Source organism: Desulfovibrio gilichinskyi (assembly GCF_900177375.1).
Classification (GTDB): Bacteria; Desulfobacterota; Desulfovibrionia; order Desulfovibrionales; family Desulfovibrionaceae; genus Maridesulfovibrio; species Maridesulfovibrio gilichinskyi.
Map to the genome: position 1 here is coordinate 1 of NZ_FWZU01000002.1, position 57,302 is coordinate 57,302.

Annotated in this window: 57 protein-coding genes (1 of these 57 running past the window's edge); 16 read left to right on the top strand and 41 right to left on the bottom strand. The window is 44.5% G+C overall.

From position 1 onward, the window contains the following. The first annotated feature begins 309 nt into the window (after positions 1 to 309). Complete coding sequence (locus tag B9N78_RS04965) at positions 310 to 1,494, top strand: BaiN/RdsA family NAD(P)/FAD-dependent oxidoreductase (RefSeq protein ID WP_085099311.1); 1,185 nt, start codon at positions 310 to 312, stop codon at positions 1,492 to 1,494. Positions 1,495 to 1,547: 53 nt separating this feature from the next. Here B9N78_RS04965 and B9N78_RS04970 read toward each other — a convergent pair whose 3' ends face one another. The 8 genes from B9N78_RS04970 to B9N78_RS05005 are packed head-to-tail and all read right to left on the bottom strand — an operon-like array spanning position 1,548 to position 8,787. Beyond that, a complete protein-coding gene (locus B9N78_RS04970) occupies positions 1,548 to 1,940 on the bottom strand; it encodes a response regulator (RefSeq protein WP_085099314.1) in 393 nt (130 codons plus the stop codon). Positions 1,941 to 2,000: 60 nt separating this feature from the next. Beyond that, the gene (locus tag B9N78_RS04975; protein ID WP_085099317.1) at positions 2,001 to 2,831 is read right to left on the bottom strand and encodes an FAD/NAD(P)-binding protein; all 831 of its coding nucleotides are present in this window, start codon (positions 2,829 to 2,831) and stop codon (positions 2,001 to 2,003) included. 2 nt (positions 2,832 to 2,833) lie between these two features. Next, on the bottom strand, positions 2,834 to 3,898 hold the full coding sequence (locus tag B9N78_RS04980; protein WP_085099320.1) for a 4Fe-4S dicluster domain-containing protein: 1,065 nt from the start codon (positions 3,896 to 3,898) through the stop codon (positions 2,834 to 2,836). After that, positions 3,898 to 4,857, bottom strand: coding sequence for a 4Fe-4S dicluster domain-containing protein (locus B9N78_RS04985; RefSeq protein ID WP_085099323.1), 960 nt, complete (start codon positions 4,855 to 4,857; stop codon positions 3,898 to 3,900). The genes B9N78_RS04980 and B9N78_RS04985 overlap by 1 nt, the downstream gene beginning before the upstream one ends. A 29-nt stretch (positions 4,858 to 4,886) precedes the next feature. Then, on the bottom strand, positions 4,887 to 5,351 hold the full coding sequence (locus tag B9N78_RS04990; RefSeq protein WP_085099326.1) for a hydrogenase iron-sulfur subunit: 465 nt from the start codon (positions 5,349 to 5,351) through the stop codon (positions 4,887 to 4,889). Then, complete coding sequence (locus tag B9N78_RS04995; protein ID WP_085099329.1) at positions 5,339 to 7,297, bottom strand: CoB--CoM heterodisulfide reductase iron-sulfur subunit A family protein; 1,959 nt, start codon at positions 7,295 to 7,297, stop codon at positions 5,339 to 5,341. Before B9N78_RS04995 ends, B9N78_RS04990 begins: the two co-directional genes overlap by 13 nt. Positions 7,298 to 7,339: 42 nt before the next feature. Continuing rightward, positions 7,340 to 8,230, bottom strand: coding sequence for a CoB--CoM heterodisulfide reductase iron-sulfur subunit B family protein (locus B9N78_RS05000; protein ID WP_085099332.1), 891 nt, complete (start codon positions 8,228 to 8,230; stop codon positions 7,340 to 7,342). Then, on the bottom strand, positions 8,227 to 8,787 hold the full coding sequence (locus B9N78_RS05005) for a 4Fe-4S dicluster domain-containing protein (RefSeq protein ID WP_085099335.1): 561 nt from the start codon (positions 8,785 to 8,787) through the stop codon (positions 8,227 to 8,229). The genes B9N78_RS05000 and B9N78_RS05005 overlap by 4 nt, the downstream gene beginning before the upstream one ends. Positions 8,788 to 9,304: 517 nt before the next feature. Here B9N78_RS05005 and B9N78_RS05010 point away from each other — a divergent pair. Both B9N78_RS05010 and B9N78_RS05015 read left to right on the top strand, forming a co-directional pair. Next, positions 9,305 to 9,784, top strand: a complete 480-nt coding sequence (locus tag B9N78_RS05010) for a cytochrome c family protein (protein ID WP_085099338.1) — start codon at positions 9,305 to 9,307, stop codon at positions 9,782 to 9,784. Between the two features lie 10 nt (positions 9,785 to 9,794). Beyond that, the gene (locus B9N78_RS05015) at positions 9,795 to 11,798 is read left to right on the top strand and encodes a methyl-accepting chemotaxis protein (RefSeq protein ID WP_085099341.1); all 2,004 of its coding nucleotides are present in this window, start codon (positions 9,795 to 9,797) and stop codon (positions 11,796 to 11,798) included. An 80-nt stretch (positions 11,799 to 11,878) separates the two neighbouring features. Here B9N78_RS05015 and B9N78_RS05020 read toward each other — a convergent pair whose 3' ends face one another. The 3 genes from B9N78_RS05020 to B9N78_RS17990 all read right to left on the bottom strand — a co-directional run bounded on the left by B9N78_RS05020 (position 11,879) and on the right by B9N78_RS17990 (position 13,858). Continuing rightward, the gene (locus B9N78_RS05020) at positions 11,879 to 12,298 is read right to left on the bottom strand and encodes a hypothetical protein (protein WP_085099344.1); all 420 of its coding nucleotides are present in this window, start codon (positions 12,296 to 12,298) and stop codon (positions 11,879 to 11,881) included. A gap of 112 nt (positions 12,299 to 12,410) precedes the next feature. Next, positions 12,411 to 13,484, bottom strand: coding sequence for an OmpA family protein (locus B9N78_RS05025; protein WP_085099347.1), 1,074 nt, complete (start codon positions 13,482 to 13,484; stop codon positions 12,411 to 12,413). A gap of 233 nt (positions 13,485 to 13,717) precedes the next feature. Then, positions 13,718 to 13,858 (bottom strand): hypothetical protein, encoded by a 141-nt coding sequence (locus B9N78_RS17990; RefSeq protein ID WP_170921378.1) that lies wholly within the window; start codon positions 13,856 to 13,858, stop codon positions 13,718 to 13,720. A 764-nt stretch (positions 13,859 to 14,622) separates the two neighbouring features. Here B9N78_RS17990 and rfaD point away from each other — a divergent pair. From rfaD to B9N78_RS05055, 6 genes are all read left to right on the top strand, one after another. Beyond that, a complete protein-coding gene (gene rfaD, locus B9N78_RS05030) occupies positions 14,623 to 15,600 on the top strand; it encodes an ADP-glyceromanno-heptose 6-epimerase (protein ID WP_085099350.1) in 978 nt (325 codons plus the stop codon). Between the two features lie 35 nt (positions 15,601 to 15,635). Then, complete coding sequence (locus B9N78_RS05035; protein ID WP_245805469.1) at positions 15,636 to 17,948, top strand: LPS-assembly protein LptD; 2,313 nt, start codon at positions 15,636 to 15,638, stop codon at positions 17,946 to 17,948. 146 nt (positions 17,949 to 18,094) lie between these two features. Beyond that, entirely contained in the window at positions 18,095 to 20,032 is a 1,938-nt protein-coding gene (gene mutL, locus B9N78_RS05040) for a DNA mismatch repair endonuclease MutL (protein ID WP_085099354.1), read from the top strand. Positions 20,033 to 20,064: 32 nt separating this feature from the next. Further along, on the top strand, positions 20,065 to 21,189 hold the full coding sequence (gene alr, locus B9N78_RS05045; RefSeq protein ID WP_085099357.1) for an alanine racemase: 1,125 nt from the start codon (positions 20,065 to 20,067) through the stop codon (positions 21,187 to 21,189). A gap of 57 nt (positions 21,190 to 21,246) precedes the next feature. Further along, on the top strand, positions 21,247 to 21,435 hold the full coding sequence (locus B9N78_RS05050) for a hypothetical protein (protein WP_085099360.1): 189 nt from the start codon (positions 21,247 to 21,249) through the stop codon (positions 21,433 to 21,435). A gap of 85 nt (positions 21,436 to 21,520) precedes the next feature. Continuing rightward, on the top strand, positions 21,521 to 22,705 hold the full coding sequence (locus tag B9N78_RS05055; protein ID WP_245805470.1) for an ABC transporter substrate-binding protein: 1,185 nt from the start codon (positions 21,521 to 21,523) through the stop codon (positions 22,703 to 22,705). Positions 22,706 to 22,811: 106 nt separating this feature from the next. Here the strand turns inward: B9N78_RS05055 and B9N78_RS05060 are convergent, their stop codons facing one another. The 6 genes from B9N78_RS05060 to B9N78_RS05085 all read right to left on the bottom strand — a co-directional run bounded on the left by B9N78_RS05060 (position 22,812) and on the right by B9N78_RS05085 (position 27,640). Further along, the gene (locus B9N78_RS05060) at positions 22,812 to 24,065 is read right to left on the bottom strand and encodes an iron-sulfur cluster carrier protein MrpORP (protein ID WP_085099363.1); all 1,254 of its coding nucleotides are present in this window, start codon (positions 24,063 to 24,065) and stop codon (positions 22,812 to 22,814) included. A gap of 167 nt (positions 24,066 to 24,232) precedes the next feature. After that, positions 24,233 to 24,592 (bottom strand): NifB/NifX family molybdenum-iron cluster-binding protein, encoded by a 360-nt coding sequence (locus B9N78_RS05065; RefSeq protein ID WP_085099366.1) that lies wholly within the window; start codon positions 24,590 to 24,592, stop codon positions 24,233 to 24,235. A 1-nt stretch (position 24,593) separates the two neighbouring features. Further along, positions 24,594 to 24,932, bottom strand: a complete 339-nt coding sequence (locus B9N78_RS05070; protein ID WP_245805471.1) for a NifB/NifX family molybdenum-iron cluster-binding protein — start codon at positions 24,930 to 24,932, stop codon at positions 24,594 to 24,596. Between the two features lie 235 nt (positions 24,933 to 25,167). Continuing rightward, on the bottom strand, positions 25,168 to 26,502 hold the full coding sequence (locus B9N78_RS05075; RefSeq protein WP_085099372.1) for a sigma-54 interaction domain-containing protein: 1,335 nt from the start codon (positions 26,500 to 26,502) through the stop codon (positions 25,168 to 25,170). A 113-nt stretch (positions 26,503 to 26,615) separates the two neighbouring features. Next, a complete protein-coding gene (gene hypB, locus B9N78_RS05080) occupies positions 26,616 to 27,272 on the bottom strand; it encodes a hydrogenase nickel incorporation protein HypB (protein WP_085099375.1) in 657 nt (218 codons plus the stop codon). 20 nt (positions 27,273 to 27,292) lie between these two features. Further along, positions 27,293 to 27,640 (bottom strand): hydrogenase maturation nickel metallochaperone HypA/HybF, encoded by a 348-nt coding sequence (locus B9N78_RS05085; RefSeq protein WP_085099378.1) that lies wholly within the window; start codon positions 27,638 to 27,640, stop codon positions 27,293 to 27,295. 315 nt (positions 27,641 to 27,955) lie between these two features. Between B9N78_RS05085 and B9N78_RS05090 the strand changes: the two genes are divergently transcribed. After that, on the top strand, positions 27,956 to 28,612 hold the full coding sequence (locus B9N78_RS05090; RefSeq protein WP_085099381.1) for a CBS domain-containing protein: 657 nt from the start codon (positions 27,956 to 27,958) through the stop codon (positions 28,610 to 28,612). A 107-nt stretch (positions 28,613 to 28,719) separates the two neighbouring features. Here the strand turns inward: B9N78_RS05090 and B9N78_RS18310 are convergent, their stop codons facing one another. Continuing rightward, positions 28,720 to 29,031: an IscA/HesB family protein gene (locus tag B9N78_RS18310; protein WP_245805472.1), complete on the bottom strand. Its 312-nt coding sequence runs from the start codon at positions 29,029 to 29,031 to the stop codon at positions 28,720 to 28,722. A 192-nt stretch (positions 29,032 to 29,223) separates the two neighbouring features. On the opposite strand from B9N78_RS18310, the gene B9N78_RS05100 reads away from it, so the two are divergent. Next, positions 29,224 to 29,778, top strand: a complete 555-nt coding sequence (locus tag B9N78_RS05100) for a TetR/AcrR family transcriptional regulator (RefSeq protein ID WP_085099386.1) — start codon at positions 29,224 to 29,226, stop codon at positions 29,776 to 29,778. A gap of 61 nt (positions 29,779 to 29,839) precedes the next feature. Here the strand turns inward: B9N78_RS05100 and B9N78_RS05105 are convergent, their stop codons facing one another. Further along, a complete protein-coding gene (locus B9N78_RS05105; RefSeq protein ID WP_085099389.1) occupies positions 29,840 to 32,320 on the bottom strand; it encodes a heavy metal translocating P-type ATPase in 2,481 nt (826 codons plus the stop codon). Between the two features lie 232 nt (positions 32,321 to 32,552). On the opposite strand from B9N78_RS05105, the gene pyrR reads away from it, so the two are divergent. Genes pyrR through B9N78_RS05120 form a run of 3 tightly spaced genes read left to right on the top strand, consistent with a single transcriptional unit; the run spans position 32,553 to position 34,295 of the window. After that, positions 32,553 to 33,092, top strand: coding sequence for a bifunctional pyr operon transcriptional regulator/uracil phosphoribosyltransferase PyrR (pyrR, locus tag B9N78_RS05110; RefSeq protein ID WP_085099391.1), 540 nt, complete (start codon positions 32,553 to 32,555; stop codon positions 33,090 to 33,092). A 41-nt stretch (positions 33,093 to 33,133) separates the two neighbouring features. Continuing rightward, positions 33,134 to 33,670 carry a homoserine kinase gene (thrB, locus tag B9N78_RS05115; RefSeq protein WP_085099394.1) on the top strand — a complete coding sequence of 179 codons (537 nt, stop codon included), beginning with the start codon at positions 33,134 to 33,136 and terminating at the stop codon, positions 33,668 to 33,670. A gap of 25 nt (positions 33,671 to 33,695) precedes the next feature. Continuing rightward, positions 33,696 to 34,295 (top strand): hypothetical protein, encoded by a 600-nt coding sequence (locus B9N78_RS05120; RefSeq protein WP_085099397.1) that lies wholly within the window; start codon positions 33,696 to 33,698, stop codon positions 34,293 to 34,295. Between the two features lie 27 nt (positions 34,296 to 34,322). On the opposite strand, the gene B9N78_RS05125 is transcribed toward B9N78_RS05120, so the two are convergent. After that, on the bottom strand, positions 34,323 to 35,156 hold the full coding sequence (locus tag B9N78_RS05125; RefSeq protein WP_085101233.1) for a WcbI family polysaccharide biosynthesis putative acetyltransferase: 834 nt from the start codon (positions 35,154 to 35,156) through the stop codon (positions 34,323 to 34,325). Between the two features lie 131 nt (positions 35,157 to 35,287). Between B9N78_RS05125 and cobT the strand changes: the two genes are divergently transcribed. Further along, positions 35,288 to 36,367: a nicotinate-nucleotide--dimethylbenzimidazole phosphoribosyltransferase gene (gene cobT, locus B9N78_RS05130; RefSeq protein ID WP_085099400.1), complete on the top strand. Its 1,080-nt coding sequence runs from the start codon at positions 35,288 to 35,290 to the stop codon at positions 36,365 to 36,367. Positions 36,368 to 36,390: 23 nt separating this feature from the next. Beyond that, positions 36,391 to 37,434, top strand: coding sequence for a selenide, water dikinase SelD (selD, locus tag B9N78_RS05135; protein WP_085099403.1), 1,044 nt, complete (start codon positions 36,391 to 36,393; stop codon positions 37,432 to 37,434). 112 nt (positions 37,435 to 37,546) lie between these two features. Here selD and B9N78_RS05140 read toward each other — a convergent pair whose 3' ends face one another. The 21 genes from B9N78_RS05140 to B9N78_RS05240 form a co-directional block, all read right to left on the bottom strand. Further along, on the bottom strand, positions 37,547 to 37,771 hold the full coding sequence (locus B9N78_RS05140) for a hypothetical protein (RefSeq protein ID WP_085099406.1): 225 nt from the start codon (positions 37,769 to 37,771) through the stop codon (positions 37,547 to 37,549). A 244-nt stretch (positions 37,772 to 38,015) separates the two neighbouring features. Beyond that, positions 38,016 to 38,285: a helix-hairpin-helix domain-containing protein gene (locus B9N78_RS05145; RefSeq protein WP_085099409.1), complete on the bottom strand. Its 270-nt coding sequence runs from the start codon at positions 38,283 to 38,285 to the stop codon at positions 38,016 to 38,018. After that, entirely contained in the window at positions 38,266 to 39,198 is a 933-nt protein-coding gene (gene hemC, locus B9N78_RS05150) for a hydroxymethylbilane synthase (protein WP_085099411.1), read from the bottom strand. Before hemC ends, B9N78_RS05145 begins: the two co-directional genes overlap by 20 nt. A 35-nt stretch (positions 39,199 to 39,233) precedes the next feature. After that, positions 39,234 to 39,482: an FmdB family zinc ribbon protein gene (locus B9N78_RS05155; protein ID WP_085099414.1), complete on the bottom strand. Its 249-nt coding sequence runs from the start codon at positions 39,480 to 39,482 to the stop codon at positions 39,234 to 39,236. A gap of 167 nt (positions 39,483 to 39,649) precedes the next feature. Continuing rightward, a complete protein-coding gene (gene lon / locus B9N78_RS05160; RefSeq protein ID WP_085099417.1) occupies positions 39,650 to 42,169 on the bottom strand; it encodes an endopeptidase La in 2,520 nt (839 codons plus the stop codon). A gap of 148 nt (positions 42,170 to 42,317) precedes the next feature. Next, complete coding sequence (locus B9N78_RS05165) at positions 42,318 to 42,590, bottom strand: acylphosphatase (protein WP_085099420.1); 273 nt, start codon at positions 42,588 to 42,590, stop codon at positions 42,318 to 42,320. Positions 42,591 to 42,618: 28 nt separating this feature from the next. Next, on the bottom strand, positions 42,619 to 43,296 hold the full coding sequence (gene radC, locus B9N78_RS05170) for a RadC family protein (protein WP_085099423.1): 678 nt from the start codon (positions 43,294 to 43,296) through the stop codon (positions 42,619 to 42,621). 285 nt (positions 43,297 to 43,581) lie between these two features. Continuing rightward, the gene (holA, locus tag B9N78_RS05175; RefSeq protein WP_085099426.1) at positions 43,582 to 44,568 is read right to left on the bottom strand and encodes a DNA polymerase III subunit delta; all 987 of its coding nucleotides are present in this window, start codon (positions 44,566 to 44,568) and stop codon (positions 43,582 to 43,584) included. A 147-nt stretch (positions 44,569 to 44,715) separates the two neighbouring features. Beyond that, entirely contained in the window at positions 44,716 to 45,222 is a 507-nt protein-coding gene (gene lptE, locus B9N78_RS05180) for an LPS assembly lipoprotein LptE (protein WP_085099429.1), read from the bottom strand. An 86-nt stretch (positions 45,223 to 45,308) separates the two neighbouring features. Then, positions 45,309 to 47,807, bottom strand: coding sequence for a leucine--tRNA ligase (gene leuS / locus B9N78_RS05185; protein ID WP_085099432.1), 2,499 nt, complete (start codon positions 47,805 to 47,807; stop codon positions 45,309 to 45,311). A 70-nt stretch (positions 47,808 to 47,877) separates the two neighbouring features. Further along, on the bottom strand, positions 47,878 to 48,339 hold the full coding sequence (gene nusB / locus B9N78_RS05190) for a transcription antitermination factor NusB (protein ID WP_085099436.1): 462 nt from the start codon (positions 48,337 to 48,339) through the stop codon (positions 47,878 to 47,880). 182 nt (positions 48,340 to 48,521) lie between these two features. Continuing rightward, complete coding sequence (gene ribH, locus B9N78_RS05195; RefSeq protein WP_085099439.1) at positions 48,522 to 48,992, bottom strand: 6,7-dimethyl-8-ribityllumazine synthase; 471 nt, start codon at positions 48,990 to 48,992, stop codon at positions 48,522 to 48,524. Positions 48,993 to 49,003: 11 nt separating this feature from the next. Further along, entirely contained in the window at positions 49,004 to 50,224 is a 1,221-nt protein-coding gene (locus tag B9N78_RS05200) for a bifunctional 3,4-dihydroxy-2-butanone-4-phosphate synthase/GTP cyclohydrolase II (RefSeq protein ID WP_085101236.1), read from the bottom strand. A 218-nt stretch (positions 50,225 to 50,442) separates the two neighbouring features. Further along, positions 50,443 to 51,108 carry a riboflavin synthase gene (locus tag B9N78_RS05205; RefSeq protein WP_085099442.1) on the bottom strand — a complete coding sequence of 222 codons (666 nt, stop codon included), beginning with the start codon at positions 51,106 to 51,108 and terminating at the stop codon, positions 50,443 to 50,445. A 10-nt stretch (positions 51,109 to 51,118) separates the two neighbouring features. Next, the gene (gene ribD, locus B9N78_RS05210; protein WP_245805473.1) at positions 51,119 to 52,261 is read right to left on the bottom strand and encodes a bifunctional diaminohydroxyphosphoribosylaminopyrimidine deaminase/5-amino-6-(5-phosphoribosylamino)uracil reductase RibD; all 1,143 of its coding nucleotides are present in this window, start codon (positions 52,259 to 52,261) and stop codon (positions 51,119 to 51,121) included. Continuing rightward, positions 52,236 to 52,691: a deoxycytidylate deaminase gene (locus tag B9N78_RS05215; RefSeq protein WP_085099445.1), complete on the bottom strand. Its 456-nt coding sequence runs from the start codon at positions 52,689 to 52,691 to the stop codon at positions 52,236 to 52,238. The genes ribD and B9N78_RS05215 overlap by 26 nt, the downstream gene beginning before the upstream one ends. Before the next feature lie 123 nt (positions 52,692 to 52,814). Further along, positions 52,815 to 54,053, bottom strand: coding sequence for a serine hydroxymethyltransferase (glyA, locus tag B9N78_RS05220; RefSeq protein ID WP_085099448.1), 1,239 nt, complete (start codon positions 54,051 to 54,053; stop codon positions 52,815 to 52,817). Between the two features lie 45 nt (positions 54,054 to 54,098). Then, complete coding sequence (gene fabF, locus B9N78_RS05225) at positions 54,099 to 55,337, bottom strand: beta-ketoacyl-ACP synthase II (protein ID WP_085099451.1); 1,239 nt, start codon at positions 55,335 to 55,337, stop codon at positions 54,099 to 54,101. Between the two features lie 129 nt (positions 55,338 to 55,466). Further along, entirely contained in the window at positions 55,467 to 55,694 is a 228-nt protein-coding gene (acpP, locus tag B9N78_RS05230) for an acyl carrier protein (protein WP_085099453.1), read from the bottom strand. A gap of 29 nt (positions 55,695 to 55,723) precedes the next feature. Beyond that, positions 55,724 to 56,467, bottom strand: coding sequence for a 3-oxoacyl-[acyl-carrier-protein] reductase (gene fabG, locus B9N78_RS05235; protein WP_085099456.1), 744 nt, complete (start codon positions 56,465 to 56,467; stop codon positions 55,724 to 55,726). A gap of 131 nt (positions 56,468 to 56,598) precedes the next feature. After that, positions 56,599 to 57,302: the 3' portion of a beta-ketoacyl-ACP synthase III gene (locus B9N78_RS05240; protein WP_085099459.1), read on the bottom strand. The gene runs 280 nt beyond the window's last position; only the last 704 of its 984 coding nucleotides appear in the window; the start codon falls outside the window, past its right edge — the gene reads right to left on this strand; its stop codon occupies positions 56,599 to 56,601.

Consider the following 57,302-nt stretch of genomic DNA (forward strand, 5'->3'; position numbering starts at 1 on the left):
CAGCAATGGCTGGAAGTCACCTGCTGAATTTGAAACCAACTGTCAGGAAAATATTTTTGTGGCTTAACTCACTGTCCAGAAAAGTGTGGCAGGATCATAAACCTAATATTAAATCTGCACATATTTATATCCTTACTCGATCATTTCTATCTAATAATATCTAAATTTATATTTATCTAAAAATATCAGCTCAGTTCTTTTACTTTAACAGCCGGATCAGGTCCAGTTTTTCTATATAGAAAATAATACAATGGCATCCCTTTAAACAATCCTCTTTACGGCTGCCAACAATAATTCTACAAAGCGCGAATGAACAACGATATTAACACTGAATTTGACGTAATTATTTTAGGTGCGGGCGCATCCGGTCTTTACTGTGCCATGCATGCTGCCAAACGTGGCAAACGTGTGCTGGTTCTGGACCATGCGGGTAAGGCTGCCCGTAAGCTCCGGGTTACCGGCGGCGGAAAATGTAACTTTACCAATTTGAATGTCGAGCCTGAGAATTACCTCGGTGCTAACCCTCATTTTTGTAAATCTGCGCTGGCCCGTCATAACCAGTGGGACTTTATAGAATTTATTACCGAAGCGGGTATTGCTTACGAAGATCGCAACGAAGGTGAGCTTTTCACTTTGGACGGTGCAGGGCAGATTGCCGGACTTCTGGTTTCTAAATGCCATCGCTTAGGCGTTGAAACTTTGCTCGACCGCAACATTGACTTAGTTGAAGGGCGTGGTCCTTTCACCGTGACAACAGGCGTAGAAATATTTGAAGCTCCTTCGCTGGTGGTTGCTCTCGGTTCACCTACTTGGCCTTCGGTCGGAGCGACAACTCTCGGCTATAATATTGCCGACCAGTACGCACACCGCATTATTTATCCTCACCCCGGTCTTGTTCCGCTCATGATCGGCGGCCCTAACGGTAAAATATGTGAAGAGCTTAGCGGTAATTCACTGCCTGTGCGTATTAGTTGCGAAGGTGTTAGTTTCACTGGTGACATGCTCTTTACTCACAAAGGTATTTCCGGTCCTGCTGCGCTTCAGATTTCATCCTACTGGCGCAAAGGTTCCAGCATTGATATCGATCTTCTGCCCGGTCAGAATTTCGGGGATGTGCTTGAAGATTTCCGCACTGAAAATATTGCATTGCATTCTTTTATGGCTAGATATTTCACCCGCAAACTGGTGGATGTTTTACTGGCAGGTGAAGATGGCGAAACTCCGGTAAGTCAGCTTACCAAAGAACGTCGCCTTGCTTTGTCCGAGCGGATTCATTGCTGGACATTAAAGCCTGAAGGAACTGAAGGATACGCTAAAGCTGAGGTTGTTGTCGGCGGAGTAGATACTAATCAGGTGTCATCCAAGACAATGGAATCGCGCAAAGTGCCGGGACTTTATTTTATAGGCGAAGTTCTGGATGTAACAGGCTGGCTCGGCGGATATAATTTGCAATGGGCATGGTCATCTGCTTTTGCCGCCGCTCAGTATGTTTAGGGAAAAGAATTAAGAATCCGGTGATTGGATAATCACTACTGTTTTTGCTAAAATTAAATCGACTTTCGGTAAAGATTGCTGGAAGTCGATTTTTCTATGGTCTGGACCAAATCTTCTATGTCGAACGGCTTGCTGACATAGTGCTTTATACCTGCTTTCTCAAAATCTTCTTTTGAATCTTTGAAAGAATGTCCGGTCATAGCGATGATCGGCGTTTTGGATTTATCGCCGAAAACGGAGCTGTCCTGAATCTGTTTAGCTGTTTCCAAACCGTTGAGAATCGGCATTTCAATATCTAAGACGATGCAGTCGAAGGCCTGATCTTTCAGCAGATTGAGCACTTGCAAACCGTTAACTGCCGTAACTACGGTATGTCCGCGGTTTTCAAGCAGCTTTGATGCAGAAAGAAGATTAATTTTCTCGTCGTCTGCTAAAAGTATTTTCATCGGACTTGCGCTTCTTTTTTTATCAGTGCCCCGTCTTTTGGAAACGGGGCACTGAAATTATTACATTTCGTTAGGAAGAGCTTTCAACTGCGCGTACGTGTAAACAGGACCGTCCATGCAAACATAGCTGGTTCCGATGTTACAACGTCCGCATATGCCGACACCGCATTTCATGCGTTTTTCAAGGGTTGTGTAAATCTGTTCATCCTTGAAACCGAGTTTTGCGAGCGCCTGAACCGTGAATTTAATCATGATCGGCGGACCGCAGGTAACTGCAACACAATTTTGGGGTGAAGGGTTGATGTCCAGCAGCACGTTAGGGATAAGACCCACATTGTGCTTCCAGCCTTCATATTCAGCATCGATGGTCAGATGCGTATCTAAATCATCACGTTCCATCCACTCCGGCAGCTCGTAGCTGAAAGCCATATCTACAGGGCTTCTTGCTCCGTAAAGCAGAGTTATTTTACCGTAATCTTTACGATTATCCAGCATGAAAAGCAGCAGTGTGCGAAGCGGTGCCATACCGATCCCGCCACCGACAAAGACGATATCTTTGCCTTTCATGTCTTCGTAAGGGAACGCATTGCCAAGCGGCGCACGGACTCCGATCTGATCTCCGGCACTTAAAGTGTGAAGCATTGAAGTAACTTCGCCGGTTCTCATTACGCTGAATTGCAGGTAGTCCATGCGGGTAGGTGAGGAGTTGATTACGAAAGTAGCCTCACCGATTCCGAATGCGGACAGCTGTCCGACCTGGCCGGGCTTGAACGTGAACTCTTTTCTAATATTCGGGTTGTTCAGCGTAACGCGGAACGTTTTGATATTAGGAGTTTCATCAATTACTTCCTGAATGGTCGCCATTGCCGGCAGATAAGGATTACCAGTCATTGTTAGGCCTCCTTCTTGGTTGCCGGTTTGAAGGAGATTGCGCTCAGTACCAACTGGCGGATATCTACTCCTGCAGGGCAGCTCTTAATACAGCGTCCGCAACCGCAGCAGGAGATAACTCCGCCGTGCAGTTCAGGGTAGTAGCTGAATTTATGGCCGACTCTGTTTCTGAGTCTGTTCGCCTTGGCCGGACGCGGATTGTGTCCACTTGCTTCAGATGTGAACAGTGGAGACATACAGTTGTCCCATGATCTGATGCGTGTACCGGACAATCCGTTTGTTTCATCGGTAATATTAAAGCAGTAGCATGTGGGGCACAGATAAGTACAGGCTCCGCAGCTGATGCATTTGTCTGACATTTCTTCCCAGAACGCAGGATTATCAAAAACAGCCAGAAGTTTTTCAGGGCTGCCTTTGAAATCAGGAGCTTTGTTCATGGATTTGTCAGCAGCTTTTTTATATTTGTCAGCTTCGGCTTTCAGTTTAGAACCGTCAGTCAGCAGTGAGCTGCTAAGGAGTTCTTCGCCTCTTTTGCTGACAGATTCAATGTAGTAGCCGTCATTTACAGGTGTCATGAGCAGATCTGAACCTTCGGGATCAGATGGACCGCTTCCCACTGCGTTACAGAAACAGGTGGTTTCACCTTTTTCGCACGCCAGTGTGATGAAGTAGGTGTTCTCTCTGCGGGCCTTGTAATATACGTCGACATTTTTTCCGTTGAGATACACACGGTCGAACATAGTAAAACCGCGGGCATCACAGGGGCGGTTTCCGAAGACTACGTAAGATGCGGTCGGAATTGTTTCCTTAACATCCATAGCAATCTTGGAAAGATTTTCCATGTCTTTTATCTGGCTGAATTCAAGCAGGGTTTCACTCTGCGGGAAGATGGCCTTTTTAGGCGGCGCAGTTGCTTCCCTGTCAATGAAGAAACCTTTTTCAGAATCAAAGGGGCGGAAAATGATAGAGTCGCCTTCGAATCTGGGTGCAAGCACGTTATGCTTCTGTCCCAGTTCTTCCAGCCATGCCGACAAACTTTCTTTTTTTATGAATTTAGTCTGCGCCATTACCATTTCCTCTCTTTGATCTTGTCTTCTTCAGTCTTGAAGGTCATCAGCGGAGGCGTTGCTTCCGGATCGATTCCTGCTTCATAATCAAAGACGTCTTTGATCTCTTTATTCATCTTTTTCTTAAACAGAAGGATAGGGATATCTACAGGACATGCCCGCTGACATTCCCCGCACTCAGTACAACGTCCGGCAAGATGGTAGGCATGGATAACCTGGAACATCCATTTGTCACGGACATGAGCTTCCTGACTGAGCCAGTGAGGATCACGGCTCTGAGCAACACAGTGATCGCGGCAGACACATATGGGGCATGCGTTGCGGCATGCGTAACAGCGGATGCAACGGTCCATTTCTTTAAGCCAGAATCCGAATTTTTCGTTAGTCGGCTTTGCTTCAAATTCAGCTACATCTTTATAGCCGTCTTCAAAGGTTGCGGTAGCTGTTACTTCTTCCCCTGCAAAGTGATCGCTGAGCACTGCATTAGGGTAACGACAGGTTGTACACTTGTCGGCAAGCACATCTCCAAGCTGGAGTTTGTGCTCTGCGCCGGACGCACTGACGTTGACTTCTGAGCCGGAGATTTCACAGGAGTCGATGTTTCCGACGTCTCCGACGATTCTGCGGATTTTAGTCTGGTCTACAACACCGCTGCAACCGAATCCGAAGATAGTTACATCTTCGCGGTCGATGAGCTTTTCCTGTAGCAGTTCTACTACAGAACGGCTGTCGCAGCCTTTAACTACAATGCCGACCTTTTTGCCGCGTAAGCCGGGCAGGTAGGTGGCAAGATTGTGAACGCAAAGTGCGCCCACTTGAAGTTTATCAATATCTTCATCCCTGCGAATAAAATGCGGAGTAGCGTGAAGCGGGTCATAACCACCCGTCCAGCCTATCACAACATCTAATTCCGGCAGGGCTTTCCTGATTTGTTCTTTCAGATCTTTCAGATTTTGCACCCTGTATCTCCTTAGTTGAAATAGGCTTTTTAAAGAGCCGCTTCCATCAATTTGAGAGTCTCTTCTGCATCCGCTCCGGCAATTTTCGGGGCGGGACCAAGCTCATGAATCTGCTCGGTGAATTTCGTCACAACTTCCTGCCATCTCTGCCCTTCAGAGGCAGAAACCCAAGTGTAATCAAAACGCTGCGGATCAATTCCCATAATGGGAAGGAACCTTTTCAGCATTTCAAGTCTGCGGCGGGCATAGAAGTTGCCTTCACTGTAATGGCAGTCTCTTGGATGACAGCCGGAAACCAGAACTCCGTCCGCTCCGGACATGAGAGTCTTGACGATAAACAGGGGATCTATTCTCCCTGAACAGGGAACCTTTATAACTCGTAAATCAGTCGGTTGCTTGAATCTTCCTACTCCGGCGGTATCAGCACCGCCATAGGAGCACCAGTTACAGAGAAAACCGACGATTCTAAGTTCTTTACCTTCTAGAATCGGCATATTGCGTTAACCTCCGCGAGAATCTGGTTGTCAGTGAAATGTTGAAGCTGAACTGCGCCCTGAGGACAGGTTGAAGTACAGATTCCGCAGCCCTGACAAATGGTTTCGATCACTTCGGCCTTCTTCATGCCGCGGAATTCAACTGCTTTGATGGCTCCGAAAGGACAGGTCTGAATACATTTTCCGCATCCGATACAGCGTTTGATATCAACCACTGAAACCTGCGGATCACTTGCAAGCATGTCCTGCGAGAACAGTCCGAGAACTTTAGATGCTGCCGCGCTGCCCTGAGCTACTGAAGCAGGGATATCTTTCGGTCCCTGACAGGAACCGGCGAGATAAACCCCGGCAGTGTTTGTTTCAACAGGCTTAAGTTTTGGATGTCCTTCCATGAAAAAGCCGTATGCATCGTATGAGATACGCAGTTTCTTGGCCAGATCAGTAGCCCCGACAGCGGATTCTGCTCCGACTGCAAGAACAACGAGATCTGCATCAATTTCAACTTGAGCACCCATAAGAGTGTCAGCTCCGCGAACAACCAGTTTATCCCCTTTAGGGTAAATCATTGAAACGCGACCGCGGATATAGTTGGCTCCGTACTCTTCCATGGCGCGACGGGTAAACTCGTCGTACATTTTACCGGGAGAGCGGATATCCATATAGAATACATGTGACTGAGAATCTGGAAGATGGTCTTTGGTCAGAATTGACTGCTTAGCTGTGTACATGCAGCAGAAGCCGGAGCAATAAGGACGACCGACTGATTTATCTCTTGATCCTACGCACTGGATGAAAACAACATCTTTCGGTTCTTTACCGTCAGAGGGACGTTTGATGTGTCCTTCGCTCGGGCCGGAAGCGGAAAGCATGCGTTCGTACTGCAGGGAAGTTATAACGTCGGGGTATTTTCCGCCGCCGTATTCGCCGTATACAGTCCAGTCGAAGAGGTCATATCCTGTTGCGGCGACAACTGCACCGACATTTTCAGTGATAATCTCATCTTGCTGAGTAAAATCAATTGCTTCCGAAGGACAGACCTTAGCGCAGACTCCGCATTTGTCTTTCTGTATTTTCATACAGAAATCAGGGTCGATTTTTGCTTTTTTAGGAATGGCCTGCGGGAACGGGATATTGATAGCAGTAGTTTTTCCAAGCTCTTCATTGAACGGATCGCGTGACTTTCTGCTTGGGCATTTTTCCATGCAAAGTCCGCAACCTGTACAGAGATTCCAATCAACATAGCTGGCTTTTTTCTTGATTTTGATTTCGAAGTTGCCGACATAGCCGTTTACTTCTTCAATTTCAGAATAAGCATGAAGCGTGATGTTCGGATGTTGAGCAACATCAACCATGCGAGGTCCGAGGATACAGCTGGAACAGTCCACAGTCGGGAATGTTTTATCCAGTTTCGCCATCTTACCGCCGATGGTTGTTTCTCTTTCAACAAGAACGACTTCGAGTCCGCCATCAGCGCAGTCAAGTGCTGCCTGAATTCCGGCAACACCGCCGCCGACGATTAAAACCCTTTTATTAACAGGGAATTGTTTAGAGTACAGCGGGCGGTTCTTGAGAAGTTTAGCCGCGGCCATACGAACAAGATCAGATGCCTTGTTTGTGTTGGCTTCTCTGTCTTTCCCGATCCATGAAACGTGTTCTCTGATATTTGCCATCTCGAAAAGATAGCGGTTAAGCCCCGCTCTTTCCAAAGTACGGCGGAAAGTAGGTTCGTGCATTCTGGGTGTACAGGACGCGACAACCACACCATCAAGATGGTGTTCTTTAATAGCTTCTATTATACCATCCTGTCCGGGTTCGGAGCAGGCGTACATTGTATCTGTTGCGAATACTACGCCGGGAAATTCCCGGGCAGCTGCTGCAACCGCGGCAGTATCCACGGTCCCTTCAATATTAGATCCGCAGTGGCAGACAAAGACTCCTATTTTCATTTAAGTCTTCTCCTTAACGTTCTTAACCGGAGTGGAGCTGGCTTAGGAAGCCTCATCCCTGCCGATGGCATTAATGACTTTGCGAGGGCTTACGCAGAGCTTGTCAATTCCGAGTTCCTTTTCGCTTAGTCCAAGAGCCAATCCAATAAGCTGGGTGTAGTAAAACACCGGAATATTAAAATTGGTTCCGCCTGCTGAATTGATCTGACCTTGTCTCAGATCCAGATTCATCTGGCACAAAGGACATGCTGTAGCCAGTGCGTCGGCTCCGATGTCTTTTGCTGCGTCAAGCAGTTTGCCGGATAGGCTCATGACAATATCCTTACGTGGGATACCGAATGAAGCTCCGCAGCATTCAACTTTAAGCGGGAAAGGAAGGACTGTCGCTCCTAGAGCTGTCAGGATATTATCCATAGCCATGGGGTGCTCGGGGTCATCAAAATTCATGACTTCCGGTGGACGGTTCATGATACAACCGTAATATGCTGCGACTTTCAGTCCTTTAAGCGGTTTGACAGTCTTGTTTTTCAGAGCTTCCAGCCCCATATCTTCAACAAGGATCTGCAATACGGACTTAGTTGCAACTCCGCCGTTATAGGGAGTGTCGAGCAGTTTATTAACCTTGTCACGAAAGCCGTCCTTTTCCATTCTATGGGTGGCTGTCTTGAGGTTGGTTAAACAACTGGGACAAGGAGTTATTGCTGTGTCCAGGTTCATTCTTTCAACCAGCGCAAGGTTGCGGGCTGAAAGGGCTGATGACAATGTGTGATCAACTGTGTGAGCCGGGGTGGAACCGCAGCAACTCCAATCAGGAATTTCCGTCAAAGTTATGCCCAGCTCTTCGCAGACAGCGCGAGTGGACATATCATATTCAATAGATGTTCCGGTGCCGGAGCATCCGGGGTAGTACGCATAAGTTAAGGAATCACTCATTTACGAGACTCCTCTCTAAAACGGTTAAAGATCTTTTTGACTTCTTCTTTACCCTGCATCTTCGGTGGAGTGAAATGCATTTTGCCCTTCGGCAGAATTTTCGGTCCCAGATCAAGGTCTGTCCAAAAGCGTCCTGTTTTAGCAATGTAGGACACTAAAAGTCCTATTTCAAATGCTCGTCCGTTATTTTCCACGGATGACAGGAAGCTGTCCCAGAATGATTTAACAGTGGGCACCGGAGCGTAGCCTTCACGGCGTGCCATATGGCGTAATACGTCCATTATATGTGCTACATCAATGTTATTAGGACATCTGGTTGTGCATGACTCGCATGTTGCACATAGCCAAAGAGATTTAGACTTTAGAACAGTTTCTTTTTGCCCGGCTTGCACAAGGCGCATAATCTGATTCACAGGCTGGTCATATACAAAGGTATATGGACAACCTGCGGTACAGTTACCGCATTGGTAGCACTGGCTCATAATCTGCCCGCTTTCTTCTTCGACTTGCCTTACAAAATTAGCGTCGTAAGATTTGGTAATATTTACTATTTCCATAAATGAGTAGCCGCCTTTACGCGTTTAAGTTCGGTGGAGCGAACTTTTTTGTGTGTAGATTGGCTTAAAGATTCATAACAGAGGATGGATTCTTAAGATGAGGCATAGTGCCAGAAGATCTATCCTTACCGCAAGTAGTAATCACATTTTTGGACCTTTGTATAAAAACATAATTTTGTCAAAGCACTAAATTGATTGTGTAATCAGACTTGAATAAGTGGAGGTGTTTGTAAATTCGGCGGTTAAGGTATATCGAATAATTGAATAGGTTATATTTTTTAAATCTTTAAATATAGAATAAGAATAATCACTACAACTGTGATTATATTTATCTTCACATGGGGCTGTAAAACTAGTACGCATTTGTCAAAACAGAAGTGGAATGAATATGAATTATCTGTGCAGTGGTGATGCAATATCTTTTAATTCATACGAAAATTGTTTTTAAATGGTGGGCTTATTTAAAAATTAAAAGGGATATGTAACTTCTTATTTTTAAAGATCGGGGTAAATCTTTATGCGGATAAAAAACTATTTCGCTAGGGTCGGCGTTTTTTTAGCGTTAGTAGGCATTTACGGATTGTCATGCGTTAATTATGGTATCACAGATTCTGCAACCTATGTAGGTTCGAAGGCCTGCTCAGAATGTCACGCGAAAGAGTATTCAAATTATAGTAAGTTTTCTAAAAAAGCTCATTCCAGTGCCAGTGTTAAAATTATGGCTTCTGATCTTGATTCTGAAGAAGTTAAAGATTGTTATGGGTGTCATGCTACCGGTTACGGAAAACCCGGCGGATTTGTTTCATACGAAGAAACTCCTGATTTAGCCGATGCAGGCTGTGAAGTATGTCATGGCCCTGGTTCCCTTCATATACAGGACGGAGATCCTGAACTTATCAAACGAAAACTAGATGTTAAGGATTGTGAAGTTTGCCATAATGCTGACAGAGTTGAAAATTTTAATTTTAAACCGCTGATTTTCGGCGGGGCACACTAAGGGAGATCTTATGAATTTTATCAAAACCTCCCTTGGAAGCAAAGTCCTGCTTTTGACCTCGTTGTTGACTGCAATAGTTTTTATCTGTTTGTTCATAGCAAATTCTTACTGGCAAAAAAATGCAATGGTGCATGAGATTGAAGGTGCCGCCGTACGATCAGCTGATTTAGTTCAGCTCGCTATCAGGGAGCCTATGGCTAAAGGAAATAACAAAGGCACAACTGAAAAATTTGCGGTAGTTGCAGAGAATTATAAAGAAATAAATGCTTACCTGACTAACTATAAAGGTAATATTACTTATTCGACTTCCCAAAAAGATTTACGCTCAGATTTGGCTCCTAAATTTACTAATCCAGATGTTCAAGAACTTTACCTGAAAAGTCTTACCTCAGATGTAAAGCATGGAATGCTTTCCGAGATAGCTGGTAAGAACGTTTTTGTTCAAGTTGAGTCCATAAAAAATGAAAAACGTTGTTATCATTGTCATGGCAGCAAGCGACCGATTCTTGGTTCGTTAGTAATGGTTCAGGATGTGTCCAGTCAGTTTGGAGCCTTGGTAAATTCTCAGATTAAAGGGGCTTTACTGTCATTTACGGGATTTATTGTTTTACTTGGGGCGTTATTGTTCTTCATGCGTAAATCAATTGTTAACCGGATTAAGGTTATTACCGGCGCAACAAATGATTTTACCGGCGGTAACCTTGATGCTCATTTTGATGTACCGGGTAGTGATGAACTCGGCCTGCTCGGTAAGAATCTTGCTGAGATGGCCAGACAGATCAAAGATCAGCTGCAATATAATAAAGGTGTTCTAAGCGGGATTACCGTGCCGATCATTGTGACTGATGCGAATAATGACATCGGGTTTGTAAATGAACCGATGCTTAAAATATTGCAAAAATCAGAATCAGATGTCGCCGGTAGTTCTATCGGACATTTTTTCATGAAAGACGGTAGAGCTATTACTGCCGAAGTTTTTGAAAGCAATGAAAGCCCGCAAGGTTTGATTCGCTATAAAAGAGAAGATGGAATTGAATTTCCGCTTAAGTATCAGGTTTGTGCTCTTTTAAATGCTGAGGAGAAGGCCGTAGGAGCAATTGCTGTTATGGTTGATCTCACAGAAGAAGAAGAAAATAGGGTGCGCATTGAGAAGCAACAGGCGGATCTGCTTGATGTTGCTAATGAAGTTACTGAAGTTTCAGCGAAACTGCTTTCATATTCAGGGAAATTGTCGCAGCAGATGAATGAACTTACGATCGGAGTGGACACTACTGCAATGCAGACCGGACAGGTTGCAACAGCCATGGAACAGATGAATGCCACTGTTTTAGAAGTTGCGCAGAACACCGGAGAAACCGCTGAAGCATCTGAAAGAGCGAATACTGTTGCCCATGAAGGTGGTGACGTCGTACGAAATACGGTTAAAGAAATTCACATGGTTACTGACACCACAGATAGACTTGCAGAGCTTTTGAAAGATTTATCTGTCCGGGCTGAGAATATCGGAGCAGTAATGTCGGTAATTAATGATATTGCAGATCAGACTAACCTGCTTGCTCTTAACGCCGCGATCGAAGCCGCCCGTGCCGGAGATGCTGGGCGAGGGTTCGCTGTTGTTGCGGATGAAGTCCGCAAACTTGCTGAAAAGACGATGTCCGCAACTGATGAAGTTGAAGGGGCTATCAACCTTATTCAGCAGAGCACAAAAAAAGTTGTGTCCGAAATGTCGGATGCCCGTGAGCGGGTCCGTAAAACGGTTACGATGGCAGAAGGAGCCGGAGGCGTTCTTGAAGCTATTGTCAAGGAATCTGAAACCATAGCAGACATGGTCAGAGCAATTGCTACGGCGGCTGAAGAACAGTCTGCAACAAGCGATGAGGTTAACAACAGTGTTACTGAAATTAACAACCTCTCACAGACTCTTTCGCAGGGAATTTTAAATGCGAATGGTGGTATTCAGGAAGTTGCTGAAATAGCGAAACATTTAAGTGAGCTTGTTTCTAAGTTCAAATAAAAATTAATATTAAGAATTGAATAAAAAACGGCCCGCTGAATAGCTATTCAGCGGGCCGTTTTTTATTGCGGAAATAAATATTAACGCCAGCCTTTGCCGGTGTTACTGAAAATTTCTGTAATGCGAATCCGCTTAGTCGGTTTGAAATGATTGCTTCTGGCTATCTGAGGCGTTTTGCCGCTGCTTTCGTATATTGTTTCTATGTATTTAAGAAGTCCGATAAGACCATTTTTCTTTGAGCTCGTTTTTTTGACCGTACACTGGATGCTTTCCGGATCTATGGCATGATATCTGGCGAGATAGGCTCCGTCTTCGAGCGGAAGGATTTCCATGTGCTGGATTCCTTTAATATGACTCCGGTTGAGTTTTACTACCCAGCTCTGGGAAAAGTTTTGAAAGTGGTTCAACTCATTTGTATCAGCCGCTTCACGGGCGAATGCTGTTGAAGCTGATAGCAGGCAAAAAATAATTGCAAACGTGTTTATTTTAGAAAGTTTCATTTGGTTCTCCATAGTAAAATAGGTTGGAAAGAACAACGCCCTTTCCAACCTATTCTTTAGTATAAATCCGCCTTGAAAACAAGAACCAGACAAGATGTCCTAATTGTTAGTTTTATTCCTTTACGTCAATTTCAACACGACGGTTGAGCTTGCGCCCTTCCTTAGTGTTGTTGTCGTATTTAGGACTCATTTCGCCGTAACCGGTAGCTACAATACGGTCTTTGGAAATACCGTTTTTAGCCATCCATGTTGCGACAGATTGAGCTCTGCGCAGAGAGAGGGCCTGATTGTATTTTTCAGGTCCGGTACTGTCTGTGTGTCCGCCGACCATAACCTTAAGATTAGGATATGATTCGAGCATTGCAGCAGCTTCAACTAATGAAGGTTCCATTTCGTCGGTAATCTGGTATTTGTCGAAACCAAAGTTCAGATTACGGAAAACAATTTTTTCCTGCATAGATTCATCTACTACAGCAACCGGAACAGGAATGATTTCGACAGTTAGTTCTTCTTCCTGAGTGTAGAAAACATCCTGTGCAAACTTATCAAGTACAGCTTTGTTGGAAAGAGCAGAAGCTTCAACGAAGATTCCGCAAGGAGTAAGTGAAGCTAGCTTCTTCATAACAGCGATTCCCTCAGGAGTGTCGGCTACACTGATAGTGTGCAGACATAAGCGGTCGCCGTATTTTTTAGCGAGATCGGAAACAATTGTTGCAGGTTTTCTACCGGCATTGGAAAGACCGTCCGAAACAAAGATTACAGCCATTTTACCTTTCCATGTGGAAAGGACAGTGTCTAAATCAGTGAAGCCTCCTCCGATAGGAGTGGACTGGAAAAACGGCAAATCAGTAGAGATTGAAGACAACCCTTTCGCAATTGCACTTTTATTGTAAGTGGCTTTAGGAGAGTAGGTTGTGAACTCAGGCATTGTGTAAAGTGCTGACTGGTAACCGAGGTTCGGGATAATTCCGTTCAGTTGTTTCAGGGCGTTAATCCCTGCAACAATCTTGGGAGTTCCTGTTGCTTTGTATGACTCCGCCATTGATGGTGAAGTATCAACAAACAATGCAAAAGCATCCACTTTCGGTTTAAGTACGATTTTGCTTTCGGCTGAAGCGAGCGAGCCCATCGCCATTAAAGCGATAAGTGTAAGAGTTAGAAGTGAAATCAATTTTTTAGTTTTCATTATTACAATCCTCCAAGTAGTAGGGTAATAGGTTTTAAAATTATATTTATGAAACAATTATTAATGTATAACTTATTTTTAAGCAATAGATTTGTATTTTTTTATCTAAAAGTTAGTCATTTGTAGCAATAAAGTGATTTTACCTCATAATTTTGAGTATAGCCCTATTAGTTTTTAGCATTCATTGTTTGCTGCGTGTATCTATGGTCTGCATCGTTTTTTCGGGGATGTGTCTATATGGAACATCTATTGAGTGTGCATTTACTCCGTGTGTCATAGAGTTCAGCCTGAACAGCCGTTCCTCCTGCAGTTGCCAGTTTTACTGCACAACCTGATTTTGCTCCGTCGCAGATTCTGCCTGCAAGGCTCTCCATGAATTCATAGCCGGCAGTTTTCTTCTGTTCAATCTGGCTGCTGCCTCAGAAGTCTTGGCTAGAACTCTTGCTATAGGTTAGGTGCATCCCGACCTGGGAGACATCAAGATCGAGTCTTTCTTTTACAGTGTATTTCATATCCAGCTTGTTGTTACCTCTATGAAATTGTTATGAAAAAAAACATATGATTAAAATATACAGTTAATATTAATAAAGTCTAGAAAAAATCATGATATACATGCAACTTTATTTCATTATAGCATCAAATTAGAATGAATCAAGTGTTAAAATTAAAATTCTTAGATTTAAATAATTAATTTTATGAAAGTATGTAGTTTAATTCTCTTCAAAATCATTATTTATTATTTTAAAAGTCTTTATATTATGAAAAATATTATTAAATTTAATGTGTAATACATTAATAATTACTGCATAAAATAATTACTGCGAAATTATTCAATGCATTATTTGCAAAAATATACTCTTTTACACTGTTAGATAGCTTTTGCCAGAAGGGTTGACCGTAAAGAGATAACCTGATTTTACACAATTTTTACAGCTAGATAATTGCAAATGGTCATTTCAAGAAATTATTTTTTATCTGTTATATTCATGTCCTGAGGGGGTAGTAGCAGTGAAACTTTGTTTAACTGTAGAAATGTAGTTGAAAAAAGATAAAAAAATAAGTAACATCCGGCAACTTGAACTGTGCAATTACTTAGAAAATCAGTCATATCTGCTTAAAAAAGCTGGAGAATTGAAATATGTATATAGTTACCGGCGGAGCCGGTTTCATCGGCAGTGCTATGGTTTGGAAGCTCAATCAGATGGGTATAGATGATATTTTGATTGTTGATAACCTTGCCAAAACCGATAAATGGAAAAATTTAGTTAATCTTCGTTATGAAGATTATGTTCATAGAGATCAGTTTTATAAAATCATTCTTGAAGGTGAAGATCCTTTTCAGACTGACGCAATCATTCATATGGGAGCTTGTTCCTCCACTACAGAACTGGACGCAGATTTTCTGATGGAGAACAACTACCGCTATACGCAGATGCTTTGCCGCTTCTGTCTCCAGCACGATGTCCGTTTTATAAATGCCTCAAGTGCTGCTACATACGGCGACGGGCGTTTCGGTTTCAATGATAACCATGACGGCATCATGCAGCTTAAACCCATGAATATGTATGGTTATTCCAAACAGCTTTTTGATTTATGGGCCCTTCGCGGCGGGATTCTGGATAAGCTGGTCAGCCTCAAATTTTTTAACGTTTTCGGACCTAATGAATACCATAAAGATGATATGAGAAGTGTCATCTGCAAGGCTTACCGCCAGATAAGCGATTCAGGTGAAATGAAGCTTTTCAAATCATATAAACCGGAATATACCGACGGCGGACAGAAGCGTGACTTTGTTTATATCAAAGATTGCGTGGATGTTATGTGGTGGTTCCTTCAGAACAAAGATAAAAACGGTATTTTCAACATCGGAACCGGACAGGCCCGTCAGTGGAATGAGCTTGCCCGCTCTGTATTTGCCGCTATGGATGTTGAGCCTGATATAAGCTACATAGAAATGCCTGAGTCGATTAGAGATAAATATCAATATCTGACTCAAGCCAATATGAGTAAACTTGTTGCCGCAGGATACGATAAACCGTTCACTCCACTTGAAGATGCGGCGAAAGATTATGTGCAGAATTATCTTGCGCAAGAAGATCCTTATTTAAAAAGCTAACAAGTAACATTGTTGAATAGCAGAGGTATGTCGTTTTGAAATCAAGGTTTATCATACTCATAGTTTGCCTGCTTTTGTGCATCTCTGGATATGCCTATGCTCAAGAGTTGGTGGTTGTATCCAGGCCGGACGGTAACGGTACAGCTCAGGCAGAGCAGGAGTGGCACTTCTCCGCAGATAAAGTTGTTGCCGAGAATGACAGTGAGTATGTTCAAGCCTACGGTAATGTAACTGTCCGAAGCGGGAAAAGTTACCTTAAAGCTGATTTTGCACGCTTTTATCAGGCCACCAAATGGATTTACCTGAAAGGCAACGTTAAAGCTGAGTGGAAAGGAGATTTCTACAATGCTGCTGAAGCTGAATTCGATCTGAATAATATGGTCGGATGGCTTAAGAAAGGGCGCGTTTTTGTTGCAAAACCTCATGTTTATTTTGAAAGCGAATTTATAGAAAAGCACAACGGAGCTACTTACAGCTTTAAAGATGCAAAAGTTACTGCCTGTGACGGGGAGAATCCCGCTTGGTCTTTTGAGGCCGGAGAAGGCGATATCACTCTGGACGGGTATGCAAGACTTTGGCATTCCAAATTTAAAATAAAAGGTGTGCCTGTAGCATATACACCGTTTATGAGCCTCCCGATAGATCAGAAACGCCAGTCCGGTATCCTGACTCCTGAATTAGGTTCGTCGCAAAAGAAAGGTACAAGAATCAGTATCCCCTACTACTGGGCCATAAACGACGAAATGGATCTTACCGCTTACGGTGAGTATATGGACAAACGCGGTTTCAGACCCGGCGTTGAATTCCGCCATACTGAAGATGCAAACTCAAAGGGTGAATGGCGGGCCGACTGGTTGTATGACGGTAAAACATACAATAACTCAGCTGATGCCGACAGTGTATTTAAAGACGATGGAATGATCAGACCTAATCATAACAGATGGTGGGTCAGGTCAAAATATAACGGTTATGTAGGTTCTCCAGACTGGCAGACTATTGTTGACCTTGATGCTGTTTCTGATCAGGATTACCTGCGTGAATTCAGTTCCGGGGCAAACGGATATGATTCAACCCGAGATAGTTTTCTGGAAGAATTCGGCCGTGACATTGAGGCGGCAGATTCTGATCATAGAATCAGTACTGCGTTGATTGCTAAAAGCTGGAATAATTATTCGATTTCGGGCCTTGTTCAGTATGATGAAAATCTGAATTATCGTAATGGTAATAATCCAGGCGATAAAAATCCTACCTTGCAAAAATTGCCTCAGTTAAATGCATATGCCTTTAAAGGTAATTTGTTCGGAACGCCTCTTGAGTGGGAAGGCGAAGCAAGTGCCAACTATTTCTGGCGTGAATACGGTATGTCCGGCGGAAGGTTTGATATGCATCCTGAAGTAAGCATGCCGCTCTCAGTCGGAGGGGTAACTTTTATTCCGAGCGCAGGGGTAAGGGCAACGGCTTATGCTATGGATTCTTTCCAGAATGCAAGCTCTAAGATCAGCAGAGATTCAACTCAGGGGCACATTCTTGCTGATGCCGGCGTCAGCGCATTTTCAGATTTTTTCAGAGTTTTTGATTTAGGTTCAGCTCCGGTTGTTTCTAAAGAAAATATCGGTAAAAGCAGCTGGACAAAGATAAAACATAATTTTGTACCACGTCTTGATTACAACTGGGTGCAGGATGATCCTGATCAGGAAAAACTTCCGTACTTTGATTCAAGAGACCGTATTACGAAAGCAAATGATATTACTTTCTCGCTGACAAACGTACTTGACCGCAGCAGGTCGATGGTCACAGCCGGTAAAGACGGCGAGGCTGTTCTGGAAGATGAATATCTCGAATTTTTCAGATTTCGTGTTGAAGAAGGGTACGACATTGATGAGGCTGACCGTTCAGCAGACTTAAGTCAGTATGAACGCCGCCCGTTCTCTGATTTAATGGGTGAAATTATTCTTACTCCTTATAATTTCGTGAGCCTGACTTCTAAAACATACTTATCGCCGTATCTTGGTGATATCACTGAACACGAAAATATTTTGAAATTTTTCAATGATACATATGGTGAAATCCTGTTCGGTTACGACTACCTGCGTAAGATAGATGAATATAAACGTCAGCAGGATACCGATATGCAGATTATGAGATATGCTGCTAAAGCGTATCTGCCGTGGGGACTTGTTGTTACAGGTCAATACCGTGTCGATGTCGATAATAACAGAGACCTTGAAAAAACGGTTGCGCTTGGCTGGAATCATCAATGTTTCTCTGTTGAAGTCCTTGCTTCAACGACAACAATTGATGAACGTTACAGCGTAAACTTTAATCTTATTGACTTCAGTTCATTCTAGTTTTTTTAAAAAATGATTAAAATTTTAAGGCCCCCTGTTCACATGATGGACGGGGGGCCTTCCTTCTTGTAGGCTGTTTCCAGTCGCAATAATCAAACTAAGTTTTAATTAAAATATGCCAACATTAAGGATTTAAGTATCTGGATATGAGTAGAAGTAAAATTCACGTTCTTCCTGCCGCACTGAGAAATCAGATTGCTGCCGGTGAGGTTGTCGAGCGTCCGTCCAGCGTTGTTAAAGAACTTGTTGAAAATTCCATTGATGCCGGAAGTTCTCAGGTTGACGTAATTGTTGAGCGCGGCGGACAGGGGATTCTAGCCGTGCGTGACAATGGTTCCGGAATACCTTCAGATGAACTTAATCTGGCGGTTACAAGGCATGCCACAAGTAAAATATCGGCTGTCGATGATCTTTCCGCCATTACAAGTTTCGGTTTCAGAGGTGAAGCTCTGCCAAGTATTGCATCTGTTTCAAGATTTAAAATGTCCTCCTGCACGGCCGAGTCTCAGGAAGGTTGGTTCATAAATGTTGAGGGCGGAGATGTTGTTGATGAAGGCCCGACAGTCATGCCAGGTGGTACGTGGGTTGAAGTTAAAGATCTTTTTTATAATATTCCGGCCCGCCTCAAATTTTTGAAAAATGAATCAACTGAAGCACGCCGGTGCAATCAGGTCCTGTTTAAAGTCAGCCTTGCGAATCTTGAAACAGGATTTTCGTTTACTTCAAACGGAAAGGAGCAATTCAGACTTCCGCCTAATCAAACTCTCCCAGACAGACTTGCAGTTTTCTGGCCGCGCAACATTTGTGAGTCTCTGCTGACTTTTTCCTACGCGGTAGGAGAGATGAAAGTGTCAGGATGCGCAGGAGTTCCTTCACTGGCTCAGGGGCGCGGAGACAGGATTCTCATGTTTGTTAACGGCCGTCCAGTTCAGGATAAGCTCCTGCTGAGCGCGATCAGGGGAGCGTATAAAGGAAGACTCATTTCCAGAGAATATCCTCAAGCTGTAATTTTTTTGGAGCTGCCGCCGGAACTCGTTGATGTAAATGTTCATCCTGCTAAAATGGAAGTTCGTTTTCAGGATGAACGCTCAATTTACAGCATTATTCATAATGGAATTTCGCAGGCTTTATCCCGCTATGAGCTTGGAGTTATTGAAGGCGAAGATGTTTCACAGACACGAGCTGAGCACTCATCAGCTAAAAGCCCGCTGACAGCTTCGCCTAAAAATATACCGACAGCCTCCCATGTGAGTTTGCCGATTGATCCTCGGCCTAAATTTTCCAGCTGGAATGAATTCAAGAATACTGATTATTCCAATGATCGGGATGAACACGTCGATTTTACGAGCACGCCTACTCATTCGGTAGAGGCAAGAAGAAGTCCGGACTACGTTAACGAACAGCCTTTAGAGTATGAAGCGCGGGATAATGAAAGTTCAAGAAACGAAAACTTTGAAAATTCTGAGAATGTTCCAGTTAAACATTCCGTTCAGACTGAACAACTCTTTTCTGCTCCGCGCAGTAACTTTGTACCCGGGACATCAATAGAATATCTTGGACAGGTCGCGGATACTTATCTGGTCCTTAAGCTCGTTAACGGGTCGCTGGGACTGCTTGATCAGCATGCTGCACATGAACGGGTGATATACTACCATATGCGTGCTGAGCGGACTAAAGGCGAGTATCGTCCACTAGCTATTCCTGTAGAACTTGCTCTTCATCCAAGTGAAGTTTCACGGGTTCAGGAAATGTGGGAAGAGCTTCGTAATGCCGGTTTTATTCTTGAACTTGAAAACGGTTCAAACCTTTCTATGCGCGGTATACCTCCAAGCCTTGAAACCGGAGAGGCAAAGGAGTATTTGAGAGCAGCGGTAGACGGACAGGCAAAAAATCTTGATGACCTCTGGATCATGCTTTCCTGCAAATCTGCCATTAAGGCAAATCAACCACTTGCTTTGGACGAAGCCTTAGCTTTGCTTGAGGCATGGGTAAAATGTCCGCAACGGGAATATTGTCCTCACGGCAGGCCGGCAATGATCAGTTGGTCCTTTTCCGAAATGGAAAAACTTTTTAAACGTAAATAGATTAAATTTAAGCAAGGTATACGGTATAGAAGATGACAATAGGTTATAATACTTTTGAGGTGCGCATTGATTTAAGTGCCATACGTCACAATTACAGAGTCCTTTGCGAAAAAGGTTCTAATGTTTACGGTGTAATCAAAGCTGATGCGTACGGACATGGCATGGAACGCGTAGCCAAAGCTCTTGAAAACGAAGGTGCGAATACTTTTGCGGTTGGAACTATCGGCGAGGCTGTACAGTTACGAAATAATGGATGTGAAAAGAGAATCATTTCGCTGGTCGGTCCTTTGAACGAAGCGGACTGTCTTGATCTTGCTGAAAATAAAATCATCCCGTTTATAGGTTCATTCGATCAACTTGATCTGCTTACGTCAGTAGTAAAAAAGAAGAATCTTGATGTTGAAATAAGCCTTAAATTTGAAACAGGAATGTCCCGTCTCGGATTTAATACCGATGAACTTCCGGCGTTGATTGAAGTTCTTAAAACTATACCGCAGATCCACCCTGTAATGGCCAGTTCGCACCTTGCAACATCAGATGATCCGGCTTACGAAGGTTATGTTGAATCTCAGGCTGCTAAGTTCAAGTATATTTTGAAGACTCTCGAATCTGCCGGAATCAAAGTTGAAGCCAGTCTTGCTAACTCCGCCGGAATTTTAAAGCATAATAAGCTCCACTTCTCTGCTCAGCGAGGGGGCGTGGCCCTGTATGGATCTAATCCGCTAATAGGTACTAAATGGGAAGATTTTGGCGCGAATCTCAAACCGGCAATGCAGGTTAGCACTAAGATAGCCGCCGTACGCGAACTGAAGAAAGGGCAATCGATAAGTTACGGATGCACTTATACAGCTCCAAAAGATATGAAAGTTGCCATAGTCTGCGCCGGATATGCTGACGGGTACAGCAGAGGGCTTTCCAGTAAAGGTTTTATGTGCATAAACGGTCACCGCGCTCCTATTATAGGGCGTGTGTGCATGCAGCTTACCGCTGTGGATATTAGTTCTATTCCGGACGTAAAATTCGGGGACACGGCTTATCTGCTCGGCGGTGAAGGCGCAGGGTTCATTACTGCCGAAGACCTAGCATCTTGGTGGGGCACAATTACTTATGAAATTTTCTGTCTTCTGGGGCTCAGCCCGAAGAGTTACATTGAATAAAGCGTGCATTAAATATGCTTCAAGCCGAAGTAAAAATTGTTTTAGGAGGAAGTTGATATGAGTTGGAAAGTTGCTGAAAGTCATCCCCTTAAGGATGTAGAACCTGCCGAACTTAGATACAAATGGGAAGAAATTGCAATTGATATGGCTTTAATCCCTGAAAACAATGTCCGGGTGTACATCGAAGACGGTATTGTCCGCATCGAAGTCAGCGAAGAATTATGGGATTGTATGGCTGGAATTTAGTTGTTTAGGGGTGGTTTTTTAAAATCACCCCTAAATGTTAAGACTGATTTGATCTGTAAAATATTCACCGGAGGTCATTCTGCCCATGATTTTAGAAAATGGATTGATGATTTCGCGTCCCAATATTAGATGTCTGCCATTCTTATGGCTGGCGGTCTTGATGATGTTTTTCTTATGGGGCTGCTCCGGTGACAAAGGAAAAGAAAGTCCTAAACTCAAAGTCGGAATCATTGCGGTTACCAGCGGAGAGTTGTTCAGAAAAGGTTCTTATGTAGTAGCAGCCACCCGCTACGCAGCTGATAAAGTCAATGCAGAGGGCGGAATCGACATTTCAGGTGTCAACCATCTGGTAGAGTTGTATCCGGCTGACAGCAAAGGGGCTGCAGAAGTAGCGACTCAACTGGCACTGCGTTTAATTGATAAGGAGAAAGTCTCCGTTATTGTGGGCGGAGTGAGCAGTTCTGTTGCGCTGGCTATTGCTGCCGTCTGTGAAGAAAAGAAAGTTCCCTTTATCACCCCTGTCGCAAGTTCAACCGAACTCACAAAATTTAAGTATTCATTCAGAGTTTCATATACGAATTATGTGCAAGCTGCTGCCATTGCATCCTTTGTGAGCAAAGATTTGAATCGAGAGTCGGTTGCAGTTCTATATGGAGCTGATAATCCTTACAGTGTAGAACTGGCGACCTTATTTAAAAAGAATTATGAAAATGACGGTGGAACTGTTGTTGCCTTTGAAAATTATCCTGAAGGCGCACGTGAGTATGGCAAACAGTTAAAAAGAATTATCAAAGCTCATCCTGAAATTTTATTCCTGCCTAACAATACCAAAAAAATACAGATACAGGCTATTAATGCTCGGCAGCTCGGTTTCAAAGGTCTGTTATTGGGAGGAGATTCATGGGATCCCGTGGATCTGCTTAGAAATGCTGTTTTTAATGGATGTTATTTTGCAGACCACTGGTTTCCTGGACTTTCCATACCGGGGGCGGCTGATTTTGAAGCAGGCTATAAGAAAAAAAACGGAGTGGATGCGACAGAAGTTGAAGCCTTATCTTATGATGCCATAATGAGCCTTTTTGCCGCCGTAAGGTACGCTAATTCAACAGATCCTGTTGCAATACGGAGAGGGTTGATAGATATGCCTCCATACGCCGGGGTAACTGGTAAATTTAATTATAACAACAACGGCGATCCTGACAAAGACGTTTTTATTTCAAATATTAAGAACGGGAAGGTCGTTCTGAGCGATACTATTTTTACGAAGTAATTAGTTTTTTGAAAAAAAAAGTTGATGGCCCGTATAAGATGAGTTCTACGGGCCATCAATACTTAAGGAGTAGGAAGGCGATATACTTTGTACTAACTAAAGTATCTTAGTGATCGCAGGTGTTTTGTCCGGTAACAAGGGTACCTGCGAGATAATTGGCAACAACATTTTCAGGAGCTTCTGCCGGAGAACCGACAATTACTCTGACGCCTGCATCAGTGAACATGGTCTGCGCTTTTGCACCCATTCCGCCGGCAAGTACGAGCTGAACATTTTGATCGGCAATCCACTGGGGAATAACACCCGGTTCATGAGGCGGAGGTGTTTCCATGTTGATGGAAACTACACCCTTGGTCAAAGTATCAACGTCAACAAGGGCAAATTGTTCGCAATGTCCAAAATGCATGCAGAGTTTTCCGCCTGCAACTGGAACAGCTATTCTTACCATGCCGTTTTTGCCTTTAAGTTCATCAAGAGAAGGCATTTTTAAATTTTCCTGCAATGATTCTGAAAGGTTCAGCATAGATTTGATGATTACACCTAATGCTTTGCCTGTCGGACCTTCATGGTCGACTCTGACAATCGGGTACCCTTCATCACCGGAGCGTCCGACTTCTGGATCCAGAGGAATCCTGCCGAGAAATTTTACGCCCATTTCTTTTGCAAGATCTTCACCGCCGCCGGTGTTGAAAATATTATGAATGCTGCCGCAGTCCGGGCAGACAAAACCACTCATGTTTTCAACAATTCCAAGAATCGGGTTGCCGACCTGTTTGCAAAAGTTAACTGAACGACGAACATCATCAATTGCAACACCTTGCGGAGTTGTAACGATTACAGCCTGAGCGTCAGGTCCGAGGGTCTGAAGAGCGGAAAGAGGTTCGTCACCTGTTCCGGGAGGGCAGTCTACAACGAGGAAATCAAGATCTCCCCATGCTACGTCCTGCACAAATTGCTTAATTAAACCGATTTTTACAGGTCCACGCCAGATAACTGGATCGTTTTTGCTCGGGAGCATAAATCCGAGAGACATTACCCAGAGATTTTTGCTGTACGAAATCGGTTCAATGATTTCGTGACCGATATGCGGTTTCTGATCTTCAAGACAAAGTAATCTCGGGATACTTGGACCATGAACGTCAACATCAAGCAAGCCTACTTGTTTACCGGCAAGAGAGAGAGCCACAGCAATGTTTGTTGCAACAGTGCTTTTACCGACTCCGCCTTTACCTGAGATAACAACAATTTTATGCTTAATTCTGGAAAGCGTTTTTTTGAGTTTCGCATCTTCAGGGCTGCAACCCTGAGATGAACATCCTGAACCGGAGGAAGAACAACTTCCGCAAGCGTGATCGCTCATATATAGTCTCCTGCCCCTTGGAAACGGGGGTTATGCTTTATCTTAAGACGCGTAAATAAACTGACGGCTTAAGTCTAAAATGTAATAAATATTAAGTTCAAAGTAAGACTCGTCCCGAGGATGTCAACATCCGGCGGAACGAGTCTGGTTGTACTTGTTTCGTCTTTCTACCAATGGCCCGGTTTGTCAGCGCCGGAAGCTTCTTCCAGTTTACCGCCTTTGTAGGCTGCAAAAGCCTCTTCAACCGTACCTCCTTCAATAAGGTACACTTTGATTTTGCCTTTATCCAGAGCAGTGAAAGCCTTAGGGCCGACATGTCCGGTAATGATGGATTTTGCGCCTGTTGCAGCAACATTTTGCGCTGCCTGAATTCCTGCTCCCTGCGGAGCTTCCAGATTCTGAGTGTTATCTACATATTCATGTGAGTTTGTATCTGTGTCTAAAACACAAAAGCCTTTGGCGCGTCCGAAACGTGGATCTACTGAGTCACTAAGATTCGGGCCTTGGCAGCTGATTGCAATTTTCATTTTATTTCTCCTTGAGCCGGTGGTTGGAATTAAGTTCTTTAAATTTTCTTTGGTGGCATCTGCCGTGTTGTCCGGTTCTTCCGGCACAACCGGGCATGATGAAATTTTCCAGCATATTCAGTCGGCATGCTTCGAGGATTTCATCAATTGTACCTCTTACCCATGGAACTACTTTAATTCCGGCATTTTCCAGAGCGTTCCGTGTGCAGCCGCAAATAGCACCGCATATGAGATATGTTGCCCCGCAGGTCAAAGTGGCGGATGTCCTGTCCTTTGGGTCTTTTGAGGGAAGGGGCAGGAGACCTGCGGGACAAATTTTATTGTCGATTAACTGGAACATTTTAAGTTCCGTTGCGTTGTCAAAAACAGAGGCTAACCTGTTTTCAAAACAAGCCAGGCAAAGCGTTTTTGCGGGATTTATATTGCGTTCTCTGTTTCCTCTCATACCCGCTACAAAGCATTGGACGTGCCTGTTTGAAATAGTCTTGCTATTATAGTATGTTGATGAGAATAAAGTGGGTAGGACTTTAGAACAAAAGGCTTTTTATGCGTCTGAAAATAAAAAATAGGGCTAGTTATGCGCCTGTTTCTTCGCAGCGGGCAATAGATCTGCGCAGAGTATCTTTGGAAATACCGAGTTCTCTGCAAGTAGCCATCTTTTTGCCGTTATTTCTTTCAAGAGCACGGCTGATTGCGAGACATTTAATTTCTTCAAGCGTCATCGCTTTATTTTCGTGCGAAAGATTGTTTTTTATCTGCGGCTGTAGATATTCCGGCAGGTGCTCAATTTGAATGAATCCTGAAGGGCAGAGGATAAAGGCGAATTCGAGAATATTTTCAAGTTCACGAACATTGCCGGGGTAGGGGTGGCGCATGAATATTTGCAAGGCGTCTTCGGAAATTCCGTCAATAGTTTTGCCTTGCAGTGCATTCAGTCTGTTTATGAAGTGGTTGATTAAAAGAGGGATATCTTCAGGACGCTGCTTAAGAGATGGAAGATTTAAGGTTACAACGTTCAGTCGGTAAAACAGGTCCTGACGGAATGTTCCATTCTCAACAAGTTCTGCTAAATTACGGTTGGTGGCAGCCACAATTCTAACGTTAGCATTAACGCTGGAGACAGCCCCAAGCGGTTCGAAGGTTTTTTCCTGAAGGACTCTGAGTAGTTTTACTTGAAGTTTAGGCGGCATGTCGCCTATTTCGTCAAGAAAAATAGTTCCGCCTGCGGCAAGTTCAAAACGTCCGGGTTTGTCTTTGCGGGCATCAGTAAAGGCTCCGGCCTTATATCCGAAAAGTTCTGATTCAAGCAGGTTGTCAGGCAGTGCTCCGCAGTTTACAGCAACAAAAGGTCCGTGTTTGCGGTCGCTTAAGTTGTGTATAGCTCTGGCAAAGAGTTCTTTTCCTGTACCGGATTCTCCAAGAAGCAGGACCGTAGCTTCACTTTTACTCACCTGCGGCATAATCGCAAAAACTTTGGTAAGCGGCTTACTTTTTCCTATAATATCTTCAAAACGCCAGGAATCGTGAACCTTGCGGCGCATGATTTGAATGTCAGAAAGATCGCGAAAGCTTTCAACTCCGCCGATGATCTTGCCGTCCGAATCAACAAGAGGGGCTGCACTGATGGATACGGGGACTTTTTTCCCGTCAGCGTGAATGAAGAAGATGGATTTATTGCTGAGCCTTCCGTTGTGTTTCATGCAGGAGCGCAGGGCGCAGTCTCCGTCGCATAGACTGGAATGGAATACTTCCCAACACTTTGAACCGACAGCTTCTTCACAGGGAATGCCTGTAATTCTGCTGGCTGCTTCATTAAAGAAAGTAATGTTCCATTCTTTGTCTACAGTGAAGACTCCGTCTGCAAGGGAGTCAAGCACGGCAGAACAAGGAAGATTGCTGGGAAATTTCATTTTCCGCTCCGCACGATTCCGGTTGTTCTTATATAAATAATGCGCCCCTATCGATTTGTCATCTTCAAGGGGCGCGTTTTGCTCTTTTTCAGCTTATAAAACTTGTTACAGTTTTAAGCTTTTTCTGCTCTGGCTTCTCTGAGCCATTGATACCAGTCTTCAAGACCTTCGCGTGAGCGACATGAAAGCGGGAAGATAGAGATGTCAGCATTTAGTTTGCGGGCATGTCTTTTGGCGTTTTCAAGGTCAAAGTCAACATAAGGAAGAAGATCTATTTTATTAAGGATCATAACGGAAGAAATATGGAACATGAGGGGGTATTTTTCAGGTTTATCATCGCCCTCAGTCACCGTCAGCAAGGTTATTTTATGGTCTTCACCGACATTGAATTCCGCAGGGCATACAAGGTTTCCCACATTTTCAACAAAAAGTATATCAAGTCCTTTCGTATCAATAAGAGATAAAGCCTCTTTAACCTGACTTGAATTGAGGTGACAGCCGCCTTCAGTATTAATCTGCACAGCCTGTGCGCCTGTTGCCGCTACGCGGCGTGCATCGTTATCTGTCTGCAAATCGCCCTCAATAACCGCCATTTTGAATTCGCCTTTAAGGTCAGCGAGTGTTTTTTCAAGAAGGCTGGTTTTACCGGATCCAGGAGAACTCATGAGATTAAGACACAGGATCTTATTTTTAGTAAAAAATTTATTCAGTTCTTCTGCAATTCGATCATTGGCTTCTAAAATATTCCTTATAACAGGTACTTCACCCATATTCGTCTCCTTAATTAATCTTAATCAATCTCTAACCCTTCGATCTGTAATTCTTTACCTTGAAGAACCTTATGTCCAATTTCAAGGCCGCAGTCCGGGCAGGGCATGTAAAGCTTATCCTCAGGGGTGAATTCTTTCTGACAACCGCCGCAACTGACTTTTATAGGTATTTCATTCACAACGAGAACCGAGCCTTGAAGAGGGGTTTCCATGGTAATGGCTTCCCATCCGAATATCAAAGCATCTGAGACGATTCCCGCAAGAGCTCCGTTAGCCACAATTACTTTTTTGAGCGTGGCGTCAGGGTGCTTCTCCATTTCCTCTTGGACTATTGCAAGTATACTTTGAGCTATTGACATTTCATGCATGAATTTGGACTACCTCAAAAAGGAGTCAGGGGCAAGATACTTCAAAGTAGAAATTGAATGGGTTTAGTTATTTGCATTTAAAATAAACATTTTTTTTGAGTATATAACAGTTTAAAAGGATTGATATAAGGTAAGTCGCCGTTTGCTGTACCACTCATAAACCTTGCGTAAGTGGTGGGAGTGTTTTATCGACCTGTAATACGTTGCAGACGTTTGGATGACGCTTTTAAAAAAGTGTATTCATATTTCAATGTTAATGCTTAAAGCATAACTTTATTACGAGTCCGGTGTTACCGGATTCTGGAGGACTAATAGATGTATGTAGGACTGAAAATGCTCAAGGATTTTGTTACAGTAACTCCTGAAACTTTAGTGAAGGATGCGAACAAACTTCTCGAAGATAATCAGTTGTGGATGCTTCTTGTCAAAGAAGGTGAAGAGCTGATTGGTTATGTCACCAAAGAGGATGTCCGTGCAGCTCTGCCATCCGTCATTACTTCCCTTGAGAAACATGAGCTCGGCTATTTGCTGAGTAAGCTCACTGTCAAGGATGTCGTCCGCAAAAACATAACCACAATCCCTCCTGAAACAGACATCGAATCGGCCGCGGATCTTATGTATGAGATGAATCTCTCAGGTCTGGCTGTTGTAGATAAAGAGGGGAAGCTGATAGGTTATATTAACCGGAATAAAATGCTGGAAGTTCTCGTTGAAGAAATGGGACTTAAACAAGGCGGTTCACGTATTGTAGTTGAAGCGGAAGAAAGAACCGGAGTTCTGTATGAGCTTGCAGGTATTATTTCAAATATGAAATACAGTATTATCAGCACAGGTCTGTTTTTTCATAAAAACCGCAGAATGGTTGTTGTCCGTGTAGATACTGATGATCCTTCTCCTATAATTGAATCGTTAAGGGAACGCGGGCATAAAGTTGTAGGTCCGGATTCCTTTAAAAATGAATGGAAATCTTAGTTTCTGATTCCATCTTCTAAAAAAGTAAAAAGGGCCGTATCTTAAAGATGCGGCCCTTTTCTATTGGGTCTATGACCCTGGAATTTGACGGTATAATTATTTACTGATTAACCGCAGCTTCCTGAGCACGAGCCGCAAGAGCCTGCGCCGCCCATTTCCATAGCAGAAGTAATAACAAATCCGCTATAGCTCAGGTCTACTTTGAAGGGGCTTCCCTGTCCGTTAAGTTCTTTGTCTATTACAAAGTTGAATCCCGCTGCATCAAGGTTTTCGTCAGTGTCTTTTGGCTCATCCAGAGCCAATGCCAATCTTGGACCTGATCAACCACCTGTGGCGAGGTAGATGCGAATAGGGGTTTTTTCTTTATCAGCAAAATAGCTTTCCAGCTGCTTGGTGGCAGCTTCTGTGATTTCAACCATTGTTTCCTCCTTATAGGGCTTGTCTATGCAAAAGTAAGTTTTCTATTAGGTTTTGTCAAATGTACAATGTTGACCTTGAAAGTCTCTTAAGGTAGGAAATAAATTCAGTTCAGTTTTATCAACAAAATTATTTGTTTTAGATATTCCAACAAGACAAACTAAACGCTCCATCGTTTATAGGGAGTCATTATAATGAAGACTAAAGATCTCATCTTGGAAACAGCCAAAGAAATGATTTCTCAGGTGGGTTTTCATAGAGCAACTACTTCTAATTTAGCTAAAACAGCTAATATTTCAGAAGGAACCATATACAGGCACTTTGAAAGTAAAGAAGATATTCTTCTTCACATTCTAACAGGGCTTGAAAATGAATTTTCATACTATGTTGAAAGCATTCATCAGAGAATTGATAAAGGCGAGTGCACATTTGATTTGATAATGTCAGAGTACTTTAATTTTGTTACAGCAAATGAAGTTGACCTTAAGATCATGCTTTCCACATATGGTTTGCTGGATTCTTCTAAAAGGTTGATGGCTATTTTCCTTAAGAATCTTGAGCTTATTCTTGGTGAATGCATCAAGGACGGAATCAAAAAAGGTATTGTCAAAGATGTTCCTGTGGAAGAAAATGCCACAGTCGTCATGACAATTATTTTCGGTTTGACCAGACTTCATTTGTACTGGCCTGATCAAGGCGATGTACGTACAGAAGCTATTGCTTTCTGCCGTCGCAGTCTGCTTAAATAGATTTTATAAAAAGTTTTTTGCAGGGTCGTTCAGTAATGAACGGCCCTTTTTTTTGATCTGATTAGACCGTAAAAAACTTCAGTCGCAATGCATTGGTCACTACTGTTACTGAACTTAGCGACATTGCCGCGGCGGCGAACATGGGTGAAAGAGTCGGTCCACCGAAAATGTAGAGCAATCCTGCTGCAACAGGAATTCCGAGTACGTTGAAAGCAAAGGCCCAGAAAAGGTTCTGCTTGATATTTTTGACTGTAGCACGGCTGAGAGCTAAAGCTGTCAGAACCCCTGTGAGGTCTCCCTTCATCAGCACAATGTCGCCTGATTCAATGGCAACATCAATTCCTGTTCCCATGGCAATTCCAAGGTCCGCTGAGGCCAGCGCGGGCGCATCGTTGATGCCGTCACCAACCATTGCGACTTTTCTTCCTTGAGCTTTTTCTCTGTTAACAACTTCAGCTTTGCGGTCCGGCATTACCTGCGCGACCACTTCATCTATACCTGCGCTTTTTGCTATTGTTCTGGCAACTTTCTCGTTATCTCCGGTAAGCATAACTGTTTTTACGCCTAAGTCGTGAAGTTTTTTTATTGTTGCAGGAGCTTCTTTTTTAATTTTGTCAGCAATTGCCATAATTGCGGCAAGTTTTCCGTCTATGGCGATGTAAAGCGGACTTTGCCCGGCAGATTCGAAGCGAGAAGCTGCCTCTGTAGCATTTTTAGCGTCAAGTCCTGTTACAAAATTACGGCTCAGGTATTCTTTATTGCCGAGCAGCATTGAGTGTCCGCCTGTCTCTGTGGCAATACCGAGCCCTGCAACTCCAGTAAATGATGTTGTTTCAGGCAGAGATACTTCTTGCTTTTCCGCCGCGCGCAGGACTGCTTTTGCAAGGGGGTGTTCAGATTGCTGTTCTGCAGATGCCGCGAGGGACAGCAGTTCTTCTCCATTTTGTCCATCCGCTAGAAATGTATCAACTAACTCAGGCTGTCCGTAGGTCAGAGTGCCTGTTTTATCGAAGATCATGGTGTTTATTTTTCCGGCTGTTTCAAGAGCTTCACCCGATTTTACAAGTACGCCGAGCTGTGCGCCGCGTCCTGTTCCGACCATAATTGCAGTAGGCGTTGCAAGTCCCATGGCGCACGGGCAGGCAATAACCATCACGCTGATAAAAATACGCAAGGCAAACGAAAAAGGTTCGTCGCTGAAAACGTACCAGCTGAGACCGGAAAGAACGGCAATAGCCATTACCGAAGGCACAAAATAAAAACTTACGGTATCCGCAAGGCTGGAGATCGGAGCTTTTGACCCTTGAGCCTCCTGCACGAGTTTAATGATGCGTGAAAGAACAGTGTTTTCACCGACATTCTTGACCCGTACTTTCAGTGCTCCGCCGCCGGTGTTTACAGTGCCGCCTGCAACGGAGTCACCGACAGTTTTTGATACAGGCATGCTCTCACCTGTAAGCATGGACTCATCCAGTTCAGAACGGCCTTCGTACACAGTTCCGTCTGCGCCTACTCTGTCACCGGGGCGGATGAGAATATTATCGCCTGGGCCTATTTCTTCGATCGGAGTTGAAACCTGTTTATTGTTTTCAAGTAAAATGGCCATTGCCGGAGTCAGGTCCATTAATTTTTCAATAGCTTCTGAAGTGCGTGATTTGGCGCGCCCTTCTTGAAATTTTCCCAGTAAAATAAGTGTAATAATTGTTGCGGCGGATTCAAAATAAAGATCCATGGCCTTTACCATGGGATCAACACCGATTGCGATTTCAACAAGATTCCAGAAGGAATATACAAACGCCGCAGATGTTCCAACTGCAATCAGTGAATCCATGTTTGGAGCACCGCGCAGAATATTCGGGATACCGTGGATGTAAAAATCTTTACCGAACCAGATTACAGGCAAGGTCAAGAAAAGTTGGACGAGGGCAAATCCAAGCGGCGAATCGTGCGGATTTATAACAGATGGCAACCCCATGCCGACCATGTGGCCCATGGTTATGATGAGCAGGGGAATGGTGAATGCCAGAGCATAGATCAGCTTTTTTTTCATTAGAGCCAGTTTTGCCGCGTTATCTTCACGTCTGGCTTCAAAATTTTTATGTGCGTCCTGTGCGGATTCTATTTCTCCGGCTTCGAATCCGATATCCTTTATGGTTTGTCTTATATCTCTCAGCGAAATAATCGCGGAATTAAATTTTATAGTTGCAGTTTCACCGGGAAGACTGACTCCGGCTTTGATTACTCCGTCCGTATTATTTAAAACACGTTCAAGCCTCGATGAACAAGCCGAGCAGGTCATGCCGGATATTGGCAGAAGAATTTCTGTTCCTGCAATTTTTTCAGTAGCTTCAAATCCAGCATTTTCAACCATTTTAATGATTTCAGCGGTCGAAACAGCCTTTTTATCGAAATCTACGGCTAAGGATTCAGTAGCCAGATTGACGCTGGCATGCTTAACTCCTTCCACGTTATTGATGACCCTTTCGAGCCTTGATGAACATGCAGAACAGGTCATTCCTTTAATTTCAAAAAGTGTATTCATAGTATTTCCTGTAATATATATTGGCTGGGTACTGTTCAGGGATTGCATTGCCCTGTTACATTTTTTATAGCTATTTGCGAAACCAAGCGGCGCAAGATAATATCGAGAACAAGTCTACTAGAGATAAGTATAATTACCATTGTGATTGTTGCAAGTTCTTATGCCGTGGACTGAATCCTAAAATTTAAACAGTTTTGAATATAAAGTTCAATTTCTTTAAAGGCGGAGTAATATGCAAAAACAAAAAATTGTCCTTTCTGAAATAGATATGTCCCGCACTCTTGATAGACTCGCCTCCGAAGTTACTGAGCGTAGAGGTAGTAGTGAAAAGCTTGCGATTATAGGTATTCAGCGTCGCGGCGCAGATTTAGCCCAGAGACTTAAAGATCTGCTCGACAATCGACTTGGAAGAGAAATACCCTTGGGTAAGCTTGATATTAATCTTTATCGTGATGATTGGACAAATTTAAGCCGCCAGCCAAGTCTTAATCATACCGAAATACCTTTTGATATTGAAGGCTCGTCAATTATTCTTGTTGATGATGTCCTTTTCTCAGGAAGAACAATTCGCGCTGCTCTCGAAGCTGTTCTTGATTTCGGGAGGCCGCGCAGAGTTGAGCTGCTGGTACTCATTGACCGCGGACACCGTGAATTGCCTATCCGTGCTGATTATGTAGGTAAAGAAGTGCGGACAGGTGAAGATGAGCATGTAAATGTTCTGGTAAAAGAGCGTGATGATGAAGATAAAGTTGTGCTCATTCTGCCTGAATAATTAATTAAAAATTGTACTAAAACCGGAAGGTTCGTTTTCATATGAGTGATAGGGAATTAGTCTTTTCAGATGAGTGCGCCGTCAGCCTTATAGGAATGGCAGGAGCAGGAAAATCAACTATTGCCCCGCTTCTTGCCGCCCGATTAGATTGGGAATTTATTGATACTGATCTGGTCGTGGAATCTTTTTATGGAAGGCCGCTTCAGGAAGTCGTGGATTACCTCGGTCTTTCGGACTTTCGTAATGCCGAAGAAGAAATCATTTCCACCCTCGGCGTTGTAAGAACAGTCGTTTCCACCGGGGGAAGCGTTGTGTATGGCGAGCGGGCAATGGAAAGGCTGAAAAGCCTCGGACCTGTTGTCTATCTGCGCATGGGATGTGAAACCTGCCTTGAGCGGGTCGGTAACGGTGACGGCAGGGGACTGGCTATAAGGCCCGATCAAAGCGTTGAAAGTCTCTATAATGAACGAGTTCCGCTTTACGAACGCTACGCTGATTTTGCAGTTGATACAGATAAATTTTCATCTGCTGAATGTACTGAGAAAATTTCTCAGTGGTTGAAATCAATACAAGAATAAAAAGTAAGCTAAGGTTTAATAATTCATGAAAAAAAGTACCAGACAAGCAGTTTTCCGTAAGCTTGATTCCCTCTATGAACGTATGGCATCCGTTTATGCAGATACTTCCGCGCGCATAGGGCTGTCGTGTGAAAATTGTGAAGAAAACTGCTGTACCAGCTATTTTCAGCACCACACATATGTTGAGTGGCTGTATTTATGGCAGGGGTTAAATAAGCTTACTGAAGAAAAAAGAAATGAGTATGTAAGGCGGGCTGAAGATTATGTGCGTGGAGCTCGAGCTATGCTTGCAAACGGTGTGCGCCCTAAAATTATGTGCCCGTTAAATGATGACGGTCTTTGCGGTGCGTACAAGCACAGGCTTATGATCTGTCGCATGCATGGAGTTGTGAACACTTTGCTCCAGCCTAACGGCAAGCAGCATGCTTTCCCCGGGTGTTTCAAGTGTCAGGCTCTTACAGAAAATATGGAGAACGTACCTGTGCTGGACAGGACCCCGCTTTACAGAGATTTAGTCGGGTTGGAAATGGCTTTGCTCGGCAACAAGATTAAGACCATGCCCAAAGTCGATCTCACTCTTGCTGAAATGATTCTCATGGGCCCTCCTGATCTGAATAAGAAGTAAGATAGAGAGCCGCGCGACTGTGCTGTTTCAGAATTTCTGTGCTGTAGCCTGTAGAAAGCCTATGAAATCTTCCATGCCCAGTTTGCGGCATTTTATATAACGTATGGCATATTCTCTGAAAGTCAGGTCTGTTCCGTATACATGGTAACGCGTGTCCGGACCGCAGAATTCTAAACCAAGATATTCGGCAATTTGCGGATGGATAGGCTGTTCAAAATCCGGGAACGGTTCTGGAAACGATTCTGTCTGCGCGGTTGTAAGTTTGTTTATATTCAACTCGGATAAGATTGCGTTCGCTGTATTTGTCAGCAGTTCTTTTCCGGGATGATTGATCGTGTTGAAAAGCTTACGCTGTTTGTAGTTTGCAAGAATGTAATCGACGTATTTTGCAGAGCAGAAATTTTCTTTCTGTCTTTCTATTTTTTCAGATTCAGCAATTATCGATTTAAAATCGTAGATATTTGTCAGCTTGGCATTCATAAAAAGGTGCAGAATCTGGGACTCGTCAAGATCTCTTTCAAATAGAGATTCCAGAAAAGTGTCAGGGTAGTCGAATCCTTTTTTTCGAGACCATAGCGGCCAGTAATGGATGAAAAGCATACTCGGAAAAGCGATGGTTTTGCACTCAGTGTTCAGCTTGGAACTAAGTGTTGCCGAGGACAGTTCTCCCCAACCTTCTGCAAGATGCTGGTACAGAAAAAGGTCGCACTTCGCGAGAAGTTCACCAGGTATCGGCTCTCGTATATAGTTGGTGAAACGGTGAATGTCATAACTTACCTTAAATTCAGGACTTAAACTTAAAAGATCCTCAATTGGTTCACCTTGGCAGTTCGCCTGTAATATGCAAATTCTCTTTTTCATTATGAAGTGCAGATTAGCATAATCCATTATGGTAGCACAATAAATAGAAGTTCCTTTCGGGAATAGCCCGGTCGATGATTTTTATAACTAAGCCCGCGGGCATCAAAGATAATTATTTAAGGTAAAATTATATGAAAAGTTACTCCAGAGCCGATTTAGAAGCAGTTATTTCAAGTGTGGCAGAAGTTGATGCCGCGCTTGAAAAACATGCGCGCGCTCATCTGGATAATTTGACCAAGCCCATAGGCAGCCTCGGCCGTCTGGAAGACCTTGCGGTAAAAATGTATATGGCTTCCGGTGGTCATGCTCCCAAGTCTGATCCGGCCCGTATATATGCCATTGCCGGAGATCACGGTGTTAATGCTGAAAACGTCAGCTTTTTCTCGCAGGAAGTAACCCGCCAGATGGTTGAGAATTTTCTTCGCGGCGGGGCAGGTATCAACGTTCTTGCAAATACTTCCGGCGTACAGCTTGTGGTGGTTGATGCTGGATGCGCAGGCGGACCTTTTCCGGATCATCCTAATTTGATACAGCGTAAAATCAATTGCGGCACAGAAAATATTTCTAAAGGTCCGGCTATGACTGAGGAAGATTGCTTAAAGGCTATCTTTCTTGGTATTGATCTGGCAGACGAAGCATACAGTGACGGGATTAAAACTCTTGGAACCGGTGAAATGGGAGTTTCAAACACAACCCCTTCAACAGCTTTGTATTGCGCTTTTTACGGGCTTGAGCCTAAATTTGTTACAGGACCGGGCGGTGGAATTGATGCCGAGGGTGTAGTCAGAAAAATAGGGGTTGTGTGTAATTCTCTTATTGCAAATAAGGATGCCGTCAAAACCGGAGACCCTCTTGCTATTCTGACAGCTTTAGGCGGGTATGAAATTGCCGCTCTGGCCGGGCTTATCATCGGCGGCGCAAAGAACAGGCAGATGATTTGTATTGACGGCTTTATTTCAACCGCTGCTTACGCTGCCGCGTGCAAGCTCTGTCCAGCTGTCAGCGGATATTCTGTTTTGAGCCACGCTTCAGCAGAGCCAGGATATGCCGGGGTTGTGAAAGAACTCGGCAGAAGACCTTTATTGCACCTTGATATGCGTCTGGGTGAAGGGTCCGGAGCCGCTTTGAGTATGTTTATGCTTCGGGCAGCTGCGAATATTTATAATGATATGGCAACATTTGATGATGCCGGAGTTGATTCCGGTAACTGATTTCTACTTAAAGGAGAATGACTATGTCCGCTTGGGAACTGGTCAAGTCTGTTAAAGCCGCGGGTTGAGCCGCCAAGATTGCTCCGGGGGACCTGGCGCAAGTGCTTGAAGGGTTAGCCGTGGAAGACGAACGTCTGCTGACCGGACTGGGGGGGAATGAAGATTCCGCCATAGTGTCTTTTCCTGCGGGCAAAGCCCTTGTTCAGACTTTGGATTTTTTTACGCCCATTGTTAATAATCCTTATTGGTTCGGGCAGATTGCTGCTGCTAATTCTCTGTCTGATGTTTATGCCATGGGCGGTGAGCCTTGGACTGTTATGAATATAGTTTGCTATCCCATGAAAAAAATGGGTGGCGAAGTACTGCGCGAGATTCTTAAAGGCGGCATGGATAAAACCCGCGAAGCCGGAGCTGTACTTGCCGGCGGTCATAGCGTTGAGGATGATGAAATTAAGTACGGTCTTTCCGTTACGGGTTTTGTAGATCCTACCGGTTTTGCTTCTAACAAAGGACTGCGTGAGGGCGATCAGCTGCTCTTAACCAAACCTCTTGGGACCGGAGTGCTGGCGACAGCTCTAAAGGCTGACTGGGACGGCGCAGAACGTTTTGAGAGGGATGTCTATAAATGGTCTTCCCGCTTAAATAGCGGCGGCGGAAGAGTCATTCGTGAACTCGGCTTAAAAGGAGCCACCGATATTACCGGATTCGGCCTTGGCGGACATGTTTTAGAGATGGCGGAAGCTTCAGGCGTAGCCGTTGAACTGTGGCTTGATAAAGTGCCGTTTATGGACGACGTTATTGATCTGGCTTCTATGGGCTTGATTCCGGCAGGAAGTTTTGCCAACCGCAATTTTTGCAGTTCACAGGTGGAGACGGCGAAAGGCTCAGACCCTGTTAAGACGGACCTTGTTTTTGATGCCCAAACTTCCGGTGGATTGATTTTAGCTGTTCCTGCGGAGAAGTTGCAGCAGGCTAAAGATATGCTCCTTGAAGCCGGAGATTTGGCGGAACATATCGGACAGGTTGTTTCGTTTGATAAGCGAAGAGGGCGGCTGCGAATCGGATAGTTCGGTTGTGTTACATTTATCAAATTTAAAAAGCGCGTATCTGTTACAGGTACGCGCTTTCGTCATAGATAGGTCATGAGTTCTCAAACTCTCATGGAGGTGGTCCTTAATGCTATGCACTGCCGTGGCTGGAGGTTACAGCCTGAATCAGATTGCCGCTGGCATTGTATACCGGCGAGGATTCAATCTTAACTAGTTCACGGTGCAAGGAAGGATCCGCAAAAGCCTGTCTGTGCAATCTTCTGCGCTGCAACACCTTCATAGAATCAGCTAATGTTTCTGTTTCCCTTTGCGGGGATACCTGAGCCACTTGTCCAAAATCTGAAGAATTAGTCATCGAAGACCTCCGTCCGTGGAAGTTATAAATGTAATATATCGGTAATGAGATACCGTTTAAAAGTCTTATCGGTTGATCTTTATAAAACTTAATGTTTGGGCTTAAATCGTATGATTAATGATTCAGGAGTATTGCCGCGTTAAGTTAATATTTTTTAGTTTAATAATGGAAAAGCCTGAAATCTGTTCATCACAAAGGATGAAAAGACTTCAGGCTTGAATTTAATAAAGTAAAACAGGAAAAATCAGTCTTTCCAATTCCACCATTTTTCTAAGTGCGGGTCGCGTTTTACAGTGTTAACGCAGTAAACAACGCATCTGAAAACATAAAGCATGCAACGATCCACATGTTGTCCGGATAATTCTTCCAGACGCAGATACATGTCTTCCGGATCTTCACTCTTCATTTCATCAAGAGAGCGATACCCCATATTCCAAAGATCTTCGGCAATGGACTTGCCGACTCCTGGCAGGGTGCGGAAACTTTTCAGAATATCAGGCTTTGCACTTATCATAGACGCGATCGAGAATTTCTCTGGCTCCGGCTGCAAGAACATCGTTAGCCAGATTTGTTCCAAGTTCCCAGGCTTCATCGGCAGAGCCTGTTCTTTCGAGTCTTATCGGGCTGCTTCCGTCGATATCCGCTACAAAACCGGTAAGTTTGATTTTATTGCCTTCCAGCACGGACCATGCGGCAATAGGAACCTGACAGCCGCCGTCAAGACCTGTCAGGAAGCCGCGCTCAGCGCGAACCTGACGCGCAGTATCTTCATCGTGAAGGAATGCGAGAATGTCTTGAATCTCCGTGTCTTCGATTCTGTACTCTATTCCAAGCGCGCCCTGAGCTACAGCCGGAAGAAAGTGCGGAGGACCGAGAATTTCGCTTTTAGGAGCGGAAAGGTTAAGTCTGTTCATGCCGGCAGTTGCAACAACTATGGCATCAAATTCTCCGGCTAAAAGCTTGCCTACACGGGTATCGAGGTTGCCGCGGAGTGATTCAATTTTAAGGTCGCTGCGCAAAGAAAGAAGCTGAGACTGTCTGCGCAGAGAACTCGTTCCGACAACTGCTCCGATCGGCAGATCTTTAAGTGAATCATACTTTACGGAAAGAAGAGAATCGGTATCCGCTTCTCTCGGCGGGATGATTCCGACTTCAAGCCCTTCAGGAAGTTCTGTTGGTACATCCTTCATGCTGTGCACAGCTAAATCAGCTTTATTGGCGAGCAGAGCTTCTTCGATTTCCTTTACGAAAAGCCCCTTGCCGCCTACTTTTGCAAGTGGAACATCCAGAATTTTATCGCCCTTGGTTTTAATCTTGAGCAGTTGCACTTCAATACCGGGGTATTCGCTGCGCAGAAGATCGGAAATATGATTTGCCTGCCAGAGAGCAAGTTTACTGCCACGGGTCGCGATGGTTATTTTTCTCATTATGCCGCCGTTTAATTTTGAAATTAGTTACTGAATCAGCCGCAGGAAGAGCAATTCCCGCCGGAACATCCCGAACAGCCGCCGCCGGATGATGGCGCAGACGGGGCCGGTGCGCCCATATCTCTTGAGTCTGAAGATCCGCCGTTTTTGAACTTACAGGCAGAAATAAGTTTTTCTGTTCCGGTAGATTTGCACTCCGGACAGGAAGGGCATTCATCACGGTTGAAAACAAGTTCTTCAAACACTTTCCCACAGTCTGCACATTTAAATTCGTATATTGGCATGAATTACTCCATGTTTTGAAAGTATAGTCGAGAAAAATTGCATAGCCCAAAACTGCTTATCGGGCAATGTCCTAAGCCCATATAAGTCCGCTTACGGAAATTGCAATAAAAAACGCGACCTACTTGTCAGTAAGCCGCGTTTTCTGTTGAGCAATTGCGGGAAGATGCTATTTAGTTTTAGCTAGCGGCCATACTTCTTCTATTCTTTCAATCGGAGTGATTTCAATTCTGCTGCGCAGTTCATCCGGAATATCTTCAAGGTCTTTCGCATTCTGTGAAGGAATAAGAACCCGTTTCATTCCAAGTGATACCGCGGCAAGAATTTTTTCTTTGATTCCGCCGACTGGTAAAACTCGTCCGCGCAATGATATTTCACCTGTCATTGCAAGCTCAGGGTCAACAGGAATATTGGTCAGCGCGGAAATAAGCGCAGTTACCAGTGTAACTCCTGCTGAAGGTCCGTCTTTAGGCGTTGCGCCGTCAGGTACGTGAATATGAAGGTCCTGTTCTTCGTGGAAGTTAGGGCTGATTCCATATTCATCTGCATGGCGGCGGGCAAAAGAAACGGCGGCTTGCGCTGATTCTTTCATTACATCACCAAGCTGTCCGGTAAGGAGCAGTTTGCCCTTTCCCGGCATGGCCGACACTTCAATATGCAGAGTTGTTCCGCCGACAGGTGTCCACGCCAGACCGACTGCAACCCCCGGAGGAAGTATGTTTTCCCTTTCGTCCTCAAGATATCTTGGAATACCGAGCAGCTTTTGAAGATTATCTTTAGTCACTTCAAACGGTCCGCTTTCGCCTTCGGCTTTTTTGCGGGCCAGCTTACGGCATACACTGCCCACTTCACGCTCAAGGTTTCTAAGACCTGCTTCGCGGGTGTATTCTTTAATAATTTTAGCCAGAACTTCATCCGTCATAACCAGTTCATTTTCACCGAGTCCGTTTTCCTTTGCCTGACGGGAAAGAAGGTAACGGCGGGCGATTTTAACTTTTTCGTGCTCAGTGTAACCGGGGAGTCTGATGACTTCCATGCGGTCAAGCAGAGGACGGGGGATGGAGTCCAAAACGTTAGCTGTGCAAATAAACATTACTTTTGAAAGGTCATAAGGAACGTTTAAGTAATGATCGGTAAAAGAAAAGTTCTGTTCAGGGTCGAGAACTTCCAGCAGGGCGGAAGAAGGATCTCCTCTGAAATCTGAACCGAGCTTATCTATTTCATCCAGCATAATAACCGGATTGCGGGTTCCGCACTGTTTCATTGCCTGAATGATGCGTCCGGGCATGGAACCTATGTAGGTTCTGCGATGACCGCGTATTTCCGCTTCATCACGCATTCCGCCAAGAGACATACGGTGAAACTGGCGTTGCAGACTGCGTGCAATGGAGCGACCGAGGGAAGTTTTACCTACACCCGGGGGGCCCACAAAACAAAGGATAGGGCCTTTCATTGCAGGGTTCAGTTTGCGGACACTCAAGTATTCAAGGATACGCTCTTTAACTTTTTCAAGATCGTAATGATCTTCATCTAATATTGTCTTAGCTTCTTTAATATCAAGGCGGTCACGGGACTGCTTTTTCCAAGGGATTTCAGTCATCCAGTCAAGATATGACCTGATAACAGTTGCCTCGGATGCGTCCGGGTGCATGGTTTCAAGGCGGCGGAGCTGTTTTTCAGCTTCAACGCGAACCTCTTTAGGCATCTTGGCTTTTTTAATGGCCTTGCGGATTTCGTCCATTTCCTCCGCTTCATCAGCGGATTCACCAAGCTCGCCTTTGATGGCTTTAAGCTGTTCGCGCAGATAAAAATCGCGCTGAGCTTTGTCCATGCCTTCTTTGGCTCTGCTCTGAATCTTATTCTGCATGGAAGCTACTTCAACTTCCTGAGTAAGCTGGGTGTTGACCAGTGTGAGTCTTGCGATAGGTTCTTCACATTCAAGTATTGACTGGGCAATAGCAACCTTCATTCTCAGATTGGAAGCTATAAGATCTGCGAGTCTGCCCGGTTCATTTACATTATTGAGCACACTCATAATGTCAGATGAAGAAATACCGCGCAGGGTGAGAATTTTTTCACTCTGTTCGCGTGATGATCTGACCAAAGCTTCCTGCTCAGAAGAAACTTCACCTGTAGCCGGTTCAGAAATAGTCTCGATTTCAGCTATATGAAACGGTTCAGATCCGATAAATCTTTTTACCTTAGCTCTTGATACACCTTGCACCAGCACTTTAAGTCTGCCGTCAGGCATTTTGAGCATGCGCATAATCATACAAACCGTTCCGGTTGTGTAGAGATCGTCATGCTCAGGAGCCTCAATGCTTTCATCCTGCTGTGTGAGGATCATTACGTAGCGGTCCCCGGTCATTGCGGCTTCAACAGCGCTTACTGATTTTTCGCGACCTACAAACAGCGGCAGGATCATGTAGTTGAATACAACTATATCACGAACTGCAAGGACAGGCAGTGTTGTAGGAATATTCGCCTGCGCACTTTCAGCAATATTTCCGGCTTCATCCAGCAGATCCGCCGTGTCATGAAGAACATTCAGCGGAGAAACCGGAGGTTTGTTAAGTCCCTGATTGTTTCCGGCATCAGAGAGATTCTTTGCTTTAACATTTTTTATCGGACCGGCTTTGTCTTTTTTACGCAGCTTGAGCGGTTTAATAGGTGATTTCTTTTTTTTCAACGGAAGATCCTTATGTCAAAAGTGGTTATTTATTTAACAATATGATGAACAAATATTTTCAATCTCAGGTCTTTTAAGAACGAGGCAGGAAACATTTGTTGTAAAATACATTACGAAAGCTTGGCATAAAGCTCTGGCGACTATTAAGTCATCTTATTTCGAATGACTCGTGCTCTGTGTCGTAATCAATCCAATCGCATTTAAGGTCTGTTACCTGTGCTAAAGGAGGACCGACAAGAAGCCTTGACTTCATTTCTGCAATATCTGTTTCACTGCCTTGAAGAAGAATTTCAATTTTTTCACCGTCTATATTTCTAACCCAGCCGCCTATATTAAGGGCTACGGCCTGATCGTTAACCCATGAACGAAAGAATATTCCTTGAACCTTTCCAGCAACGACACAATGATAACTTTTAATCATCGGGTTCTCCTTGTGGTTTGAGGTGAGATTACAATCGTCCTGATTCCATAAAACTGTAATGCCTGTCTGCTGTAACAATAACATGGTCAAGCAGGCGGATATCAAGTTCCCGGCAAGCGGATTTAATTTCCATCGTTCTTGCAAGGTCTTCCGGGGACGGAGAAGGGTCTCCGCCGGGGTGATTATGGGCCAGAATTACTCCGCTTGCGTTGTGTCTGAGGGCCAGAGCAACAATTTCGCGTGGAAAAACAGCCGTTTTGTCGACAGTTCCGTCCGTGAGCTTTTCCCAGCATATCACTTTATTGCCATTGTTGACCAGTGCTACCCAGAATTGTTCAACTTCCAAATTGCCTATACGCGCTATTGCGGCTCTTGAAACAGCCTCCGGCGATGAAAGGGCATTTTGAACATACATCGGTTCTTCGGCCATTCTTGTCCAGAATTCACGGAGAAGCTTGAAAAAAGTTAAAACACCCGGGCCGATTCCATTGATCTTTTTCAGCCTTTCATCAGAAGCTTTAAAAACTCCACCCAGTGTTTCAAATTCTGCCAGCAGATCTTTGGCTATGGGTTTTGTGTCTTGTCTTGGGAGCACCTGTCCGAGCATAAGCTCTAAGATTTCATAGTCCGCCAAATTTTGCGAGTTATTGCAAAGCCGCTCTTTGAGCCTTTGGCGGTGTCCATGATAGTGCGGTTTGTCATTCATAAATAAATAGTAAGTCTGCTTTGGCAAGTCTTATTGTTAAAAAGTCGTCAAAATGAGCAAAAATAATCAAAAAAAGTGTAAAAAACATGAAATTAATGATTTTTAAGTCAATCTCTATGAGTAAGAGATAAACTGGATATCACGGCAAATCAACCTGTGCATGTATGAATTCGACCATATTCTAATCAAAAAACACTGTTTTCTATAAAAAACATGTTTTTAAGCTTAAAAAATGGATAATTCGGCACAGAAAAATTGAAAACTCAAATTGGAAACAATTAAAGTTTATCTTCTACGATTTGATGGAGATACTGCAAAAAGACTTGTAAGTGCGGCAACAAGAAGTTCGAGAGCCTGCTCCGGTCTGCGGCTTCCTGTTTTTATTCCGATTTCAGCTTCAAGGACAATATCGAAAATTTTAGCGATGCGCGCCGGTCCTAACCGCTGAGCCAGAACTTTTTTCTGCTTTTTGACGAAAGGAGGGAGGCCCACGGAGGATTCTTCACCGTGAAGCATCATCCATAAGGTTCTCGCTTCGCGGGTTAAGGAGGCTGTAAGCATAAAGATCATGGAATCTTTTTCCATGTGGTTTGTAAGAACTCTCCGCCAGATTTCTATAGTATCTCCGCCCTGCGACATTGCGCTCATAAACTCGAAGAAATTCATGTCTTCTGAAAAAGCAATCATGTCCAAATGGTCCATGAGCAGTTTTTTTTCAGGTCCGGCAGCAAGTTCCAGTTTATCCAGTTCAAGTTTTGCAGCTCTGGCGTCTTTGGGTAGTGCTTTAGTTAAAGCCTGTTTTACGCTGTTCTCCATAATAATTGAGTTGCGAGCAGACCATTGATTTACGAATCCTGTGATTGATTTTTCATCAAGTCCTGCGGATTCCCATATCCAGTTCTGTTTTTCTGCGTATTGCCAGCATTTTTGCTTTTTCAAAACAGCTGGAACAGGCGCGCTTTTTTTTGTCCATGCGCCTTCAAGGCATAGAAATAGAAAAGAAGATCCGGAAAGAGCTGATAATGCCTTATCAAGTGTCTTCCAGGTGGCTACTTTAAGAGTGTGTGCACGGCGCAATATAATTGCTTTGCTGGAACCGAAAAGAGTTTGGAGGGTAAGGTCGTCCCAGAATGTGGAAGGAAGTTCATCGTCAGCCCAGTATACTTTTTTTTCAAAATCTGAAGCGTTGTTGCTATCAAGAATTTCGGTAATGCGCCCATGGAGCAGTTCCGCATCGGGGCAGGTGAGAAAAATGTATCCCGGTCTGGACATGTTTATCCTGCTTGAGTTTTACGTCTTATTAACTGGAAAATTGATTAAAAATAAGATTGCAAGGGGGCTTGAAATTTAATCACTATTTTGCGCATCCGGCATAAATATTATGCACGGATGCATCACTTTTCAGGGGAATTAATTTCCTTAGTAAGCCTGATTCATGCGGTCGACAAGTCTGCGGATCATAAGTTTTACAACCAGTCTGTTTGTAGCGTCTTCTTGGCCTGCATAATAAGATTCGGTTACGCCCACAGTCCCTGAACTCCAGATGGTATGACCGTCTGCAGCATCGGTTACCCGCATCTGGACTCTGAGAGTTGCATCATATTTCAGTGTCTTATCGTCAACGCCAAGCACGCGGCTTCCGTTTGAAAAACTTACGATTCTGATTTTGAAAAGAGCGTCCGCTTTTGGTTTATCAACCCATGTCAGCTGCCCGCGGCGTGTGATCTCATCCCTGAGGCCTGATCTGATATAAGGTTCAAGCCAGCGTTCAAGGGTAGGGTTGGAGACTTCGGCAATAGCGACTTTTCTGAACTGCTCGGGCAGTTTGTTAGGTTCGCTTGCAGAATTTTGATAACCGCATCCGCTGACGATGAAAACGAGACATAGAAGTAACAAGAGTCGTTTTACGGTGTTAATGGCGATCATTCTGAAGAGTCCCTGTAAGCCGCGATTTGCGGGTTGCGGTTAAATAGAAGAAAGCGGGACGACATAAGCCGTCCCGCAATAATATCTTAATTGGCGACGATGTTGACCAGTTTACCCGGAACAACGATCACTTTTCTAACTGTCTTGCCTTCAATGTTTTTAACAACATTTTCATGAGCAAGCGCTTCTTTTTCAATTTCATCTTTCGGTGCGGAGGCCGGAACAGAAAGCTTTGCTCTCATTTTCCCGTTTACCTGAACGATAATGAGCAGCTCGTCAGTGACGAGTGCTGATTCATCATATTCAGGCCACGCAGCCGCTGCGACAGATCCTTTATACCCCATAATTTCCCAGAGCTCTTCGCAGAGGTGAGGAGTGATTGGAGCAAGAACAGTCAGCACTGTGCTGAAAGCTGAAGATAAAGCAAATTTACCGCCGTCACTTTCAAGAAGCGTATCCTTAAGAGCATACATTTCGTTGACCAGTTCCATTGTCGCAGCAATTACCGTGTTGAACTGGAATTTGTTTTCCATGTCACGGTTTGCGCGGCTTACTGTTTCGTGTTCTTTGCGGCGCAGGTTTTTAGCTTCGGATGGAAGAGTCATTCCCTCGGGTTTTGCACAAGCGCCGACAGGAGAAATTGAACCTTCAAGATCTTCAGCGAGTCTCCAGATTCTGTTCAGGAAGCGTGAAGCTCCTTCCAGTCCCTGATCACTCCATTCGAGGTCTTTTTCCGGTGGCGAAGCAAACAGAATAAAGAGTCTTGTTGCATCTGCGCCGTATTTTGCGATCATGGCATTAGGGTCGACAACGTTGCCTTTAGATTTAGACATCTTGGCACCGTCTTTGAGTACCATACCCTGAGTAAGCAGGTTTGCAAAAGGTTCATCAAGACCTGTGTAACCTTCGTCACGCAAAGCTTTGGTGAAGAACCTTGCATAAAGCAGATGCAAAATAGCGTGCTCAATTCCGCCGATATACTGGTCGACAGGGAGCCAGTAATCCAGAGCATCACGATTGAAAGCTCCGTCATCTTTGCGTGCGTCAGTGTAGCGCAGGAAATACCATGAAGATTCAACAAAAGTATCCATGGTGTCGGTTTCCCGTTTGGCAGGTTTGCCGCACTTAGGACAGGTTGTGTTGATGAAAGATTCCATCTGCGGCAGCGGTGAGCGTCCGTCAGCGTTCATAACCGCATCTTCCGGCAGCACGATAGGAAGATCTTCTTCCGGAACAGGCACAATTCCGCAATGATCGCAATAGATAACAGGAATAGGAGAACCCCAGAATCTCTGGCGGGAAATATTCCAGTCACGAAGGCGGTAGTTGACGGACTTTTTGCCTTTACCGCTCTTGCCTAGATATTCAACAATTGCGCCTTTTGCTTCATCATTAGGCATATTGTTGAATTCACCGGAATTTATAAGGATTCCGGGAGAGGTGAAGGCTTCAGTCAGTTCGTTAAGGGATAAAGTTTTACCTTCTGGCTGAATTACAATCTGCATCGGCAGGTCGTATTTTTTAGCAAAATCAAAGTCGCGCTGATCATGTGCCGGAACGGCCATTACTGCGCCTGTTCCGTAACCCATGAGAACAAAGTTTGCCACGTAGATGGGCATCTTTGCGCCGTTAAGCGGGTTGATGCAGTACGATCCAGTGAAAACACCTTCTTTTTCAAGGTCATCGCCGGAACGGACAATACGGTCCATGTTAGAAACTTTTGTGACGAATTCGCGGACCTTATCAGCTTCCGGATTGCCTGCAATAAGCTTTTCCACCATAGGGTGTTCGGCCGCAAGAGACATGAAAGTCGCACCGTAAAGAGTATCAGGGCGGGTGGTGAAAACGCTGATGGTGTCGCTTGTTTCGGCAACTTCAAAATCAAGTTCAGCACCGATGCTTTTACCGATCCAGTTGCGCTGCATGGTCAGAACTCTTTCAGGCCATCCGCTTTCAAGCTTGTTCAAGCTTTCAAGGAGTTCTTCTGCGTAATCAGTGATACGCATGAACCACTGGGAAAGTTCTTTCTGCTCAACCTGAGTATCACAACGCCAGCAAAGACCGTCTTCAACCTGTTCGTTTGCAAGAACTGTATTACAGGTTTCACACCAGTTAACCGGAGATTTTTTGCGGTAAATTAAACCCTTTTTCAGGAAATCCAGAAAAAACTGCTGTTCCCATTTATAATATCCCGGGTGACAGGTAGCCATTTCACGTCTCCAGTCATAGGAATAACCGAGGCGTGAAAGCTGCGTACGCATGTCATCTATATTGGCATAGGTCCATTCAGCAGGATGGGTTTTGTTTTTGATCGCCGCATTTTCAGCAGGCAGACCGAAAGCATCCCAGCCCATGGGGTGAAGGACATTGAATCCTTTCATTCTTTTGTAACGGGCAACTACGTCAGCAATTGAGTAGTTACGCACGTGTCCCATGTGAATTTTGCCGGACGGGTACGGAAACATCTCCAAGACATAATACTTGGGACGCGATGTGTCTGTCTCTACATGGAAGGCCCCTGTATCTGTCCAAGCCTTCTGCCATTTTTCTTCAATTATTTCTGGATTATATTTCCCGAAGCCCATTGTAGGATCCTTGCTTTTACTTTTACGAGAGCGGAAAAACGACATGCTCCCGATGAAAGGATAACTGTAATTAGAATTTTTTAGTAATTGGGAATTTTCCGCTGTCTATATCACGCGCCACAGCGTCGAGAATTCCGTTGATGAAATTGCGTGAATTATCATCACCGAATTTTTTTGCAAGCTCGATCCCTTCGTTGATACCGACTTTAAGGGGAATATCCGCCTTGTAGAGCAGTTCATATACGGAGAGTCTGAGGATAGCGAGTTCCGCTTTGGCTATGCGCTCGATTTTCCAATGCTTCGAATATTTGGTGATGATTTCATCCAATTCTTCGAGTTTATTCCAAATGCTGAGCAGAAGTTCACGAGCATACAAAATGAGGTCTTCATCTGTTTCTCTGGCAACTGCCGGGCTTTGATTATATATGCGTTCACATGTCCATCCTCCGTGAGGGGGGACAAAACTTATGCCGTAAAGAACTTGGAAAGCTAATATACGGCCTTTTCTGCGTAAACCTTTTGTCTGGGACATCTGACTTTATAATCCTGTTGGTTCGGGCGCACTTGCGCCGTGTCTGTACGATACAATTAAATTGTTTTTAAAACAACACAACGGGCAATCGGTCTCCGATTTAAACCGGAGTCCGGCTGCCCATGTGGTAATTACTAAATAAATCAGCCTGATATAGGCTGAATCTGTTCAGAAAAAACTGCTTAGATCTGCTCAAGAACTCTGATAGTTTCAAGCATAGCAGAAGCAGCTTCAACACCTTTGTTTCCACCTTTAGAACCGGCGCGTTCAATGGCCTGTTCCAATGTATCACAGGTGAGGACTCCGAATCCGATCGGCAGATTATTATCAAGACTTACCTGAGCAATACCCTTTGCACATTCGTTTGAAACGAAGTCAAAGTGTGGTGTTGCTCCGCGGATTACTGCGCCGAGGGCGACAATTCCGTTGTACTTGTTTGTTTCTGCAACTTTCTTGGTAACAACCGGAAGCTCAAAAGCTCCTGGAACTTTAATCAAAGTGATATTTTCTTTGTCGCAACCGTGACGTACGAGGTAGTCAACAGCTCCGCCTATCAGTCTTTCAACGATAAAATCATTGAAACGTCCGGCAATCAAAGCAATCTTGAGATTCTTGGCGTCAAGCTGACCTTCGATAGTATTGATATGATGCATGTCTGTCTCCGTTATTTCTTTTTGTCTTCCAGATGATCCAGAAGGTGGCCCATCTTGTCTTTCTTGGTTTTAAGATAGTCGAAATTCACTTCACACGCATCCATTTCAATTGGAACGCGCTGAGTTACCTCAAGTCCGTATCCTTCAAGGCCTATGATTTTCTTGGGATTATTAGTCATAAGCATCATTTTAGAAATTCCGAGCTGTACCAGAATCTGTGCACCGGTTCCGTATTCACGGAGGTCGGCCTTGAATCCCAGTTTTTCGTTTGCTTCAACAGTGTCGCAACCCAGATCCTGAAGATGATAGGCTTTGATTTTGTTGCCGAGGCCGATTCCGCGACCTTCCTGTCTCATGTAGAGCAGGACTCCCTTGCCTTCGTTGCGGATCATGCACATTGCTGAAGCAAGCTGATCTCCGCAGTCACAACGCATTGATCCGAAGACATCACCAGTCAGACATTCGCTGTGAACTCTGACCAGAGTCGGTACTGTGGGATCAAGCTCGCCCATGACCAGAGCTATATGAGTACGATTGTCTTCGCTGGAATGGAAAGCTATCGCTTTGAAATCACCCCAACGAGTCGGCAGTTCCGCTTCCGCTTCACGTTTTACAGTGTGACTGCCGAATTTCATGCGGTACTTAATAAGGTCTTTGGTGCTGCAAATTTTAAGGCCGTGCTTTTCAGCATAAATTTCGAGGTCAGGCATTCTTGCCATTGTTCCGTCATCTTTCATGATTTCGCAGATGACGCCTGCAGGTTTTAGTCCTGACAGACGGGCAAGATCCACACTGCCTTCAGTCTGTCCTGCGCGGACCAGAACTCCGCCTTCTTTGGCGCGGAGAGGGAAGATGTGACCGGGGGAAACAATATCTTCAGCTTTAACATCGTCAGCAACAGCAGCCAGAATTGTTGTGGCTCTGTCTTGTGCGGAGATACCTGTTGTAACACCGTTACGGGCTTCGATGGAAACTGTGAAGTTTGTTCCGAACTGAGAGTCATTGTTCTGAGCCATTAAGGGAAGCTTAATCGCATCAATCATTTCGCCGGACATGGCCAGACATATAAGTCCTCTGCCGTGTGTAGCCATAAAATTGATCAGTTCAGGAGTAACTTTTTCAGCGGCGCAAACAAGATCACCTTCGTTTTCGCGGTCTTCATCATCCACCATGATGACCATGCGACCTGCGCGGAGATCTTCAATCGCTTCGTCAATAGTACATAAAGGCATTTTGATATCCTCATGCTCCGGCATCTCGGAGTGTTCATTATATTTTTCCGGTTCCATCTTTGCGAACAGGAGATGTCTTCTTACCTTAAAAAACAAAAAGGGTGAAATATGTTTTTCAAAGATTAAATTTAATATTATTTCAATTGGTTAACGTGTTTATTTGCAGGTTTGTTATAATTATCGTCACTTAATATTAAGTGACTGAGGATTATTCAGCCTTAAAACCCGTTTTTTCTAAGAAAATCCATTGTTAATTTGCTTTCAGCACTGTCTGATTTTGCTGACGCCGATTTCCCGGTCCATGGCCCAAGCATTCGTTGAACATATTTGCCGATAACATCTGTTTCCATGTTAACTCGGTAGCCTGGTTTCCAGTCTGAAATTGTGGTCTGATCCTGTGTTTCAGGAATGATGTTGACCTCTAGAAAATCTTCGCCGCAATCGTTAACTGTCAGGCTTATACCGTCGAGGCCTATGGAACCTTTAGGCACAACGAAAGGACCGTACTGGGCCGGAAATTTAATTCTATAAATTCTGGATTCCCCGGCAGGCCGTACTGATTCGACTGAAGCAATACAATCAACGTGTCCGCTGACTATATGTCCTCCAAGTCTGTCGCCCATAGCCAAGGCGCGCTCGTAGTTTATTTTAGATCCGGGTTTCAAGTTGCCTAGATTGGTGCAGTCCATGGTTTCTTTACTTGCGTAACATGAAAACCAGCTGTCACTGTAAGTTTCAACTGTGAGACAAACTCCATTTATAGCAATGGATTCACCTTTGGCGTAATCTTTAATATCAGGGGCGGTGACTGTAAAACGGGTTTCTTTTCCTCTGTTTTCAGCTTTTGCGATAGAGCCTTTACCCTGAATAATTCCGGTGAACATCTTTGGTCCTTTATCTGTCAGCGGGTTTGAAAACTATTTTTAAATCACAGCCGCTTTGGCTTACGCGGCTGACCCTGAAATTAAGGGCTTCTTCCATAAATTGTCTGTCTGATCCTGCAAAGTTTGGTCTGCCGTGAGTGTTCCCGAGAATGCGCGGAGCCTGATACATTACGAATTCATCGATCAAATCCTGCTCTGCCAGTGATAAGGCCAGCTTGCCGCCGCCTTCACAAAGTGTGCGGAGCACTCCGTATTTTTCGCGTAGAAATTTGAATCCGTTCTCAAATATAAGTCCTTTTTCATCGCAGGGAAGACCTATAATTTCAATACCTTTATTGACCAGCTCTTTTGCTGTTTCAGACGCAGCCTGCTCTATAGTTGTCCAGAAAATTGTTTCTTTAGCGCGTGTTGTGGTCAGTGTAAATGCTTCATGATTTTCAGGAAGTTTAGTTGTTACTATCACAGCTTTGGGTTGCGCAAACCCTTCCGGCTTAATTTCAAGGCGGCAGTTAAGTGATGGATTATCTTCACGCAAGGTGTTGCCGCCGATAATTACCGCTCCGACCATGGCGCGGAGCTTTTGAACATCTTCGAAAGAATCCGGGCAGGAGACTGCTTCCTGTCTGCCTGTTGTTCCGGCAATTTTACCGTCGATTGTCGAAGCTAGTTTTAGAATTGAATATGCACGCTCACCGGACTGCCAGAGCAGAAAATCGGAAATAAGGTCGAGGCATTGTTCTTCAAGCACGCCTGTTTCGACTTTAACTCCTTTTGATTCAAGGAATTCCAGGCCTCCGGCAGCCTTCGGATTAGGATCTCTTGTGCCGATAACAATGTGCGCAATTCCGGCTTCAATAATTCCTTCGGTGCATGGAGGCGTTTTACCGTAATGATTGCAGGGCTCAAGTGTTACAAACATGGTACATTTTGTCATGTCCACGTTTTTGGCTTTTGCATCGGCAATGCATTCCCGCTCTGCATGCAGGCCGCCGCAATAGTGATGCCATCCTTCAGCCACAACTTGTCCGTCGCGAACCATTACAGCTCCGACGGTAGGGTTGGGAGCTGTGCGGGCTCTTCCGCGCAAGGCTAATTTCACGGCTCGGGCCATGAACTGCTCAGAAGAATTAAATGTCGAACTGCAGAAGTTCAAACTTTACTCCGGCTTCTTTGAACATAGCTTCAGATAATTCGTCAGGGTAGCTTTCTGCATAATACACGGCTGTTACACCTGTATTGATGAGCATTTTGGTGCAGATAAGGCAGGGCTGAGTGGTACAGTAAATTTCGCAACCTTGAAGCTTTATACCGTGAACAGCGGCCTGAATGATGACATTTTGTTCAGCGTGCAAACCGCGGCAGAGTTCGTGGCGTTGTCCTGAAGGTATTCCGAGTGATTCACGAAGGCATCCAATGTCTGCGCAATGAGATATGTCAGAAGGTGAACCGTTATAGCCTGTGGCAAGGATTCTTTTATCCTTAACGGCAATAGCACCGACTTTGCGTCTTGTGCATGTGGCTCTTTCTGCAACTTGATGCGTTATGCGCATAAAATATTCAGGCCAAGGAAGTCTATTGTCCATGAGGATCACCCTGCTTTTGATGATGAGGCGGATTCGGAAAAATTTCCGAATCCGCCTTTATGTCAATGAATTTGATATATAAATTAAAATATCAGCTGATTAACAACTGATTTCAAGTTTTTGCTAATATGCGAATAATGGAAAGTCTTTAGCAAACTGCGCAATTTCTGTGCGAATTCCGGCAAGTTTGGTTTCATTGCTGATGGAACCGATACCTGCGGTAATCCATGATGCAACTTTTTCCATTTCTTTTTCTTTCATTCCTCTGGTTGTGAGTGCCGGAGTTCCGATACGGATTCCGGAAGTAACAAACGGAGAACGTGTTTCAAAAGGAATGGTGTTCTTGTTGACGGTGATTCCTGCTGCATCAAGAGCTATCTCGGCATCTTTGCCTGTGATGTCTTTATTGGTCAGGTCAACCATCATAAGGTGGTTGTCTGTTCCGCCGGATACAAGGTCGAAACCTGCATCCATAAGGTGTTTTGCTAATGCGGCTGCGTTAGCTACAACTTGTTTCTGGTATTCGATATATGAAGGGGTGAGAGCTTCGCCTAGAGCAACTGCTTTAGCTGCAATAACGTGCATCAGCGGTCCACCCTGAATTCCGGGGAAGATATTAGAGTTCAATGCTTTTGCATTTTCTTCGCTGGAAAGGATCATCCCACCGCGAGGACCGCGAAGGGTCTTGTGGGTAGTAGTAGTTGTGTAGTGTGCGTGCTGAATGCAGGAAGGGTGAACGCCGGCGGCGATAAGTCCTGCAATGTGCGCCATATCGACCATGAGGACTGCTCCTACTTCATCAGCAATCTGACGGAAGCGGGCGAAGTCTATGATACGAGGATATGCGCTTGCACCAGCTATGATCATCTTGGGCTTGCACTCTTTGGCAATCTTTAAGACGTTATCATAGTTGATAGTTTTGGTTTCAGGGTCCACTCCGTAGAAGTGAATATCAAAGAGTTTACCTGAAAAGTTGACCGGGCTTCCATGGGTAAGGTGACCACCATGAGAAAGATCCATACCGAGAACAGTATCGCCTGGTTTAAGAGCGGCGAAGTATACAGCCATATTGGCCTGTGAACCGGAATGAGGCTGAACGTTGACATATTCGCAGCCGAAGATTTCTTTAGCTCTGTCGCGGGCTAAATCTTCAACCTGATCAACGAATTCGCAACCGCCGTAATAACGTTTTCCTGGATAACCTTCAGCGTATTTATGAGTCATTACGCTGCCCATTGCCTGACGAACCGCAGTGGAAGTAAAGTTTTCCGAAGCGATAAGTTCAAGACCGGTCATCTGGCGAGTTACTTCGCGTGCGATGGTTGCGGCCACTGCCGGATCTTTCATCATTAATTCTTCCATGACAAGCTCCAAGAGTTTGACGGTCCCTTACAAAGAGGGGGCCAATTAATCTTCAAATTTTTTGAAGAGCATACAGGCGTTTGTTCCACCGAAACCGAATGAGTTGCTAAGGACGTAATTTGCCTGTTTTTTGCGCATTCCGTCTTTGCCGTAATCAAGGTCACACTCAGGGTCGGCTTCAAGCTGATTTGCTGTTCCGGGGATAATTCCGGTTGCAAGAGCTTTAATACTGAAAACAGCTTCCATGCCGCCGGCTCCTCCTAGGAGATGACCGGTCTGGGATTTGTTTGCGGTAATCGCGATATTGTATGCGTGATCTCCGAAAACTTTTTTAATAGCTTTAGTTTCGCAGAAGTCGTTCAGGTATGTGGAAGTTCCGTGTGCGTTAATGTGATCAACCTGTGAAGGGTCGATTCCAGCTTCACGGATAGCAGCTTCCATGGCCAGAGCCATACCGCTTCCATCTTCCGGTGGTGCTGTCATGTGGTAAGCATCGGATGAAGCTCCGAATCCTACGACTTCACCGAGAATTTCAGCTCCGCGTTCTCTTGCATGATCAAGTGATTCAAGAAGCAGTAATCCGCATCCTTCGCCCATTACAAAACCGTCGCGACCTTTATCGAACGGGCGTGAAGCACTTTCGGGGTCATCGTTACGGGTGGAAAGGGCTTTCATGGAAGTGAATCCTGCATAACCCAGCGGGGTGATGGTTGATTCAGTACCACCGCAGATCATAACGTCTGCACGGCCTAACATAATGTCAGTATATGCTGCGCCGATGGAATGTGTTCCTGATGCACATGCTGTACACATGCACATATTAGGTCCACGAGCTCCGGAAAAGATGGAAACCTGTCCGGCTGCCATATTTCCGATTATGATCGGGATAAAGAAAGGAGTGATTTTTTTAGGACCGCTTTTCTGCAGTTTAGCGTGCTGTGTTTCAATGGTTTGAAGACCACCGAGACCAACTCCGATAACAACTCCAGCGCGTTTGCAGTCCTCACCTTCAAGCTTAAGTTTGGCACTTTCAAGCAGCATTGCGTTGGCGGCAACAGCAAGCTGTGTAAATCTTTCCATACGTTTTGCCTGTTTGGCTGGTATGAAAGCTGTTGGGTCAAAATCTTTGACTTCGCCGGCAATCTGAGATGCGAATTCACTCGCATCAAAAGATGTGATCTTAGCGATGCCGGATTTACCAGCAAGGAGGTTGTTCCAGCTGGTATCTATGTCATTACCGATAGGGGTGATGGCGGAAAGGCCGGTTACTACTACCCTGTTCATGGTATGTTAGCCTGTAAGATGTGTTGGAGATTATTGTCGATGGGCAAATGAAAAAAGGAGCGTCTTACGCCCTTTAGGGGCCGAGTAAGACGCTCATTCAAAAGCCTTGCTTAGATCAAGTCCAGTCGACTATTTGCCTTCAACGAAGTTGATAGCGTCTTTGACTTTAAGGATCTTCTGAGCGTCTTCGTCTTCGATTTCGATATCGAACTCTTCTTCCATCGCCATGATGAGTTCTGTCAGATCAAGGGAGTCTGCTCCGAGATCTTCAACAAAGGAAGCGTCGTCTTTAATTTCGTCTGCGGATACGCCAAGCTGTTCTACGATAATTGCTTTTACTTTTTCAGCTGCGGACATGGTCCCCTCCAAATCATTAAGTTTGTTTTTTACATGTACATCCCGCCGTTAACGGCGAGAGTCTGTCCCGTAATATAACTGGAGTTTTCCGACGCAAGGAAGGAAACGGCATTAGCTATATCATCGGATGTTCCGAGTTTTTTAAGCGGTATATTTTCCAGCATATGCGCCACAACTTCTTCGTTCAGTTCTGCGGTCATGTCTGTTTTTATAAATCCCGGAGCTACGGCATTCACTGTGACATTACGCGGAGCAAGTTCAATGGCACTGGCTTTGGTCAGTCCTATAAGACCGGCCTTGGCAGCTACGTAGTTTGCCTGACCGACATTACCGGCCTGAGCTACTACTGAGGAAATATTAATAATTCTTCCATAGCGTTGTTTCATCATAATCTTTGCGGCTTCGCGCAGACAGGTGAACGCGCCTGTAAGGTTGATATCCAGAACCTTGTTCCAGTCATCATCTTTCATGCGGACAAGTAATCCGTCCCTGGTGATTCCGGCATTATTCACCAGAACATCAAGTTTTACCTTTCCCTTGATTTCATCTTTGAAAAAGGAGGTAACAGCTTCACGGTCAGAAGAATCCAGCTTGTAGGATTTTGCTTTACCGCCGGCAGCTTCAATTTCGGAGCAGACTCTGTCAGCTCCGTCAGGGCGGCTTACGTATGTAATTATTACTTCAAAGCCGTCTTTAGCCAGCTTTTTGGCACAAGCTTCTCCTATGCCTCTTGACCCACCCGTTACAAGGGCGGTGCTCGGCAGATCACTCATAGGTATTTCCTCTGTATTAATTGTCTAGTCCTGCGTCTCATAGCCTAAAGCGGCTTTGACTGCAAATTTTATATATTAACGTTCTGTGACACTCTGTTGAGGTCATGCAGAAGCTTTTTTCTCTATGAAATTTAAAACTGAATTAAAGTCGAACCCCATGTCAGTCCACCACCGAAAGTAGCTAACAGTACGAGATCTCCGTTTTTTATCACTCCGACTTCCTTTGCTTCTGCAAGGGCGATTGGAATTGATGCAGCTGAGGTGTTGCCGAATCTTTCGACATTGGAAAAAACTTTTTCGGATGGAATTTCAAGTTTTTTCCCCACAGCTTCAATGATGCGCATGTTTGCCTGATGAGGAATAAGTACATCCACATCTTCAGTTGTAAAACCATGCTTTGCTAATATCTCAAGCGAAATAGCAGACATTGATCTAACAGCTTTTCTGTAAATCGAGCGTCCCTGCATCTGGATAAAGTGATTTTCTCCGACAGTGTCACCAAGTTTGTAAGGGTAAGCAGATCCGCCGCCTCTTACATTCAGGGTTTCGCCTTCGCCTTCAGATGAAAGCAGCACGTCAATGACTTTTCCTGAATTCTGACAATTTTCAGCGGTGAGTATAACTGCTCCGGCTCCGTCTCCGAAAAGAACACAGGTGGAACGGTCTTCCCAGTTGACCCGGCTGGTCAAAATTTCACATCCGCAGACAAGAATTTTTGAATCAGGATGCAAACAGATAAGCGCTCTGGCTACTTCTAAAGCATATACAAATCCGGAACAGGCTGCGGAAATATCCATCGGAATTCTGTTTGAGAGTCCCAGTTTTTCCATCAGCA

Coding starts and splice junctions, on each gene's coding strand:
- B9N78_RS05010 (WP_085099338.1), top strand. CDS start 9,305: ATGCGGATAAAAAACTATTTCGCTAGGGTCGGCGTTTTTTTAGCGTTA.
- B9N78_RS05140 (WP_085099406.1), bottom strand. CDS start 37,771: ATGACTAATTCTTCAGATTTTGGACAAGTGGCTCAGGTATCCCCGCAA.
- B9N78_RS05020 (WP_085099344.1), bottom strand. CDS start 12,298: ATGAAACTTTCTAAAATAAACACGTTTGCAATTATTTTTTGCCTGCTA.
- hypB (WP_085099375.1), bottom strand. CDS start 27,272: ATGGGTGAAGTACCTGTTATAAGGAATATTTTAGAAGCCAATGATCGA.
- ribH (WP_085099439.1), bottom strand. CDS start 48,992: ATGCATCATATCAATACTATCGAAGGTCAGCTTGACGCCAAGAATCTC.
- B9N78_RS05085 (WP_085099378.1), bottom strand. CDS start 27,640: ATGCATGAAATGTCAATAGCTCAAAGTATACTTGCAATAGTCCAAGAG.
- B9N78_RS04965 (WP_085099311.1), top strand. CDS start 310: ATGAACAACGATATTAACACTGAATTTGACGTAATTATTTTAGGTGCG.
- cobT (WP_085099400.1), top strand. CDS start 35,288: ATGAAAAGTTACTCCAGAGCCGATTTAGAAGCAGTTATTTCAAGTGTG.
- B9N78_RS04990 (WP_085099326.1), bottom strand. CDS start 5,351: ATGCCGATTCTAGAAGGTAAAGAACTTAGAATCGTCGGTTTTCTCTGT.
- holA (WP_085099426.1), bottom strand. CDS start 44,568: ATGTCCAGACCGGGATACATTTTTCTCACCTGCCCCGATGCGGAACTG.
- nusB (WP_085099436.1), bottom strand. CDS start 48,339: ATGTCCCAGACAAAAGGTTTACGCAGAAAAGGCCGTATATTAGCTTTC.
- fabF (WP_085099451.1), bottom strand. CDS start 55,337: ATGAACAGGGTAGTAGTAACCGGCCTTTCCGCCATCACCCCTATCGGT.
- B9N78_RS05050 (WP_085099360.1), top strand. CDS start 21,247: ATGAGTTGGAAAGTTGCTGAAAGTCATCCCCTTAAGGATGTAGAACCT.
- fabG (WP_085099456.1), bottom strand. CDS start 56,467: ATGAGTGATCTGCCGAGCACCGCCCTTGTAACGGGTGGGTCAAGAGGC.
- B9N78_RS05145 (WP_085099409.1), bottom strand. CDS start 38,285: ATGATAAGTGCAAAGCCTGATATTCTGAAAAGTTTCCGCACCCTGCCA.
- B9N78_RS05215 (WP_085099445.1), bottom strand. CDS start 52,691: ATGGACAATAGACTTCCTTGGCCTGAATATTTTATGCGCATAACGCAT.
- hemC (WP_085099411.1), bottom strand. CDS start 39,198: ATGAGAAAAATAACCATCGCGACCCGTGGCAGTAAACTTGCTCTCTGG.
- thrB (WP_085099394.1), top strand. CDS start 33,134: ATGAGTGATAGGGAATTAGTCTTTTCAGATGAGTGCGCCGTCAGCCTT.
- glyA (WP_085099448.1), bottom strand. CDS start 54,053: ATGGAAGAATTAATGATGAAAGATCCGGCAGTGGCCGCAACCATCGCA.
- pyrR (WP_085099391.1), top strand. CDS start 32,553: ATGCAAAAACAAAAAATTGTCCTTTCTGAAATAGATATGTCCCGCACT.
- B9N78_RS04980 (WP_085099320.1), bottom strand. CDS start 3,898: ATGGCGCAGACTAAATTCATAAAAAAAGAAAGTTTGTCGGCATGGCTG.
- B9N78_RS04975 (WP_085099317.1), bottom strand. CDS start 2,831: ATGACTGGTAATCCTTATCTGCCGGCAATGGCGACCATTCAGGAAGTA.
- lptE (WP_085099429.1), bottom strand. CDS start 45,222: ATGATCGCCATTAACACCGTAAAACGACTCTTGTTACTTCTATGTCTC.
- B9N78_RS05165 (WP_085099420.1), bottom strand. CDS start 42,590: ATGATTAAAAGTTATCATTGTGTCGTTGCTGGAAAGGTTCAAGGAATA.
- leuS (WP_085099432.1), bottom strand. CDS start 47,807: ATGGGCTTCGGGAAATATAATCCAGAAATAATTGAAGAAAAATGGCAG.
- B9N78_RS05075 (WP_085099372.1), bottom strand. CDS start 26,502: ATGAAATTTCCCAGCAATCTTCCTTGTTCTGCCGTGCTTGACTCCCTT.
- B9N78_RS05155 (WP_085099414.1), bottom strand. CDS start 39,482: ATGCCAATATACGAATTTAAATGTGCAGACTGTGGGAAAGTGTTTGAA.
- B9N78_RS05005 (WP_085099335.1), bottom strand. CDS start 8,787: ATGGAAATAGTAAATATTACCAAATCTTACGACGCTAATTTTGTAAGG.
- B9N78_RS05200 (WP_085101236.1), bottom strand. CDS start 50,224: ATGCCTTTATGTACTATTGACGAAGCGATTGAAGATCTCCGCGCAGGT.
- rfaD (WP_085099350.1), top strand. CDS start 14,623: ATGTATATAGTTACCGGCGGAGCCGGTTTCATCGGCAGTGCTATGGTT.
- B9N78_RS17990 (WP_170921378.1), bottom strand. CDS start 13,858: ATGGAGAGCCTTGCAGGCAGAATCTGCGACGGAGCAAAATCAGGTTGT.
- B9N78_RS05205 (WP_085099442.1), bottom strand. CDS start 51,108: ATGTTCACCGGAATTATTCAGGGTAAAGGCTCTATCGCAAAAGCTGAA.
- B9N78_RS05015 (WP_085099341.1), top strand. CDS start 9,795: ATGAATTTTATCAAAACCTCCCTTGGAAGCAAAGTCCTGCTTTTGACC.
- B9N78_RS05125 (WP_085101233.1), bottom strand. CDS start 35,156: ATGAAAAAGAGAATTTGCATATTACAGGCGAACTGCCAAGGTGAACCA.
- B9N78_RS05090 (WP_085099381.1), top strand. CDS start 27,956: ATGTATGTAGGACTGAAAATGCTCAAGGATTTTGTTACAGTAACTCCT.
- B9N78_RS05105 (WP_085099389.1), bottom strand. CDS start 32,320: ATGAATACACTTTTTGAAATTAAAGGAATGACCTGTTCTGCATGTTCA.
- B9N78_RS05025 (WP_085099347.1), bottom strand. CDS start 13,484: ATGAAAACTAAAAAATTGATTTCACTTCTAACTCTTACACTTATCGCT.
- B9N78_RS04995 (WP_085099329.1), bottom strand. CDS start 7,297: ATGAAAATAGGAGTCTTTGTCTGCCACTGCGGATCTAATATTGAAGGG.
- B9N78_RS04970 (WP_085099314.1), bottom strand. CDS start 1,940: ATGAAAATACTTTTAGCAGACGACGAGAAAATTAATCTTCTTTCTGCA.
- alr (WP_085099357.1), top strand. CDS start 20,065: ATGACAATAGGTTATAATACTTTTGAGGTGCGCATTGATTTAAGTGCC.
- B9N78_RS05065 (WP_085099366.1), bottom strand. CDS start 24,592: ATGAAAATTGCAATCAGCTGCCAAGGCCCGAATCTTAGTGACTCAGTA.
- radC (WP_085099423.1), bottom strand. CDS start 43,296: ATGAATGACAAACCGCACTATCATGGACACCGCCAAAGGCTCAAAGAG.
- B9N78_RS05070 (WP_245805471.1), bottom strand. CDS start 24,932: ATGTTCCAGTTAATCGACAATAAAATTTGTCCCGCAGGTCTCCTGCCC.
- B9N78_RS05100 (WP_085099386.1), top strand. CDS start 29,224: ATGAAGACTAAAGATCTCATCTTGGAAACAGCCAAAGAAATGATTTCT.
- B9N78_RS05000 (WP_085099332.1), bottom strand. CDS start 8,230: ATGAGTGATTCCTTAACTTATGCGTACTACCCCGGATGCTCCGGCACC.
- acpP (WP_085099453.1), bottom strand. CDS start 55,694: ATGTCCGCAGCTGAAAAAGTAAAAGCAATTATCGTAGAACAGCTTGGC.
- B9N78_RS05120 (WP_085099397.1), top strand. CDS start 33,696: ATGAAAAAAAGTACCAGACAAGCAGTTTTCCGTAAGCTTGATTCCCTC.
- B9N78_RS05055 (WP_245805470.1), top strand. CDS start 21,521: ATGATTTTAGAAAATGGATTGATGATTTCGCGTCCCAATATTAGATGT.
- B9N78_RS05060 (WP_085099363.1), bottom strand. CDS start 24,065: ATGAGCGATCACGCTTGCGGAAGTTGTTCTTCCTCCGGTTCAGGATGT.
- mutL (WP_085099354.1), top strand. CDS start 18,095: ATGAGTAGAAGTAAAATTCACGTTCTTCCTGCCGCACTGAGAAATCAG.